The following is a 57,671-nucleotide window of genomic DNA, read 5'->3' as shown; positions in this document are numbered from 1 at the left end:
TTAACGGTTTGTGGCTTGGTAAAAAGACTTCCGGTTTGTGCTTGATTATTTTCTTTAGTAAGTGTATGAATATTGACTGCTGTTTTGAGAATCCATAACGAGTCTTTCGATTGGATTTTTAACTGGTTATCACTTTGAAAAAATAGATTATCTTGATTTTTCCCTAAATAGATATCATCGTTAAATATCTTTCCGTCAATAATATTTACAAAAGTGTTTGAAACCAATGCGTTATTTTTAAAAACATTTTCAAAACCTGTTGCAGTCGTATTTTCTATTCCTAAATCTTTGGTAAGGTCGTTATTAGTTATTCTTAAAATTGGTGGTTTATAATTAAAAAAAATCATGTTTTTACTAGGAGTTAAGTCTACCAAAGTTTTGTTTTTATCATTGTTGTTTGTTGTTAAAAGATACTCTTTAGTTCCTAATGGAATTACCCTTGTATTCGGAACAGTGTTTTCTTCTATTAAACTTTGTACTAATGCCTCAAAGCTCCTGTAGGCTTTTGTTTTTATAGTACCTTGATAGGTATTTGAATGCAATGTTTCTAAATTTTGATGGAATTTTTTAGCGCTATTAAACCAAGGCTCTTGTCCAAAAACAGCATTGATAGCACTTTGAGGAATTTCTATCCAAACATTTCCTAAGGTAGTAGCTGTTTTTTCTAGTTCTTTTTTAATTTCATCATCTTTCTTTATTTTAAAGGCAGTAACTTCACTCAGATTGTCCTGTTTTATTATTAATAAATCTCGTCCAGATATTACAATTGCTTTAATAGCGTCAAAAGAGGGGTACTGCCTTTTCAATTTTCGTAAGGTAGAAGCTTTGATAAGATTGGTACTTGTGATATTTTTTTCTGCTGAGTTCAAAAATTTATTTCTCTTTTTAAAGAACACATTATTGTATGGGGTAAATATGATTGAGTTTCCAAAGTTTATATACCCTCTATGTTTTATTAGAGGTATATTCTGTACAATAAATGTGTTGTCTTCATTAACAATTAATTGTTCTCTATTGGTAAGTTTACATCTTAAGAAATCATAATTAGCACTCCTTTCTTCTTTTAATTCGGGAAGTTTATACTCATTGGTTTGGAATGTGTTTATGTAAGGTTGTGACAAATAAATATAGGCTTTGTTATTCTTATCAAAACAAACATTCCAACATATTAATGGACGTTCTGAATATTTAAAAAGTTTTTTATTGAACTTATAAAACAGGGTGTCATTTTTTACCTTTAAAGGAGGTAACCTTTCCGTCATTATCCAATAATTGAAGTCTAGTTGTATATGCGAAACTGTTTCATTGGCTATATAATTGATCTTTGATTGTGCATTATTACCTGTGTTTACTAAGGCCAATGCTTTATTTATATTCTCTGGAAATCGCGTTTCTTGCCCTCTAGGAAAGTTTGCAATGCTTTGTAAGGGTAATAGTTTTACTTCAGCGCTATTACTTTTAAAAACTCCTGATTCTATATGCATGCCTTCACCATTATCTACCAATGTTACTGACGATTCATTTGAGGCTCCTACTTTTTTAGTAGGACTTCCTCCATTGGTAAATCTTCCTCCATCTTGTGTACCTCTTCCTTCATTTTTACCTCTTTTACTATCGTTGCCAATACCCATAGGAGCTATTTTAAATGAAATTTTTGTTGGGTCTTTTAAAATTTCTAAAATCATTTCTGGATCAAAATCTAACAGACTTAGTATTTTTTCTAAAATCATTTCTTCAGAAAAATCACCTATGGTAGGCACTTCAATTCCTAGGTTTACTCCTAGCACATTAAAATCTAAATAAGCATTGTTATAATTTGCTTCTAAACTTAGTCCTGATAATTTAAAACGATCAATTTTAACATTACCAGCTAGAGAAACGGTGGCATTTTTTGCAAGACTGGTTAAATCTCCTATTTCAAGTTTAGAAGCAACTGCTCCATGTAAATAGGCTGTTTCTAAAAAGTTATAATTGATTTCACCTGCTAGTTTGATTGCTGAGTTTGATGGTGTTTTTTGGGCACTCATATCAGAATCCACCTTAATTCCAAGTGTATTGATAGTCATTTGACTTCTAAATAAGTTATCATCACAATTAACTGTTACTTGATTGTCAAATTGTAGTATTTTACGTAATTGACCTTTGGTATTAGATGCCATTTTAAAGCAGCCTTTTGTGGTTTGCAACACTCCTTTTCCTTCCAACACATTCAATACCGTAATTAAATACAAATTGGCTTCTAAAGCTACGTTACCAAACTTACCATTTGCATAATAGGCACCTAAACTACCTTTTAAATTAATTAATCGGCTACTGGCTTCGGTATCTGCTGGTGTGCCTACGGTAATATTCGTATCAAAAGAAACACGTTTCTCTTCTAAGTCTAACGATACATAGGTCCCGTATAATGTAAGTGGCGGAGAGGCAGAAAGTAAATAAGCACCTGGTAAAGGAAACGATAACGAAGGATGGAATCGAATGTTATTTTTAGTTACTTCAAACCTCATAGATGGAAAGGTTAAATTGTTTAGTTCAAGCTGTAAAAAACCTTCTATTCTAACTGGATTTATGTGAATCGTTATTTTTTCAATCCGTGCATGTAATCCTGGAACAATCTCTGTACCTAAATCGTTCATTAGGCTAGTATTTGCTAGTAATCCGTTAAGAATAGCTGTACTTGGTAAATCGATACGAATTGCCTTTAAAAGGTCTTCTTCAGAGAGGTTAATGGTAATTTTAAACCCTGGAACCACAATCCCTTTTAAATGAGCTTCAGCTTTAAATACTAGCTTTCTATCTAAACCAAATAGCTTCACTTCTTCAACATCCGTTATTGATAAACCATCGGCTTCTTTAGAAAATTCAAGGGTTAATTTTTTATCTTTTATACGTTTTTTTATTTTTTCTTTTACGTGGTTATTCAGCTTATTTTCAAAGGCTGTTTTTAAATCGAATCCGTTAAATTTGGCCTCTACAATGTTTTTTGTATCTGGAGCTATTTCAAAAGTTCCTGCTTGCTCATACAAACCAATGGCTTCTATTTGAACAAAGGCATCAATTTTTAAAACTCCTTTCTCAAATCGTGGATTTTTTACTTTTAAGTATTTAAAATCTGTATATTGAGTAAGGTTTTCTTGTATTTTAGCTATAATTTCTCGTTCGATGACAGGAGCGGCTAGCTCTACTATTGTAAGGTTTCCGGAAGTATTAAATGTAACCTTAGCAAAGTTTGCTGGATCTTTTTTATATACTGCTTTAAAAGAAGCGTTTGAGTTTTGAAGACTGCAATCTATGTCTTCAAATTTAAAATCGAAGGTAAATAGCGAAATTTCTTTGTTTGCTAACAGGTCATTACACTTTTTTTGAATGGTTCGTTCAAATTGAGATACCACATAGGTTTCGAATGTTGATTTGATAATTTCTTTAAATACCTCTTCTATATTTTCAACTCGCAATCCTCTTTTCGTAATAGATACTAACATTTTTTTATCGGCGAAACCTTTAACCCACATCTCTCCTGTTATTTCTCTATTGTTATAATTTAATGTAAACTTAGAAAACTGTACTTCTTGAGAAAGGTTTAACATTAAGTTTCCTATTTCTGACGTACTTAGTGTTCTGCTTACAACTTGTAATAAAGCCTCTTTCGTTGTAGTTAAATATTTTTTTACATAAGTTCTTATGATTCCTTCATAGGGCAAAAAGGTATTTGAAATGTTTATCGCAGATTTCCCGTTTTTTAAAGATGTTTTAAAAAGGATATCAACCGCAGCTGTTTGCTTGAACTTTTTATTTAACGCAGTAAACCCAATAGGCACATAGCTAATATTTCCTACAATTTGATCTTGGTTATACGCCACTTTAGTTTGAATAATACTGTCTGCCAATATTAAGTTTTGTATGCGTTTTTTGTTTTCTTTTTTATCCAGTATTTCTTGGAGTCTTGCTGTAATTTTTTTTCCAAACAATTCTCTTAATTTACTGGAAATAAACTCATTTTCTTTTTGAATTTCACTTAAAGTAAACTCAAAAGAATTGGTTTCTTTTTTAATATTAAGAAGGTCTCGAACAATACTACCAGACCCTACGTGAAATGAAAAAGTAGTGTCAAAGTTGTTAGGGTTTAGGGTTATATGGTTTAATTGTAATCCTAATTCTTTACTTATTTGAAGCCTATTAAATACTTCTTTTTGGTCTTTGAGTATTGTTTTAAAGTTTGTCCATGGACTGTCTTTTGGAATGGTAATTTGTAGGTTATTAACGGTTTCGTTTTTTCCATCGTAACCAGTGCAGGTCACTAAAGTATTTTGGGGGCTTTTTTTCGCTATTGCTAGGTTTGATATTTTAATTCCTAAGGGAATTTCTGAAACGATTTTTTTTAACGATGCTTTTAACGAATCTATTTGCACAGGGTTTAAATTTACACCTGGTATAAATGACTTGCCTTTTAATGATGTTTTATCATCAAATACTTTTGTTTTATACACTAAATAGAGGCTTCCGGTAATTCCTTTAATTTCTTTGTGCTCTTTTATATATTCTATTGAATTTTCTGGTAGTTTTAATCGCAACCAGCAATTGGGTTTCTTTTCTAAATAGTTAGGAATAATATCTATATAGTTTTTAGCTCCTATAACTTCGTTCAACTCTTGCTGTGCTTTAACAATTGTTTTTGTCGCTTTTTTATTAAGTAATGTTTGAAGTGATTCATATTCTTTGAGAAGGGCTTTTTCAAAATTTAGAATTTTGTTTGCTGCTTGGGTAATTTTTGCTTCTGTGCGTGCGTATTCTTCTAAGAGATAAGCATACTTTTTCAACGTTTGTTCTTTTAATTGTATTTTGAGTTGTTCTGCAGATACTCCTTCTTGATAGTTTTTTAAAATTTCTAAATTAGGGTTGACAATAGCTTCATACTTTGCAATTTCTGTTTGTATTTCTGAAATTTCTTTCATTGGTATTATTTCACCTAACAGTTCTTTTGGAACTTCTTTGAAAATATTTTTTATGATGGTTATTTTAAGTTTAGAAATTTTTGCTTCATAAAAGGCTGTAAGAAATTCTTCTTTTGTAATCTCTTTTTCCTGTGTTAATAGTTTTTTTAACTTGGGTAATAATTCATTAAATACATATATGTAGTTGTATGCTGTTGATGTAAGAACTACTTTAGTATTGGTGGAAGTAATTTTTTCTTTTGCTCCTTCAAAGTCTTCTTTTAAGTGTTTTGGTAACAGTACTATTGTTCCTTCAGAAATTACGGTTTCTAATAGCTCTGAGGTATTTTGTGTTCTTAGTGAATCTAGGTGTTTAATAAGGTCATTTAGTAATTGTTTTGTTTCGTCTAGTTCTAAATTTTCGCTAGAAAAAACACCTCCAAAACCACGAATACTATTCAACACTAGTTCTGGTTTGCTTTGATTTTTTAATTGATCTATAAACTGAAAAAGACTCAAAATATCTGCGACGTCATGATTTTCAATTGCCTTTTTATTCGCTATAGAGAGTAAACGTTCATTAGAATTATTATCTACCACATACCCCACTAATACAAATACTGAAAGTATAATTAGCGATAGTTTTATTGTTTTAGTTTTCATTGTTTATTTCTATATTAAATAGTTGGGTTTCTCCTATGTTAAGTGATATTTTCTTCTCTACTACAGCGGTGCTGTTTTTATTTCTAACACGATAAGTCAAATGAATTTTAGGTAGTTTTTGGGTACTTATTATTTTATCGGGAGAAGCTGCCCCAGAATTCCAATCGAGTTGTATATCTGAAATATACGATGCACTAAATTCCCAGTTGGATTCGTTTTTTCCTTGTACTCCATAAATTCCAAAATAGCTTTTATCGGTACGGTAGCTATCTCCATCCTTCTTATAAAATGGCCCCCAAGCATAGTAACTATCTGTTTTATTTAGGGTATTATTGGTAAGGTTAATAAAACCATTATGGTATTTTATTTGTGCTTTTTTGTTTAGCTGTAGCCTTCTCCACACCCCTCCTTTGGGTCTTACTTGAAAGATTATATAGGCTTGGGGTTGTTGTAATTCAACTTCGCAATACATAAAATCTTTAGGAGCTCCTATACTTATTGTTTTTGCTGCATCTTCTTTAGACTTGGCAAAAACTAACATCAATAAAATAGAGGCTCCTAAGGCACATGCCAATAAATCAATAAAGCTAATAAGTGTTCTTGCTTTTTTAAACATCTTAGTAATTTTTTATTTCTATGAGCTTCTTAATATGCATCGTATCTTTCAACGCTCTTTGTTTAAATTCTACCGTTAGGTTTTTAAATCCTATTTCGGTTCCATAAACTTTAGGTACTGTTTCATAAAACCCTGAAAAAACCTTCTCTGAATTTAACTCTGAGGCTCCTTCGATTAGTTTTGCTTTTACGTTTACGCTTCTTGTTGCCATGGTTGGATTTTTTGCAAGAATTTGTTTGTTAAGCGTAAACTTTATCTGCTTCTTAATAAGGGTATCTGATAGAATGCCATACACAACCATTTGTTCTTCTGGAAGAAAATAAACTTGTTCATCAACACGTTTTAAGGCTTTTAATGCTTGGTCATAGCTCCAAACACCTACGTTCATGTTTTTCTTAAATAGTTTGAAGTCTTGAGTTGACTGAAACCTAAGAGCTACTTGTCTTATAAAAACCATTCTTCCTTGCGACATATCATCAGAAAACAACGAAAGTGAAGTACCGTTAAATTTATTGCCAGATTGTGTTCCATTTCCTGAACTGTTTCCAACATTAACTACAAAAACCAACATTAATACAATACAGGCTCCTAAGGCACATGCCAACATATCGACACTGCTTAAACTAACTCCTTTATTCTGAGCCATTGCTAGTCTAAATTTAATTTATTAGTAGGATCAATAAACAACTTTAACAAACCTAACAGTAGAGTTAGTATGAGTGCTATTAATGTAGTTGAAAATGCAACACCAAGCACTTGAGTAATGGATGAAATAGAAATCGCTTGGTCTAAACCAGCCCCTGATCTAAAAATAATATCAGCATCTGAAAGCGCATTACTCAATCCTCTTATAGTTCCTATAAACCCTATAGCTGTAAGCGATGAAAAAATCCAATTATAGTAGTTGTAGTAGCGCTGTGATATTTCATTATTTTTTTCATTTTCTTTAGAAATTTTACGTTTTACGACAAGAATTAACAGCGCTACAAAAAACAAACACATCATAACCAATTGTTCTGGTCCTTTAATCCACTCTTTTCTTTGCGTTGTATATTTTACTGCCTTATCGTCAGAAATGGAAAGTAATATTTGAAAACACAAATCTTTAATTTGTTTATATTCTTCTTGTGCTTCTAAGTTTGAATTGGGAATGCTATTTGGTACATCTGTAAACACTTGTTCTACTCTGTAGTGATAAAAAAGTCTGTTTAATACTGCATGAATTTCATCTGTAGAGGAACCCTCTATTTTTTTATATGTGTCTTGAGAAGTATTTTGAAGTAAAAATTCATCATAGGCATCTATTGCTCCTTTTTTTTCAGACAAACTTTGAACAATATGTTTTTTTATTTCACTTCTAGCTTGGGGTTCTGAACCGTTTTGACTTTTTCCGATAGACTGAAGTAAGTCTATCAACACATCTAAAGATGTTTTTGTTCTTAAATCGTTTGTGCTTGTAATTTCCCTTTGAAAGAACGTGGATAGAATGGTACTGACATTCGAAATTTGAAGATCGTTATTTATAACATTGGCGGCATTTAATATGCGCCAAGTCAATACAGGATTATCACCTCCTTTCATTGTTGATAATCGTTCTTCTGATTGTAGCGCACCGCTTAAGGACGGATCTTTTTCAAAGGTTTGAGCTAAAAAATTACTCTTCAACATGTTTTTCTCCATGGAGTTATAGGCTAGCCCCAAAATACAGTAGTAAGAAATAACCCCTACAATAATTCCTGTTAAAATTAAAAACACAGGATGCTTTAAGTTTTTCATTTTTAATTCTTTAAGTTTGGTTATGACTAAATTAATAATTTATAAAACAAAAAAACTACCTATTTATAAGTAGTTTTAACTTTCCTATGTCTTTGAATTTTCATCAATGTGTTTGGTCGTTTTTTTAGCTCTTATTTTCACTCTTTGCTAACTTCTATTTATGATGACTTGACTTAGTTGAAGTTCTGTTTTAAGATAATTTCCCAAATCCTCTATAAATTTTAAATCGAGTTTGTTCAGTTTTATATCATGTCTTTTGTATTTAAACTTTTCTACCTTTCTTTTATATACCTGCTTCAAGAAACTTCTTTAAAATCAATTCCTATACGTTTTTTGGTTTGCTCATTGTGAATATCATACAACTCCAACAAAGTCTTCTCTACTCTCGTATTTTTTTCCTTTATATTGACTGTATGTATCATCAACATTAAAATCGTTTTGTTGAAGTTGTAGTAATAAAAAAGCCTCATTAATCTTTTGACTAATAAGGCTTAATTGTGTATTTACAATTTCTGAGTTTTCTGCTTTATCTAAAAGCTTTTGCTTCTTACTATTCCACAACTTTGGATCTATAAATATCCCTGTTGCAAACTGTTTTCTTTTTTTATTATACGTTATTCTACAATACAAGGTAGTTTTCTTATCTGCTCTTACCTTGCTTTTAAATGTTATAAATCTAATTAATACCATAGTACAAAAAAAGAGGCATTTAAGCCTCTTTAAGTTTTTTTATTTTTTATTATATATTCTATTCAGGTACAGGTTTAAAATGTTTAATTAACCCATCAATAGATAATTTACCTCCAATAAATACATTTAAAGAAGACCATTTATTTTCTTTTTTAACCCAATCAAAGCCGACACTAAATCCCGTATTAAAAAGTTCTGTAAAAGAGTTATTATTCAAAGCTACATCTACTAATGAAATCGAAGCTCCTATGTTTAAGATATCACTATCCCTAAAAGTTTTATGTATATACGGAGTTAAAACAACCCTCTCTAATATTTTACTTGCAACTGTTGTTTCTTCCTTTATTAACTTGAAAGGAAAAATAGGTGCTGATAAACCAAGGTAAAAATTCCCCTTTCTATTATAACTACCAACCCTACCATCTTCATCCTCTCCGATAATTGCAATATTTGAATCCATAAACTCAAAAGGTAAATCCTGAAACGCCTTTAAATCAGCATAATTTGTTGAATTATTATATCCCACAACAGTACCTAATGCCATAAACTTTAGATTTTTAAAATAAAATTCAGCATTTAAATCTATCGAATATGTGTAAGGATATTTCGTTGTTTTTACATTTGAAATGGTATCATAAAAAACCTTTTTATTGTCATATTTAATAGATGAAGTAATTCCACCAGACCAAGCCAAGGTAGACAACTCGTTTCTATTCAAACTATCAATTGTTTTTATAATACCTAGTTTAATTCCCACCTCTGGATTTACTAATCCTTTGGTAATAGTTTGAGTATTAACCAAATTTATTTCTGTTAACAAACTAAAAGAAGTTTGAAGAGTAAAGACTTTAACAGAATCTCTTTCTTCATCTTTATTTGTTTTTTTGAATCCATTATAATATTTAATAGATGCTCCTTTTTTTAACCAAAAACTTAAAGGTGAATTCAATTGGAAATTTAAAGAAGTTGTTTTTTTTGAGAACTCTGTATCAATTCCAAATTGTTTTGCTTTTTCTGTAAAGAAAACTCCCTCTCCATTACTATTTTTAAAAATTTGCGAAAACAAAACAGAAGTATTTAGAAATACGATACATAAAAGTGCTTTTTTCATAAGTGATTAAATTTATGGTTAGTTAATGGAATAAATTTAAACCTTAACTTAAAAAGTTTCCTACCTAACAGTAGGTATTCACAAAGCATCTTTTTTACCCCTTTTTAACTTAATGTTGAAGCAATTTTAAAAAGGTGTGATCTGAAAAAACATAGTAAATTGTAAGCACTATAAAACCTACAAAAACAAAAAAGCCTTACTAAAACTAGTAAGGCTTATTGTGATCGCGACAGGATTCGAACCTGTGACCGTCTGCTTAGAAGGCAGATGCTCTATCCAGCTGAGCTACGCGACCATTGTTTGTCGGGGTGGCAGGATTCGAACCTGCGACCTCCTGCTCCCAAAGCAGGCGCGATGACCGGGCTACGCTACACCCCGATTAGTGTCATCTACAATTTTTTTGCGGAGAGACCGGGATTCGAACCCGGGCATCCCGAAGGATGACAGCTTAGCAGGCTGCTGCATTACCACTCTGCCACCTCTCCTTAATTCTTACCGAAGTGTGAATTAAAAATTGCGAGTGCAAATGTATAACTATATATACGTTTCTACAAACTTTTTTGCTAAAAAAATTACCTATTCTGGATACTCAACACGTAAGTGATAGATATTCATTAACTTATTCTTAATAATTTTTTTAATTTTTTCTATTTCTCTAAAAGTAATATCAGAATTTATGAACTGATTATCGTTTTTTTGCTTGTCTACAATTCTATCGATTAATACATCTATCGATTGTGCTGTCGGGTTTTTTAAACTTTTAGAAGCAGCTTCTGCTGCATCACACATCATTAAAATAGCAGTTTCTTTTGAAAACGGAATTGGCCCTTGGTATTGGAACTTCTGAATATCAACATCTGGATTGTTCTCTTGTTCTTGTTTATAAAAATAGTAAGTAACACTTGTTCCGTGGTGTGTTCGAATAAAGTCTATAATCCTATCTGGCAATTTATGTTTTTTCGCTATCTCAATTCCGTTAATTACATGATCTAAAATAATACGTGCACTGTCCACTGGTAATAAATCGTTATGGGGATTCACTCCTGTAGATTGATTTTCGGTAAAATACATAGGGTTTACCATTTTACCAATATCGTGATACAAAGCTCCTGTTCTTACTAGCATGGAGTTAGCTCCTATTTCATTAGCTGCTGCTTCGGCTAAATTAGCTACCTGCATGGAATGCTGAAACGTTCCGGGTGCTTTTTCATTTAAATCTCTCAATAGTTTTGAGTTTGTATTAGAAAGCTCTAATAACGTTACATCAGAAACCAGTCCGAAAAGTTTTTCATAAAAATAGATAAAAAACACAGCTAAGAACGATAACAGTCCATTCGCAGCAAATAACCCAAAGTACATCCAATTTATTTTATCTGCATTTCCTTCTTTTAAAATAGAAAAGGCAAAATAAGTTACCATATAAATTAGCGTAATTTGCCCGATAGACATAAATAAGCTCGCTCTTTTATACAGTTCAGACACCGTTAATATGGTTACAATTCCCGCAATAATGTGTAAGTAAATAAACTCAAAACTATTTGGTACAATAAATCCTAATAACAATACGGTAAGCACATGGGTAAACAACCCCAATCGGGCATCGAAAAAAGCTTTCAATACAATTGGTAAAATACTTAATGGAACTACATACAAATAATCAGAATTGTACTTTACCACCATCGTTTGCACAAAAATCATTAAAAAGATATTGAAGAAAATAAAGGTTACTTTATTATTGTCGTTAAACGTTTCAAATCTGTATCTTTCTAAAAACAACAGCAACATCAATAAAGCTAAGGCTACTAAAATTGTGTACCCAAACACAATCCAATTATAGTTAGATTTTGTCCAAATTCTAGAGCTAGATGCCACCTCATATGATTTTAAAACATTATACTTTCTTCCTTCAACAATGTCTCCTTTTAAAATAATTAATTCTCCTTTTGAAACCTTTCCCTTAGCATAAGAAATACCTTGTAAACGCTCATTTAACTCCTTCTCGCTATATTTAAAATCATATGTTACATTAGGACGCAAGCTACTCGATAGGTAATTTATAAGTAAGCGTTGTTTGTAATACTGAAGGTTTTCTGTATTGCTTCTTAAAAAATTTAAAATATCTTTAGATTGTATCAATTTAGAAAAAGGAATGTCGTCTATAGAATTTCCTTTACGTAGCACCACTACATCTCCTCTAGTTGCTTTATCGATACTCGCATCGTCTAAAAAACCATACAAGTATATTTTATGAATCAGCTTTTCTCCTTCTTTAATTAAGTCCCTAACTGCACTAGTTGATAACGAGTCTAGGGTTGTAATCTCATTGGTAAACGAACGTATTACCTCTGCTTTTACCGAAGCATCAACTACAAAATATTTTTTTGAACTATTTTCTACTTCTCCTTTCTCTTCAGCTATTTCTTCTGGAGTTTTTTGAATAGCAAAATCAAAAGGAGCATATAAGTTATCATACTGCCATGGTTTTCCTTGCGGAAAATCGTATTTAAACTGTCCTCCTTTAGGAAACAAATACACAATAGCAATTACTGTAATTAAGAATAACAATACTTTATAAATTATCGTGTTATTCTTGTACAGTCTGTTGATTAAATCGTTCATTTTTGATGTTTATAAAATGTAAATATAACCTTTCTCTATTATTTGAGTACTTATTATAAAATGGTTATTTTCGCAAAACAAATCTTAATACAATTCACCCAATACATGAAATCAATTGTAAAAAATAATTATTAAGCCCTTAACAGCTTTATTATTTTAATGGTTTTTGCTTATTGGAATAAATAAAAATTAACAAATAGTAGCACATGAAAGAAGTAGTCATAGTATCGGTTGCAAGAACTCCAATTGGTAGTTTTTTAGGAACATTATCAACTACACCTGCACCTAAGTTGGGGGCTGTAGCCATTAAAGGAGCTTTAGATAAAATTAACTTGAAACCAGCAATGGTTCAGGAAGTTTTTATGGGAAATGTTGTTTCAGCAGGTTTAGGGCAAGCACCAGCTCGTCAAGCTGCAATCTTTGCAGGAATTCCTGATACTGTACCTTGTACTACTGTTAACAAAGTTTGTTCATCAGGAATGAAGTCTATCATGTTAGCTGCACAAACTATTGCTTTGGGAGATGCTGAAATTGTAGTAGCCGGTGGTATGGAAAATATGAGCATGATTCCTCATTACCAACATGCCAGAACAGGGAGTAAGTTCGGTCCTATTAAAATGGAAGACGGAATGCAAAAAGATGGATTGGTTGATGCATACGAACAAGTAGCAATGGGGGTTTGTGCTGATGAATGTGCTGTTGAATATGAATTCTCAAGAGAAGACCAAGATGCTTTTGCTGTTGAATCATACAACCGTTCTGCTAAAGCTTGGAGCGAAGGTAAATTTACAGATGAAGTTGTTCCTGTTGAAATACCGCAACGCCGTGGAGAGCCTATTATCTTTTCTGAAGATGAAGAGTACAAGAATGTAAAAATGGAAAAGATTCCTGCTTTGCGTCCTGCGTTTACAAAAGAGGGTACGGTAACTGCTGCAAATGCATCTACTATTAATGATGGTGGAGCTGCTTTGGTATTAATGTCTGCTGAAAAAGCTGCTGAATTAGGGTTAACTCCTTTGGCAAAAATTAAAGGATATGCCGACGCTGCCCACGAACCAAAATGGTTTACAACAGCTCCTGCAAAAGCATTACCAAAAGCTTTAGCTAAAGCTGGAGTTTCAATTGATGATGTTGATTATTTTGAGTTGAACGAAGCTTTTTCTGTAGTTGGATTGGCAAACATGAAAATCTTAGGCTTATCTGCTGATAAAGTAAATGTGAATGGTGGAGCAGTTTCATTAGGACACCCATTAGGAGTTTCAGGAGCTAGAATTATTATTGCCTTAACTTCTATTTTAAAACAAAACAACGCTAAAATTGGTGCTGCTGGAATATGTAACGGTGGTGGTGGTGCTAGTGCAATGGTTATAGAAAGAGTTTAATTGTTTTAAAATACCTAACTAATAGATGTCTTTCGGAATTTGTAATTTAAGTATTGTTCCTCTTCGATTAGAGCCTTCTGATGCTTCAGAAATGGTAAATCAAGTTGTTTTTGGTGAACACTTTGAAGTCTTAGAAAAATCTAAAAAATGGAGTAAAATCCGTTTGGCTTTTGATGAGTATGAAGGATATATAGACAATAAACAATACGAAGAAATTTCAGAAGAGATACATGCTCTTTTATCTAAAGAGAAAAAGCACTATGCTGGCGAATTGATTGATTTTATTACCGATAACAATAGTAATTTAACCACGATTCCTATGGGAGCTCGTCTTCCGTTATTTAAGAATAATAAAATTAACATTAATCATACCTCATTTTTATACGAAGGTAAAGTATGCAACCGTAAGCTGGTAAAATCTGCGATTGTAGAAACTGCTTTTTTATTCTTAAACGTTCCCTATTTATGGGGTGGAAAATCACCTTTTGGAATTGATTGTTCTGGATTTACCCAAACGGTGTATAAATTGTGTGGGTACAATCTTTTACGTGATGCAAAACAACAAGCAACTCAAGGTGAAGTATTGAGTTTTATTGAAGAGAGCGAACCTGGTGATTTGGCTTTTTTTGATAATGAAGAAGGAACGATTACTCATGTCGGAATTATTATGAACGACTACAACATCATACATGCTCACGGAAAAGTTCGTATTGATAAGTTAGACCACAGTGGAATTTACAATGTTGATACACAACAACACACCCATAAACTTAGGGTTATTAAACGTTTGATTGAGTGATCAGCGTTTAATTTATAGCACATAAAAAAACCGAAACTTTAAAGTTTCGGTTTTTTTATGGTTGAAATAATTGCTTACTTCATTGATTTGTATAATTCTCTGTATTCAGAAGCCTTATCACTCATTTCTAAAACTTCGTATAAGTTCATTAACGTTTTAACAGTTTCTACATTTCTGTTTAAACTATCTGCTTTTTCTAAAAATGGAATAGCTTCTCGATACACTTCTTTTTGCTTTGCAGCTAGCTCATCATACTTTTTAAAGTTAGATAAGTTTTTATTCATCTCATCTACAATTGCTTTTTCTTTGTTTAAAACCACTACTGCTAAATTCATATAAGCATCAGCATAATCTGGTTTTAATTCTACAGCTTTTGTGTAGTACTTCTTAGCATCTTCTATTCTTCCTTCGTTAAAGTTTACAACACCTAAATTGTAGTATAAAGTTGGGTTTTCTGGATCTAAAGCTACAGCTTCACTCATTAACTCTCCAAACTTATCCATCTTTCCCATATCAACATATAGTTGAGCTTCATTTAAAATTAAGTTTAAATCTTTAGGGTTAGAAGCACGGGCATCTTTAAAAGCTGCGATAGCCTCATCTGTTTTCCCTTGTTCTTTTAAAATCAAAGCTATGTTCTTAACGATGGTAGCCGATTTTGATTCAGAAGATTTAGTCTCAGGCTTTACAAAACTTCCCGACTTTACCATTAAATCTCTTCTCGCTTTATCAGTTCCAAAGCTTTCTACTTTCCCTGTAGCTTTATCGGTAGCTACATATTGTTCTTCAACGCCTGTATAACCTACTTTTTGTAATTCTCTATAATATTCAATTGCCTTATCATACTCTTTTGCTTGAGTTGCAGAAATCGCTGCATTGTACGCAAATGAAGTATCAGTAGGGCTTAATACATATGTTAAATAGAAGTCTTCAGCAGCTTGCTGGTAATCTTTTTTATTATTGTATAAATCAACCGCTTTTTTTGAAACCTCTTGAATCATCTGATTTAAAATTGGCTTCGCTTCATCGCCATACTTATCGTCTTTCATGGCTATCAAAGCATTGAATGCTTCTCCTGCTGCTCTATATTCTTTTTTAGCAGCCAATGCTTTTCCTTTTAAGAAGTAAAATTTAGACTTATATTTATCTTCACCGTTCATCATTAAAGACCCTTCTATTGCGTTAAGGGTACTTAATGCTGTAGTAAAATCTTGTTTTTTTATAGCTTTCTCAGCAGCTTTAAGTTCTGATTTTTGAGCAATTGCCCCTAACGACATTAATCCTAAAGAAAGGGCTAAGATTTGTTTTTTCATTTTTGTTATGATTTATTTATTGTTGTTCTTGACTTTCATTCGTTTCATTTTCAATTTCCGTGCCATCTTCTTCTTCGTCTTTTTCATGCATCACTTTTGCTACTGCTGCAATATCGTCATTATCTTTAATATTAATCAATTTAACTCCTTGAGTTGCTCTACCCATAACTCGTAAATCTTCTACAGCCATTCTAATAGTTAACCCAGATTTGTTAATAATCATTAAGTCGTTAGAGTCGTCTACATTTTTAATAGCAACTAAATTACCAGTTTTTTCTGATATATTCAACGTTTTAACTCCTTTACCTCCACGGTTCGTTATACGGTAATCCTCTAAGTTAGAACGTTTTCCATATCCTTTTTCTGAAACTACTAAGATATTACTTTCCATATCATTAACAGCGACCATACCAATTACTTCATCATTTTCATGTGATAGGGTAATACCACGAACTCCTGAAGCGGTTCTTCCCATTGGACGAGTTTTAGCTTCTTCAAAACGAATTGCTTTTCCAGATTTAAGTGCTAACATTACTTGGCTATCTCCTGTAGTTAACTTCGCTTCTAATAATTCATCTCCATCTTTAATGGTAATTGCATTGATACCATTAGCTCTTGGACGAGAATATTGTTCTAAAGGAGTCTTCTTAACCTGACCACGTTTTGTTGCCATAATTACATAGTGATTGTTGATGTAATCTTCATCTTTTAAATCACCTGTTACTAAAAAGGCTTTTACTTTATCGTCTTGTTCTATATTTATTAAATTTTGAATCGCTCTTCCTTTTGTATTCTTTCCTCCTTCAGGAACTTCATACACGCGCATCCAGAATACCTTTCCTTTTTGAGTAAAGAACAACATATACTGGTGGTTCGTCCCTACAAATAAGTGTTCTAAGAAATCTTCGTTACGGGTCGTTGCCCCTTTTTGTCCGCGTCCCCCTCTATTCTGAACTTTATATTCATCTAAGTTTGTACGCTTTACATAACCTGCATGCGAAATGGTAACAACAACTTTAGAGTTAGGAATCATATCTTCGATTCGCATATCTCCTCCTGCATATTCAATTACAGAACGACGATCATCACCATACTTTTCTTTTACTTGAATTAATTCTTCTTTGATGATATCATAACGTCTAGGTTCATTCGCAAGAATATCTTTCAAATCTGCTATCGTTTTAATGATTTCGTCATATTCAGCACGTAACTTATCTTGCTCTAGTCCTGTTAACTGACGTAAACGCATTTCAACAATGGCACGTGCTTGAATTTCTGTCAGTTCAAAACGCTCCATTAATTTTTCACGAGCTTCATCAGCATTAGCAGAACCTCTAATAATTGCAATTACCTCATCAATATTATCAGAAGCAATAATTAATCCTTCTAAAATATGCGCACGTGCTTCGGCTTTCTTTAATTCGAATTCTGTTCTACGAACAATTACTTCATGCCTGTGTTCAACAAAATAGTGAATTAACTGCTTTAAGTTTAACTGCTCTGGACGTCCTTTTACTAAGGCAATATTGTTTACACTAAATGATGTTTGTAATTGTGTATATTTAAACAATTTGTTTAAAACAATATTAGGAATTGCATCGCGCTTTAGTATGTAAACAATACGCATTCCTTTACGGTCAGATTCATCACGAATACTTGCAATTCCTTCTAATTTCTTTTCATTGACCAAGTCGGCAGTTTTCTTAATCATTTCTGCCTTATTCACTTGGTAAGGAATTTCAGTTACTATGATACACTCACGTCCTTTTACTTCTTCAATCGTAGCTTTTGCACGCATTATAATACGCCCACGACCTGTATGGAAAGCATCTCTTACGCCATCGTAACCATAAATAATTCCTCCTGTTGGAAAATCGGGTGCTTTGATGTGTTGCATTAACTCATCAATCTCAATATCGCGATTATCAATATAAGCAACAGTACCGTTAATCACTTCTGTTAAGTTATGAGGTGCCATATTGGTTGCCATACCAACTGCAATACCCGATGCTCCATTAACTAACAAGTTAGGAATACGTGTTGGTAACACGGTTGGCTCTTGTAACGTATCATCAAAATTTAGCTTGTGATCTACAGTCTCTTTTTCTATATCAGATAACATTTCTTCTGATATTTTCTGCATACGTACCTCGGTATAACGCATTGCTGCTGGACTATCACCATCAACCGAACCAAAGTTCCCTTGTCCATCAACCATCATATAACGCACACTCCAATCTTGTGCCATACGTACCATAGAGTCGTAAACCGAAGTATCTCCATGTGGGTGGTACTTACCTAATACTTCCCCTACAACTCTTGCAGATTTTTTATATGCTCCAGTAGCTTTAATTCCTAACTCATGCATACCGAATAAAACCCTTCTGTGTACAGGTTTTAAACCGTCTCTTACATCTGGTAATGCTCTGGATACTATCACCGACATTGAATAATCGATGTATGCGGACTTCATTTGCTCTTCAATGTTGATAGGGATCAACTTTTCGCCATCTGCCATATATTTTCTTTTAAAATATTAGTATTTATTTTCGTCAAAAAAGTGAATTTTACACTCGATAAAACTCACTTTTTGAAATGCTTTACAATTCTCTGCATTTTCTAAAACATTGCAAGATACTACAACCCTCAGTTTTACACAAAAAATATACCGACTGTTTTGTAGTAATTTATTAACAATTTTATAAGGATAACAAACTTTAAAATGCCTTATTTTACTCGTCAGAATGTCAGTTGAAAACTATTGGCATCTTTTTTGTAATTTTTAAGAAAAAAACTTACTAACTTTACAGAGATAGAAAATAAATTTATGGACGATAATTTTTCACCACAGGTTAGAGATGTGATTACTTTCAGTAAAGAGGAGGCCTTACGACTAGGACATGACTTTATTGGAACGGAACATCTTTTGTTGGGTTTGATTAGAAAAGGTGATGGAAAAGCCATTGAAATATTGACAACTTTTGATGTTGATTTAGATTTAGTACGTAATAAACTAGAAAAACTAAATCCGACAACTCCATCTTTTTCAAGCCCTCAAAGAAAGAGCTTACACCTTACCAGACAAGCAGAGAAAGCTATAAAAACAACGTTTTTAGAAGCTAAATTATATCAAAGTAACGCTATAGACACGGCACATTTATTACTGTGTATCTTACGCAACGAGAACGACCCTACGACCAAACTACTTCAAAAATATGATGTAGATTACGAGCAGGCTAAAAACTTGTATAAAGAATTACACGTAGATGACGACACGTTTATTTCTCCTATAGGAGAATCTCCTTCAGATGACGAGTTTGCTGACGAAAAGTCTAATCCTTACGGACAACAACCTCAAAAAGGGAAACAAGTTAAAAAATCTAAAACCCCTGTTTTAGATAACTTCGGGCGTGATTTAACAGCCTTAGCAGTGGCAGGAAAATTAGACCCTGTTGTAGGTCGTTTAAAAGAAATTGAGCGTGTTTCACAAATTTTAAGCAGACGAAAAAAGAACAACCCAATGCTTATTGGTGAACCCGGTGTTGGTAAATCTGCCATCGCTGAAGGATTAGCTTTACGCATCGTAGATAGAAAAGTATCTCGAATTTTATTCGATAAGCGCATTGTTTCTCTTGACTTAGCTAGCTTAGTTGCCGGTACAAAATATAGAGGTCAGTTTGAAGAACGTATGAAAGCGTTAATGAATGAGCTTGAGAAGAATGATGACATCATTTTATTTATTGATGAGATTCATACCATTGTGGGTGCCGGAGGAGCTACAGGTTCGTTAGACGCTTCTAACATGTTAAAACCTGCCTTAGCAAGAGGAGAAATTCAATGTATTGGTGCAACTACTTTAGATGAATACAGAACAAATATTGAAAAAGACGGTGCATTAGAACGTCGTTTTCAAAAAGTAATCGTCGACCCTACTTCTGTTGAAGAAACAATACAAATTTTACACAACATTAAAAGCAAATACGAATCGCATCATCATGTTTCCTTTACTGATGAAGCTATTGAAGCTTGTGTAAAATTAACCAACCGTTATATGACTGATCGCTTTTTACCAGACAAAGCTATTGATGCTTTAGATGAAGCTGGATCGAGAATTCATATTACAAATATTGTAGTTCCGCAACAGATTTTAGAATTAGAAGCAAAACTAGAAGAAATTAGAGGTCGCAAAACCAAAGCAGTAAGCGGACAAAAGTACGAAGAGGCTGCAAAGCTTCGCGATGACGAAAAAAATATAGAAACAGCCTTAGAATCAGCTCAACACCAATGGGAAGAAGATTCTAAACTACATAGAGAAACTGTAACTGAAGATAATGTAGCTGAAGTTGTATCGATGATGACAGGAATTCCTGTAAATCGTGTTGCAGAAGCAGAAAGTAACCGTTTAGCAGAGCTTCCTCAATTAATAAAAGGTAAAGTAATTGGTCAAGATGAAGCCGTTACCAAAGTAGTAAAAGCTATACAACGTAACCGTGTTGGATTAAAAGACCCTAATAAACCTATTGGTTCTTTTATTTTCTTAGGTTCAACCGGTGTTGGTAAAACACAGTTGGCTAAAGTATTAGCACGAGAGCTATTTGACTCTGACGATTCTTTAATTAGAATTGACATGAGTGAGTACATGGAGAAATTCGCCATTTCTCGTTTAATAGGAGCACCTCCAGGATATGTTGGTTACGAAGAAGGAGGACAATTAACCGAGAAGGTACGTCGTAAGCCTTATTCTGTAATCTTATTAGATGAGATTGAAAAAGCGCACCCCGATGTATTTAACATGCTCTTGCAAGTACTTGACGACGGACATATAACAGATAGTTTAGGTCGTAAAATAGATTTTAGAAACACCATTATTATTATGACTTCAAATATTGGAGTTCGTAAGTTAAAAGATTTTGGTGGCGGTGTTGGTTTCGGAACGTCTTCTAAAAAAGAGCAAGAAGATGCACATGCAAAGAGTATTATTGAAGGTGCTTTAAAGAAATCGTTTGCTCCTGAATTTTTAAATCGTATTGATGATGTGGTAATCTTTAATTCTCTTGAACGTGAAGACATTCATAAGATTATTGATATAGAATTAGATAAATTACTAAAACGTATTGATGACCTAGGGTACAAACTTACGCTAAGTGACAAGGCCAAAGATTATATTGCCGACAAAGGTTTTGATAAACAATACGGAGCTCGTCCTTTAAAAAGAGCTATTCAGAAATATATTGAAGATGCATTAGCGGAAGAAATTGTTAACTCTAAACTAAACGAAGGCGATGCTATTTTTATGGACTTAGATGAGAAAGACAAAAAGCTCATTATCAAAATAGAAAAAGGTGAAAAACCAACAGAGTCTCGCACTGAAGTAGACGAAGATCAATAAAACAAAAATCCCGAGCAAAATACTCGGGATTTTTTTGCTCTATACTTAAACACATACGCAAACACCTCTCTCTGTTTACCTGTATTAAAATTTGTACTTTTAACTAATAATCAAAACACATTAGTACCAACAAGTTATAATATGAATAAATACTGTATTCTTTTAATTACTCTCTTTATCCTCTCATGTGCTGGTAATACATCTTCAGAAAAAACATCAAAAACAAACACCCCTACAAAACAAAGTAAGAGCAATACCGCTATTGTTATTTTAGGAACTATTCAAGATGCAGGCTCTCCTCAAATTGCATGTAAAAAAGACTGCTGTGCTACTCTTTTTAAGAACCCTGATAAAAAAAGACAGGTAACCTCATTAGGAGTAATTGACAAGCAGTACCAAAAATCGTATTTGTTTGAAGCAACTCCTGATATTGCAACACAAATGAAAACACTTACCAAACTAGAAGATAGTACTGACAAAGAAATTACAGATGGAATCTTTTTAACACATGCTCACATAGGGCACTATACTGGTTTAATGTATTTAGGTAAAGAAGCTATGGATGCTGACAATGCGCTTGTATATACGATGCCTAGAATGAAAGAATTCTTGTCTGAAAATGGACCTTGGGATCAATTAATCACGCGAAAAAACATAGCACTTCATCCAATAGAAAATGAAAAGCCAATTGAATTAACCCAAAACATTAAGGTTACTCCACTTATAGTTCCTCATAGAGACGAGTATTCTGAAACTGTCGGCTACCGAATAACGGGACCTAATAAAAGCGCTTTGTTTATTCCTGATATTGACAAATGGGAAAAATGGGACAAAAACATTATTGATGAAATTAAAAAAGTAGACTACGCTTTTTTAGATGCTACATTTTATAGTGGAAAGGAAATAAATAGTAGAGATATTAGCCAAATACCCCACCCTTTTATTATTGAAAGCTTAGAAAAATTTAAAGGCTTAAATAAACAAGAAAAAAACAAAATTATCTTTATTCACTTCAACCATACAAACCCTATAATAAACCCAACCAGCGAAGAACGTGAGTTTGTAAAATCACAAGGGTATAGAATTGCAGAAATTGAAACCGTTTTTGATTTATAGCAAGCACTTATTCCTATCTTTGTAAGCCTAACAAACTATAATAAAAAACACTATGACGCTCACTATTAAAAACATGGTTTGCAATCGCTGTATCCTAGTAATTCAAAATGAATTAGACAAATTAGGTGTTGGTGTAAAAAGCATTAAATTGGGTGAGGTTATACTCGAAAAAGAACTTACTTCAGATGAAAAAGAACGTCTAGACAAAATTTTACTTGATTTAGGCTTCGAAATTATTGATGATAAAAAAAGTCGCATTATTGAAAAGATTAAAAACTTAATCATCAATTTAGTACACCATCAAGACAGTGAGACAAAAGTTAACTTATCTGATTTGTTAAGCAACGAGCTTCATCACGATTACAATTACTTATCCAACCTTTTTTCTGAAGTAGAAGGTACTACCATAGAAAAGTATTTTATTGCTCAAAAAATAGAAAAGGTAAAAGAGTTACTTGTTTACGATGAATTATCCTTAAGTGAAATTGCCTTTCGTTTGCACTATTCAAGCGTAGCATATTTAAGCAATCAATTTAAAAAAGTTACAGGATTAACGCCGAGTCACTTTAAAAAAATCCGTAAAGACAGAAGAAAACCATTAGACGAGGTGTAAATCTTATAAATCAATTCCAAAATTCCACAATAAATTTTCTTTAACTTAATGCCAACTTTGTATTGTACAATTAATACAGTAAAAAAATGGCAACAAATAACAATAAAGAAATCATTTACCTACCTCTAGAAGGTGTGGAAAGTGAGCACTGTGCTTTAATCGTTGAAAAAGGATTAGCACATGTTGAGGGAATTGAAACCCACAAAGTAGAACTAAACAACCAAAGAGCTGCTATTACAGTTACTAATGAAGAAATTCTTGCAAACGCCGTTACTACTATAAAAGACCTTGGCTATGGTGTGACCACTGTTAAAAAAGTGTTTCCAGTATTAGGTATGACTTGCGCCTCTTGTGCAGGAAGTGCTGAAAGCATTGTTAGCTACGAACCAGGTGTAGTAAATGCTTCAGTAAATTTTGCTAACGGAAATTTAACGGTAGAATATCTTCCAAACATGACCAATGCTACAAAACTGCAAAAAGCAGTACAAGGTGCGGGTTATGATTTGCTAATTGAAGATGAAACCAAACAACAAGAAACACTCGAAGCTATTCATGAAAAGAAGTTCAAGCAACTAAAGACCAAAACCATGTGGTCGGTAATACTTTCATTGCCTGTAGTTGTTATTGGAATGTTTTTTATGAACATGCCTTACGCCAACCTTATTATGTGGGCCTTCTCTACCCCCGTATTATTATGGTTTGGAAAAGACTTCTTCATCAATGCATGGAAGCAAGCCAAACATCGTTCCGCAAACATGGACACTTTGGTCGCTTTAAGTACAGGTATAGCGTACATATTTAGTGTATTCAATATGTTATTCCCAAAATTTTGGGAATCTAGAGGATTAGAAGCACATGTATATTTTGAGGCAGCTGCGGTTATTATCGCATTTATTCTGTTAGGAAAACTATTAGAAGAAAAAGCCAAAGGAAACACCTCTTCTGCCATTAAAAAACTGATGGGGCTACAGCCTAAAACTGTGGTTGTGATACAACCTGACGGAACGGAAAAGCAAACTGCTATTGAAAATGTGAACGTAAATGATACTATTCTTGTAAAACCAGGAGAAAAAATTGCGGTAGACGGTGTTGTTACCACAGGAAGCTCATATGTAGATGAAAGTATGTTAAGTGGTGAACCTGTTCCGGTACTAAAAAAAGAAAATGAAAAAGTATTTGCAGGAACCATCAATCAAAAAGGAAGTTTCCAATTCAAAGCCGTTAAGGTTGGGAAAGAAACCATGCTGGCTCAAATTATTAAAATGGTACAAGATGCACAAGGTAGTAAAGCTCCAGTACAGAAATTGGTTGACAAAATCGCCAGTATTTTTGTACCTGTAGTTATGAGTATTGCTGTGATTACCTTTATTATATGGTTTGCTTTAGGTGGTGATAACGGAGTGGTTCAAGGATTGTTAGCTGCCATCACTGTATTGGTTATTGCATGTCCTTGTGCTTTAGGACTGGCTACTCCTACCGCTATTATGGTGGGGGTGGGTAAAGGTGCAGAAAAAGGTATTTTAATTAAAGATGCTGAAAGTCTTGAATTGGCTAAAAAAGTAAACGCCATTATTTTAGACAAAACAGGAACTATTACCGAAGGAAAACCAGAGGTTACAGGTATATCTTGGTTACAGAATAATGATACCGCTAAAAACATTCTTTTAAGTATTGAGAAAAAATCTGAACACCCATTAGCAGAAGCAGTTGTAAAGTTTTTAGGAGATACTGCCACTACCCCACTAACAAATTTCGACAGTATTACGGGTAAGGGGGCTAAGGCTGATTATAACGGAGAAACTTTTTTTGTGGGTAATAAAAAGTTATTGGCTGAAAATAAGGTTACCATAGCGGACGAACTTTTAAAACAGGCAGACGAATGGAGCAAACAGGCTAAAACAGTTATTTGGTTTGCTAATAGTAAAGAAGCACTTTCTGTACTTGCTATTTCAGACAAAATAAAAGAAACCTCGGTACAAGCTATTAAGGAACTACAAGCTATGGATATTGAATTATACATGCTTACAGGTGATAACGAAGCTACCGCAAAATCTATTGCAGAAGAAACAGGTATTCAACATTACAAAGCTGAAGTATTACCACAACACAAAGCCGATTTTGTAAAAGAGTTACAGCAACAAGGAAAAACCGTTGCTATGGTGGGTGATGGTATTAACGACAGTACTGCCCTAGCTACTGCCGATGTAAGTATTGCCATGGGAAAAGGTAGTGATATTGCGATGGATGTTGCTAAAATGACCATTATATCATCTGACCTAAGTAAAATACCACAAGCTATAAAGCTTTCAAAACAAACGGTAGCTACCATTAAACAAAACCTGTTTTGGGCATTTATTTACAACCTTATTGGTATTCCTATTGCAGCTGGTATTTTATATCCATTTAATGGTTTCTTATTAAACCCTATGATTGCTGGTGCAGCTATGGCTATGAGTAGTGTTAGTGTAGTTACCAATAGCTTACGTTTAAAATGGAAAAAGTAACAAGTGTTTCGGCACTAGCAAGTGTTGGAACATTTTAAATCTCACTTAATAAGTAAATCTGTAAATCTCACAAATCAATCTTAAAATTGTACAACAACAAACAACGGTGTTGTGCTGAAATTTGCAGTATTCAATAACTAATAAATTTTTAATATAATGGAAAATAATAAAGAGTTAAAATTCAAAACAACCCTTAACTGCGGAGGATGTGTATCAAAAGTACAAGCTGATTTAGACAATGCTGAAGGTATTTGCCATTGGAATGTAGATACTAATTTTGATGATAAAGTTCTTACCGTAAGTTCTAAAGGAATTACTGCGGATGAAGTAATTGCTATTGTAAAAAGTAAAGGTTTTAAAGCAGAACCTTTAGTATAAAAACAATTACACGACTCTCACTTACGCTACAAATTGAAACAAAAGAGAACACCTGTGCTTTTGTAAGCTGTTAAATTAACTGTTTATAAAAATTTACACTTTAATACACCTCTCTTTGGGGTGTATTTCTTTTTTTTAATGACTTCTTTATACACCACAGCACCTAACAAACATTTTTCTACACAATACGAATATTTTACCTTTTTTGTTGTTTAAAGTTACTTCCCTTAGGCAGTGAATGACACTCTCCTTAGGCTTGGGGTGTCGACCCGATTAGGCTTGGGGTGTCGACCCGATAAAAAAGTTGCACTTTTTTATCTTACTTTTCTTTATATTTGAATGTGTTAATAAAATTGCTAAAAGTTCCGTATACCCTACCGTAAAAGGAATATATAAGTAATTTTATTACGTATATAAACTAGTTGTATGCAATTTGACCAAACTAACTTTTTAATTAAAACTATAGATTACAACCCCTCAAAATTTAGTTCATAAAAAGATATCTATACATTTGTGAAAAATAAAAAATAAAAAAAATGGGAGCAAAATTCGGAGATATAGAAATCTCACAAATATTGGACAATGAATTTAGAATTTCTGTTCTAGAAAATGCACTAGATATTCTGACAAGAAAAAACCCGGACTTCATTGGCTTAACACAAGCTGAGATTGAAGAGATTAGAGAAAATGCAGCAGAAACTTTGCGTAAAAAATACCCGAATTCTGGAATTGAATATAAAAAAGCAAGATAATGGCAGAAGATAATACAGAGCAGCCAAATCAAAACGCTGGACAATTCAATCAAGGCGCTGAAAACAATACTACTCAACAGACTGCAAAATTATTTTCAGAAGGGGGACGTTTAACCACAAAAGAACAAAGAAAAGGTAAAAGAGAATCCGTGAGAAGCTATATAGCTCTATCATTTATTATTGGGTTCTTCATTGTAATATTCTTTGGGCTTGGGATAGGTGCGTATAACTACTTTGATACAAAAGAATATAAAGATATGCTAATCGCCATATCAGGTATTCTTTCTGGTCCTTTAGGATTTATTATTGGTTTTTATTTTAAAGGTAGTACGGACGAATAAAAACTGCATACAACAAAGTGTAAAAATAATTGCTTGGTGGAAAATCCTGCGGATTTTCCTTTGATTCGTTCCATTTTTGCTAAGTTAGTGGCTTAACCACGTAACTATCCTTACACGAACCGTTGGCAACAATAAAATCAGAACACTTAATTAAAGAATTAAATGAATTGCATTTCCTGTAATTTTGAACACAATGAAAAATATTGTCCAAATTGTGGTGAAAAAAATGGAACTAAAAAAATAACTTTAAGTTCAATAGTTGAAGATTCATTTTCATCTATTACAAATATGGATAAAGGCCTTTTATTTAATATAAAAGCACTATTACTACATCCAAGAAAAATTACAATTGACTATGTTTTAGGAAAAAGAAAAGGGATTCTTAACCCTATTTCGTTTCTAATTCTTGCTATTACCATATATATAATTGTCATAACCTTTTTTAAGGTACCAAAAGAATTAGTCGAAGAAAATAGTATTACAAAATCTAAACTTAAAGAGACAGGTAATTACGTTGGACTTTTCATTAGAACTTACTTGAAGTATTTTTGGGTATTGTGCATAATTCCACTAGGAATATCATTAAAACTATTTTTTAGAAAATATAATTTAATAGAACATCTAGCTATCAGTTCATTTATAATTGGACAAGCTACCTTAATAGGAATTTTAAGCTACTTAATTTTCAGATTTCCATTAATTTTAGATCCAGTAGTTTATCTAGTCATTCTATGGTTAGTTTATAGAATATTTAAAAATAATAACGATAGAATTGAAGCAATTCTAATATCAATAACCGTTTTAATATTATTCATAATTCAATTAATTATAATTATTGGAATAATCGGAGGAATAAAATACTTTTGCTAACAATAGCTATAATTCAATGAAAAACAACTCCACAATATCATCCAACAAATTCTTTCTCGGAGAAGGAAAAGATGGAATTTATTCTAACATAACTATTGAGATAAAAAAATCAGAACAAGCAATTATAAATCGTGGAGCTAATATTCAATTACAAGATGAAGAGATCTTAAGAGCAATTGAAAAAGAATTTAAAACGAATTGGATTGAGAGATATAAAAAGGATGAAATTTATCTGGAAATTATAATTCTAAATGTTGGAATCGATCCGACCGGACGAAAGTATAAAGTGGATAATTCTGTTGGAGGAGTGATGCATGATGCACTGCCAAAAATTGGTATCCAACCGCCTCAGATATTTGGATTGTAAAACACAAAAAAAGTAGCTAACAAAACCTAAACTGCATTAAAACACAGTTTATCTAAACCGCTCTACACAATTTAGAAAATGAAAAAACTTACAATCATTTTAATTCTAGCTTTTATTGTACTTGCTTCCTGTAAGCAGAGCAAACAAGAGAAACAACAAGTAACTCCTGAAAAGTTTGAGTTTATAAAAAAAGATTACGAACTTTATAAACCAACTAAAGAAATTAAGGCGGTTTTAATTTTGTTTGGAGGTTACCCAGAAGTTGCTAAAGACATTAAAAGAGAGTTTAAAATTCTTGATATTGCTAGAAAAAATAATATTGCGGTTATACTTTCTAATCTTAATCAGAAATTATGGCTTGAAGAAAACGAACAACAACAACTTGCTAAAAGTTTACAAACTATAATTACAGAAAACCAATTACCAACCGATAATATCTTTATTGGAGGCTTTTCTAGTGGTGGAGTTGTAAGTCTTTTAATAAGTAATTATATTGTTGGGAAGAAACAATTTTATATCGACCCAAAAGGAGTATTTATAGTAGATTCTCCAATAGACTTAGTTGCTTTGTATAAATCTTCAGAGAAAAATATAGAACGAAATTTTTCAGAACCAGCAATTCTAGAAAGTACTTGGCTATTAGAAACATTAGGTAATAACTTTGGCAACCCTAAAGACAGTATTAAAAAATACGAGGAAAAAGCTGTATTTACCTCCAGTACAGACAATATTTCTAATATAGAGAAACTAAAAAACACTAAGATTAGACTTTATACAGAACCTGATACTCTATGGTGGAAAAAGAATAGAATGGCTGATTATGACCAAATGAATGCTTTCTATATCAAAAAACTATATGAGAGTTTAAAAACTAATGGTTTTAATAATATTGAGTATATACCAACAACAAACAAAGGATATAGAGCAAATGGTGAACGACACCCTCACAGTTGGGCTATTGTTGACAAAAACGACTTGATAAACTGGATATTGACAAAATAAATACTGACCACCAACATTGGCTATAAATAGTTAGTCGTACTCGCCTACTTCTGAATATATTCAGTTTACATTTACTAAATTAGGCTCCCAAAACAAGTAACCATCCTTCTACTTTATAAAAAACAATAAAGATTAATGAAAATTAAATTAATAAGAATCAGTAAAAACGAATGGATTTCATTTATTCTAACTTTAATAGCAACCCTATCGGGTGTTTTAATTGCTATTTGGCTAACTAATTCAGGGATTAGGAATAAAGAAAAAGAAGACACTATAAAACTTTTACACACTGCTAAATTAATTTTAGCTAATACAAGTGAATATTCTAATAATCTAAATAAAACAATACTTGAATTTGAACAGGATACTGTTAACTATACAAAAGAACAATTAGAATCTGTGAAAGCAAACAACCCTATTCCATATCCTGATTTATTAGAAACAATAATATCAAATGAATTAATAGCTAAAAACGTATCAGAATACTCTCATAATGCTATTTATAACAATTTAATTAATCTTAGAAAATTATCCCAATATGAAACCGCTGAATACTATCTTAAATTATTGGAAGAAATGATGCTTAATTTAGACCTAGAAATAGAGTTCCAAAAAGATGAAATAGATGTCAGTGAATTAGAATCCAAATTTGAACTAGAAAAAAAATTAATTGAAAATAAGTATTCTACTAAAAATATATCAGTGATTAAAAAGCGTAGTGCGCAATAAACCAAATCACATAACCATTCATAATTGAGATTGTATAATAGCTCATTGGAGTTTATAAATTGAAAATCATAGGATTTTTTTAAGCTCGTTTATCTTTTTTAAAATTCTAAACAGTTACTAACTGCTGTTAAATAAGGAATTACCGTACTTTTATTACGGTTTATTTTGTTATTCCATTATATTTTATTACTAAGTTTAGTAAATTTTAAAACTCAAAATTATGTTAAAGAACATTTCAAACTTAGGTGCTGTTTTAAGCAAACAGGAACAACAAACTATTAATGGAAAAGGAGGAATATCTTGTCCTCCAGGCTATTGCTTAAATTGGAGTGGTGGTTGCACACATTTAGCTAGTGCTATTTTTGATGATTGTGCTAGTTAAATTATCAGTCCTCGCCTATCGGGGACTTTTTTAATTTGCTACTTTTCCACCTCTGTTCCCTTAATAATAGCACAAACACGTATAGGCTACTTTTAGTAAGATAAGACTCTACCATAATTTTATAAGCGTTTCCACATCTAATTGCTTCTAACTTTGATAAAAATTGTAAATGTACCTCTAAAAGCAATATCTTTAGTTCTTTTATCAATATAACGTTAGTGCGCATAAACTTTACTTAAAAATGAATCTATGAATAAAAATGAAATTGCAAAAAAGTACTTGGAGCACCTCGAAAAAGGAAATATAGAAAAGGTTATTGATTTGTTTAGTAATAACGGATTTGTTGAGTCTCCTATCTATGGCATTAAAAAAGCTGGCGAATTTTATCGTACATTAAATAATGACACTTCTAATTCGGAACTTTTCCTAAAAGGAATTTTTGAACAAAATGAATCTAATACCCTAGCACTTTATTTCGCCTATAAATGGACGTTAAAAAACAATGAAAAAGTAGAATTTGATGTTGTTGATATTATTGAGTTTAATTCTGAAAACAAAATAATCAAGCTAAAAATAATTTACGATACAGTTATTTCTAGAAGACTCGTAAGTGAATTAAATTAGCATATAATTCTCCTAAAGAAAAGAGCTATAGAAATTGAACTCAGAAAAGAATACCCCACCTCTAACCGCTACTCTCCTCCTCTGTTATTTTAATTAAGCATCCTTAAAAATTAGTGCTGGAACTACAAATATAACAATGACTTAACAGACTATTTACGCTCCCTTCACTTATAAAAAATACTAGTTTATACATTTGACAACTAATCAATTAACTATTTCTGTAGACTAGATTCTATACGAGTTTTTTCAACATCAAACTAATTTACCCCCATGAGAAAAACTATTCTTTTTGTCTGCTTCTTAGTAGTAGGAAGCCTTATCAAATTACACGCACAAAGTGTAAATCCTTCAAAAACCACTTATGCTCCCAACGAAGTTATTACTATCAATTTTTCTGACGGTTCTGGCAATGCAAAAGACTGGATTGGCATCTACAAGCAAGGAGATACACCTGGTCTTGTAAGCTCTATTGATTGGTTATATGTAAACGGAAAACAATCGGCTACCAAAAAACTTAAAAATGGTACGGTTACCTTTTTAGCTGGTTTACCAAATACTGGAACTTATAAAGTGTATTTTTTAAAAAATGACGGATACACGGTATTAGCTTCTTCAAGCTTTACGGTTGATACAGAAACTCCTACCTGTGCTCCTATTTCACAATCTGGATGGAGTTTACAGTATGTAGACAGTCAAGAAACATCAGGTGAAAACGGAGTAGCTACCAATGCCTTTGATGGCGATACATCAACTATTTGGCATACTGAATGGAGTGCTAGTCAACCTATGCACCCGCTTGAAATTCAAATTAACTTAAACGGTATCTACGATGTTTGTGAGCTAAAATACTTACCACGCCAAACAGGAACCAACGGTACCATTGCCGATTATCAAATTTATGTAAGTGATACTCCTTCTAATTGGGGAACTGCTGTTGCTACGGGAACCTTCGCTTCCAATCAAACAGAAAAAACGGTTAGTTTTCCTAAAAAACAAGGACAATATGTGCGCTTAGTAGCCACTTCTGATATCAACGGTGGAAATTATACTTCAGCTGCGGAGATTCATATTGGAGGAACTTTAATTCAACCAGGAGCTCCCGTAGCTAATTTCACTTCAAACACCACTTCCATTATTTTAGGACAACAAATTTCTTTTACAGATAGTTCTACGAACAATCCTACCTCTTGGAACTGGACATTTGAAGGTGGAACTCCTAGTACGAGTACTGATCAAAATCCAGCAGTAACCTACAACACCGAAGGCACTTATAATGTTACTTTAACTGCAAGCAATACCACAGGTAATAATACCATTACCAAAACAGGCTATGTTACTGTTCGTAACACCAACAGTCTTAAAGTATTGCAGTTTAATATTTGGCAAGAAGGAACTTCGGTACCAAACGGAATGACCTATATCAGAGATGTGATTGCAAATGTGAATCCAGATATTGTGTGTTTTAGTGAAGTAAGAAACTATACGGGTGATTGGACTACTAAAATTGTAAACAACCTTGCTGCTATTGGCTTAAACTATCACAGAGGATATGCTTATGGTGATGTTTCTATCATTAGTAAATATCCTATTACCTCATCGGGTACCAACCTTGGTGCAATTTCGGTTTTTGAGGTGGATGTTAACGGGCAAAGTGTGGTGGTAGCAACCGCACACTTAGATTATACGTATTACGCTACCTACCTTCCAAGAGGATACAACTGTGGAGGTTCTTCCCCTTATAGTGGATGGAGTAAAATAGGTGCCGCCAACCAAGATCCACAACCCGTTAACGATCCTACTATTATTTCAGAGCAAAATTTAGGTTCACAAAGAGATGAGCAAATTGCTACCTTTATCAATCATATAAAAAATGAAACTCGTCCAATAATTTTAGTGGGTGATTTTAACGAACCATCGCACTTAGACTGGACAGCAAGACAAGCGAATATGTTTGACCACCACGGAGTGGTATTTCCTTGGCACACGACCAAAACTTTAGAAAACAATGGTTTTGTAGATGCTTTTAGAGAAGTATATCCTGATGAAGTTGCCAACCCTGGTATTACCTGGCCTTCTGTTGCTACAGGAGTTGGAAGCACTAGCTGGACACCAGAAGCTGACGAGAGAGATCGTATTGACTATATTTTTTACCGAGGTGCTACCCTTTCTGCAACCAGTGCTGCTATTGTGGGTCCAAAAGCATCCTATGTTAACAATGCATCGAGTACCGCAAATACTGAAAATGATATGTTTGAGGCAGACCAACTACCGTGGCCTTCCGACCATAAAGGAGTGAGTGCTGTGATTAATTTATCTGCGAATACTACTGCTAGCATGTTTGAAACAACTGATACCACTTCACTAACCGAAGATACTTTTAGCGTATATCCTAACCCGACAAAAGGTATGGTGAATATCAAATGTGAAGATTGTACGCCATTTACCTATGCCGTACGAAACTTTTTAGGGCAAACGATTTTACAGCAAAACGCTACGCAAAATAACGTGAACATCAATTTAAAATCAGCTCCTAAAGGAATGTATTTTGTTGATATTAAAACCAAGAACAAAACGCTTACCTATAAAATTATAAAAGAATAAAACGCTCCCAAGAAGCTACTACAGAAAAAGATAATTATTGATACCATAAAATCCCAAGCTAGAAACTTGGGATTTTTTACTATATTTAATTCGTAAAAAATGAAAAGAAATAAAATTGCTAAAAGTTCTGCTTATTTTGTCAAAAAGGAGTGTACTAGTAAATTTATTCTGTATATAAATTAAATGCAAATAGTAGTGAACGAACACGAAAACTATTTTAGATTTTTCAAAAATGGAAACATCCACACTTTGAGTGATAGAATTCCTTTTAAATGGAATGAACTAATGATTTGGACTTCATCTTCATTCATTTTCCTTATTTGGTTCCTCGGAATTGGGGTGGGAATTTTTGTCGCTATTTTGACTTTAATAGGGTATACATTGTATCGATTGGCTTCGTGGATCTACTACACGGAAGTAAAAATAAATGAGAAAACTGGTAACATAATTCAACTAAAAAAAATACTTAACCGAACTCACAAAACAGAATTGATTGCTCATAAATTTGATTCTAAACGATTTGAATATTTAAAATTGACTCGGAGCGGAAAAACGAAATTCGTATTGAATTATCAGACTCATAAAAATAACGAACTATTAATTTTAAAAAATAAAGCAGACAAAGAGTTGATCGAAAAATATATTTCTGAACAAATTAAAATTCAATTATAAATAATGGTTTTTACTCAAGAATCAAATGATAACGAACTATATAAACTCATTTATAAAAAGTGTAAAAACTAGACAATCGAAAGTTTTTGATTTAATGGTGTATAACAAACACACAGAATATTCCATTAACGAAAAGAAAGAATAATCGCATATAATATTTTAGCTGTAGGTAATTGCTTGTTTTCTCCTACTTCTAAAACCCTTGAGGTTTTTCTATTTGATAGGTACTTCTTAAATTAACCGATAAACCACACAACTAATATAACCAACCCCATTAACATCAATTCGACAGGTTCGCTGAAATTAATTGAAATGGGAATGAATAAAAAACGGGAAGGAGAGCATGGTCTTAAAATATTAGAAACAAGGAAAAAAATTATGAAATGTATTGTTATAAAAACAAACTCATTGGACTGCTAGAGAATCTGAATACAATTGAACGAAATAAAATTGACAAAAACACCCCCCTATGAACACACCTATTTTAATAGCTAATATCTTAACCTTATTAGCCTTCTTTATCCATACTTTTATGGGCGACAAAGAATTCAAAATAATTGAGCCCGAAGACGACCCTAAACATTTAAAACGAGAAAAATGGACCATAGCAAGAAGTGGTTGGCATTGGATTTCTTTTGATTTATTGTTTGCCTCAATTGGACTTGGATTGATCAATTTTACCGACTATTTGGAAAGTGAAACACTACTACTTCAATTATTAGCCATCTACTTTTTTGGATACGGAGTTGCTTGGTTGATTGGAATAACTATTTCTAAAAAGTTTCCAAAAAACTATTTAAAATTAGGACAATGGATGTTGTTGTGGTTAATAAGCGGACTTATTTATTGGGGAATATACTAGATAAAAAACTCTCAATGTTATGAAAAACAACAGGTCAACTCAACTAGATTCTGCTTTTTTAACGGAACACAAATTATCAACCGCTCCCCCACCAGCAGATTCGTTATTTTGGAATATGTGGAATGCTTGTGAAGACATTGCTAATAAAGCATTGAATACTCAATTTATTCAAGAGATTAAATCAGGAACACTTAATCCAGTAGATTACGGGGGTTTTAATATTAATGATGCCTATTATTGTTTTAAGGGAGCGCAAGATTATTTAACTGCTATGAACAGAGCTTCGAATCCTACCCTTAAAGCACTTTTATTCAAAAAATATCATAGCTATCAAAAATACAATGAAACATTTCCTAAAACATGGCATATAAAAGATGCCACGGGAATTGTACCCAATGAGATTTGTAAACAATATTCTCAATTTGAGTCTATGGTAGCCTCTCATCAAGATCCTATTTACGCGCTTATAGTAATGATACCTTGTGAATATTTATGGGCTTGGTTAGCGGAACAGCTATCTCCTCCTTCATCAAAAAACCTTTATGCCCCTTGGATAACTGGAAACAATGATCCTAGCGGTGCTTATGCGATGGGTAATTTTTTAGAGGAGTACCAGAAAGAAAATCCTATAGATGAAAAGCTAGCAACACAGCTCTATACCCAAGCAATCACCTACGAATATCAAAATTTTAATACGACTTTAAGCAGTTAATCATTCAGTAAAATAAATGAATTAACATTCTTAAAATAATTTTCACATAATTTTACAACAATTAAATTGCACACAATTTAATTGTGCAATATATTTGTATCGCTATTAATAAGTCAATCATGTCAGAACAATTAAAATTAACCAATCAAGTATGTTTTCCTGTATATACACTTGCGAAAGAAGTAATTAGTTTATACCGTCCCATACTAAAAGAGTTAGACTTAACCTACCCTCAATATTTAGTAATGTTAGTATTATGGGAAGAAGGTGGTCAAAGTGTCTCAGAAATAGGTACTAAACTTAATTTAGATAGCGGTACTCTTACTCCTTTACTTAAAAGACTTGAACAAAAAAAACTTATTGAGAGGAAAAGAGAAGTTACCGACGAGCGTGTTGTAAAAATTAATTTAACAGAACTAGGAAAGAATATCCAAGAAAAAGCAGAATGCGTTCCTGGTCAAATTATGACTTCTCTAAATATTTCTGTTGACAAATTAACAGAACTCAAAAATATAATAGAACATATCTTACATCAAATTAATAAAAAAAATGAAGCCAATTTATAATATCAGCGCCAAAGCAACTGGCGGAAGAAACGGACATGTAAAAAGTGAAAACGGAGTTCTAGAACTTGATGTTAGACATCCGAAAGCGTTGGGAGGAGCTAATGACGATTACCCAAATCCTGAAATGCTTTTTGCAGCAGGATATTCAGCCTGTTTTGATAGTGCTTTGAACCTAGTCATCAAAAAATCTAAAATCAACACAGGTACAACTACTGTTCAAGCAACAGTAAGTATTGGTCAAATAGAAAATGGTGGTTTTGGACTTGCTGTAGCATTGGATGTAAATATTCCTGATGTTTCTTTAGAAGAAGCAAAAACCTTAACCGAAAAAGCACATCAAGTATGTCCTTATTCAAATGCTACAAGCGGAAATATTGAAGTAAAATTAAATACAACAAATAACTAAATATTAACAATGTCATTAATAGAAAATCTTAACTGGAGACATGCTGTAAAAGCTTTTGATCCAAATAAAAAAGTAAGTGAAGAACATATAGAAAAAATTATTGAAGCTGCTAGATTAGCACCAACCTCATCGGGCTTACAGCAATTTAGAGTTATATCAATATCTAATCAGGAAGTGAAAGAAAAACTAGTAAAAGGAGCTTTAAATCCTGATTCTATGAAGGACTGCTCACATGTACTAGTTTTTGCCGCTTGGGATAATTATACCGCAGAAAGAATAGATAAAGTGTATGATTTTACCACAGATGAAAGAGGTTTACCAAGAGGTAGGTTTAGCAGCTATACAGATATGCTTAAAAAAGCCTATTTAAAGCTTCCTGATGAAGTTAACTTTGCACACACCTCAAGACAAACTTATATTGCTTTAGGATTAGCTTTAGCACAAGCAGCAGAGTTAAAAGTAGACACTTGTCCTGCTGAGGGATTTGACAATAACGTAGTTGATGAAGTTTTAGAATTGAACAAATTGGGCTTAAAGAGTGTATCATTAATGTACATTGGGTATGCCGATGATGAAAAGGACTGGATTAAGCCAATGAAAAAAGTTAGAATTCCTAGAGATGAATTCGTTATTGATGTAAAATAGTACCGTAACAAACATCGTTTTATTAAAAAAGTAAAACACTTAACTAAATGCTTTTCTTACAGCTTTGGCTGTTTATAGAAAAGCATTTGTTTTTTAATTGATGTAAATTCCATACTTTATTTTAAAATGAAATAGAATATAAAAGCGTCATGTACTTTTACACTCAAATAAACACGTAATTTACTATGAACGCTATAGGAAACATACTATTAAACTTTTCAGAAACAAGAAGACGAAGCCTCAAACTATGGAAAGACATTCCTGATGAATTTTTAAACTGGAAACCTGACTCAGAAGCTTTTTCGATTATCGAAATGATAAGACACATTCTGGAAGGTGAACATTTATTTCATACAATTATTAAAAACAGCGGTGATTTAGGAAATTATAAATCCCTTTGGGAAAATTTAGCTTTTTCTGATTTAAAAAATGAGCTTAGCTTTGCTGAAAGATATCGTAACAGTTTTATAGAGATGATAAAAACACTTAATGAAACTGATTTAGAAAACATACGTATTGAACGAAAAGAGGTGGGGCAAAGTAAAACATTAGGAGATTATTTAAACAGAATGGTGTATCACGAAGCCGTTCATACTGGTCAACTATTAGGGTATTTAAGAACACTTGGTGTTAAACGACCTAAAATATGGGATTAAACAATCATAAAAGCACAACTATCGAAGAGTTAGAACATCAGTTTAGTAAAATTGCTGCTATTTTAGGAGATAAGTCCCGCGCTATCATGTTGTGGAATTTACTGGATGGCAGAGCTTATACTGCTACAGAATTGGCTACAAGTGCAAATATATCGTTGCAATCGGCAAGCAATCATTTGAAAAAACTAGTTTCGGCAAACATCTTATCTGTTGAAAAACAAGGAAGGCATCGCTACTTTAAATTTGCTAACGATGAAGTTGCACAGGTTATAGAATCAATGGCTAGTTTAATTTCTATAGCTAATGATTACAAGAAAATTAAAACTCCTAAACTGAATGATTTTACCTACGCCAGAACTTGCTACGATCATTTAGCAGGCAGCCTTGCTGTAGAAATAACAATTTCTTTATTAAACAATAAAATCATTACAATTTCTGATAAAAATTATGTTGTTACTCCCTATGGAAAAGAATGGTTTAATGAAATTGGAATAGATATTAACCTTATTCAACTTAAAAAACGCTCTTTTGCTCATCAATGTTTAGATTGGAGTGAAAGAAAGCATCATATTGCAGGAGCATTGGGAGCTTCTCTTCTCGAAGCAATGATTAAAAAAGATTGGTTACGTAAAAAACCAAACTCTAGAGAAGTTATTATTACCACTATTGGAAGGATCCAATTAAAAAATAAGTTAAATTTAGAGGTGTAAAAATATCATTACCTTTGAAGAAGCTACTCTACATACTCCTCTTTTTTCAACTTTCTGTTCAAGCGCAACAAATATTATTTGTTGGAAATAGTTTAACTTATACAAACAACATGCCTAAAATGTTAGCGTATATCGGAAACCAACAAGGAGTTACTATCAATACCAAAAGCTTGTGTTTTCCTAACTATGCTATTATTGACCATATTAACGACGGAAAACTTCAAAAACTGTTAGCAAAAAAACAATTCGATTATTTAGTTATTCAACAAGGTCCTTCCTCACAAGCAGAAGGAAAAAGAATGCTAATACAAGACGGAGCGACAATAAGAGCTCTTTGCAAACAATACAACACTAAACTAGGTTACTTTATGGTATGGCCATCCGTTAGCTATTATCATACTTTTGATAAAGTAATTGAAAATCACAAATCTGCCGCCCAACAAAATAATGCTTTGTTATTTCCTGTGGGAAATATATGGAAAGAATACAACACTTATAAAGACAAAGAGTCTTTATATAGCTTAGATAACTTCCATCCTTCTACTGCTGGAAGTTTTGTAGCTGCTCTTACTATTTTTCATCAATTATATCCAACAAAAAACCTTCAACAACTCCCTTTTAAAAAGTATAAAAAATGGGTAGCTGATGAAGATTCTTTTAACTTGTTGGTTCAGCTAGTACAAAAGCAATAAAAACTTATACTAGCCGTGATTAAATAAGACTGCTCTTAAAAAATGGGACTATAATTAAGAGTTTAGCCTCCTATTTATTGAACTCTAGTACTGTTTACTGCATACACCATTCAAGTACTGCCTTTGCACTGTGCATTTTATTCTCAGCTTGATTAAACACAATACTTTTTGTACCGTTAATTACCGACTCTTCTACTTCGTCTCCTATATGAGCAGGTAGATCATGCATAAAAATAGCTTCAGAATATTTATCCATAAGCTCTTGGTTAACTGTAAATGGTTCAAATGACTTTCGCCAATTCGAATCTAACTTTTGAGTTCCTGTTGTTTGCCAACGTGTTGTGTATACAATATCAGCATGATTTGGAAGATATTTTAAGTCACTATACTCATTAATTACAGTATTTATTTTTCCTCCCAATTCTTTCGCATAGTTCAATGCTAGAGGATCTATTCCATAATTTGGCGGTGTAAAAAAACTAATCTTCATATTAGGAATTTTAGCTATTGCCAAAGCAAGGGCTACAGCTGTATTATTTCCTTCTCCTAAATAAATTATTTCTAAACCGGGTAATTCTCCAAAATAATGTTTCATTGTAGTCAAGTCTGCTAACGCTTGAGTTGGATGCTCATCTGAAGTCATCGCATTTATTACAGCCATTCTATCTTGATTCGCAAAAGTTCTAATTACTTCAGGATCGCTTGCTGTTCTAGCAACTAACCCATCTAACATTCGAGAAAGAACATTCATTGTATCACTTACACTTTCTCCAGTGTTTAACTGTAAATCATTGGGACCGTATGTTACTATTTGTGCACCTAAACGAAGGGCTGCTGTTGAAAAAGAAGTTCTTGTTCTTGTAGAAGTTTTGGTAAAATATATTCCAATGACTTTTCCTTTTAGTTGACTTCCAAGAGGTACTTCTCTATTTATGTATGACACCCCTCTGTTTATAATTTCTATAATTTCTTCTGGAGATAAATCTTTTAAAGAAACTATGTGTTTTTTTGTTTTTTTGATTGTAATACTCATGATAACTTAATTTTATTCACTGCTAACAGGTTGCTTTTTTTATTTACAATTGGTCTTAGCATGTTATTCATCCCTCAATGCTTCCACCGGATTCTTATACGCTGCTTGAATAGCCTGGTAACCAACTGTTAGAAGTGCTATAGTCATGGCTATAAAACCTGCCAATAAAAAGTATACTACACTTAAATCTACCCTGTATGCAAAACCAGTCAACCAATCTCTTGTTAATAGATAAGCTATTGGCAAGCCTACAAGGATTGCTGCTCCTACAAGTTTTGCAAACTCAGACGTTAACAATAAAATTATTTGAGATTTTTTTTGACCTAATGCTCTTCTTATTCCTACTTCTTTTTTTCTATTCTCAGATGTAAATATTGCCAAACCAAACAACCCTAAACAAGAAATAAGGATGGCTAAACCTGCAAAATATTTTGACAAAGTAGCTATTCGCTGCTCCGATTGATATAGGGCATCAAAATCTTCATCAATAAACCTATACTCAAATGGAAATCCAGCATTATAATCTCTGTAAAAACTTTCTATTTCTTTGATTGTTCCTTGAAGCTCTCCTGCCTTAATTTTAACCATTATCGTACTTGTTCTTTGAGTATTACATATAATAAACATGGGTTTTACTTGTTGTTGTAGTGACTCAGTATGAAAATCTTTAGCTATTCCTACTATTTCATATTGGTCTCCCCAAAGATCTACAGTTTTACCAATTGGTTCCTCCATTCCAATTAAATCAATTGCTTTTTCATTGAAAATGATTTTAAGACTGTCGGCACTAAAATTTCTTGAAAAAGATCTACCTTCCTTCATCTTAATTCCTAATAATTCTAACATATCATAATTAACACGCATATATTGCATGTCTACAATTTTGTCAGGTTCTTTTCCTGGCCAAATTAAATCTCCTGTAGAGTTTGCTTTTCCTATAAATTCATTAAACATACTTGAAGCGTTTTTAACTCCAGGTATTCTATCTAATGCCAACAAAAAGTCGTCTAATTGAGTAATTGCTTTTCCTTCCGCTTTAAAGGCTATAATATTATCTTTACTATATCCTAAATCTTTATTCTGAATAAATTTCATTTGTTGGTAAATCACCATTACGGCAACAATTAAAATAACAGACAATGTAAACTGAAAGATAACCAAGCCCTTACGCATTAACAATTCACTAAAACTTGTACTTAACTTTCCTTTTAAAACTTCTACTGCATTTAATTTTGAAAGATAAATTGCGGGGTAACTTCCTGCCAAAATACCAGTTAAAACAATCATTCCAAGAAAGATTCCCAGTAATGTAGTGTTTAGTGAAAGAGTTATTTGTTTACCAGATATAGCATTAAACTGCGGAAGTAATAGCACAACAAGTAATAAGGCTATAATTCCTGCTATACATACTGTTAACATCGATTCTCCAAAGAATTGCATTCTCAATTCTTTTGTTTTAGCTCCCATAGATTTTTTTATCCCTATTTCTCTCATTCTTCTAGAAGCATTCGCTGTTGATAGGTTGATAAAATTAATACAAGCTATGAGTAAAATAAAGAACACTATAATTCCGAATATTTTTACATAGTCAATTCTTCCCCCTACTTGTACTCCTTCCTCATATTTATCGTATAAATATTTACTTGAAAATGGTCGTAAGAATAGAGATGCGGTTTCATTATTTGAATTTTTAGCTATAATATTTTCTATTTTAGATGCTACTAACTCTGGAGAAACGCCTTTATTAAGTTGAATATAAGTATATATATAACTGTTATTCCAATTTTTCTTTACTCTTGGAATATGCACATATAAAGACTCAAATGGCAATACATAATCAAATTGAACAGAGCTATTCAATCCGGTCATATCAAACACTCCCGAAACCTGTTTTACGTGTTCGTTGTTAAATTTAACACTCTTTCCTAAGATTCCTTCGGCAGTTCCAAAGAGATTAACAGCCATCTCTCTTGAGATAACAATGTTATTTATGTCTTTTAAAACTGTTTGTGGATTACCTTGCGTAAGTTTATATGAAAACATTTCAAAAAATTCATCTCCAACATATATTCCTTGAAGTTTAAACCCTGTGTTTTCTACTGAAATTACATTTTTGGCAAAATCATAGATATAAGGTATTACATTTTTTACTTCTGGAATATCGTTTTTAATGGCTTGCGGTAATACAGGAGGAGTATTTTCATAAACAGACACTCCATTACTTTCTTTAGACCTTACCATTGCTTGGTACAATTCCTTTTCGTTTTCATGAAATTTATCTACAGTCCATTCTTCGTAAATCCATAAACAAATGAATAATGCACATGCTAAACCAGCACTTAATCCTATAATATTAATTAGAGATACACTTTTATAACGTAATGCATTTCTAAAAAACAATTTTAAATTATTGATTATCATAATTTTTCTTGATTGTTATAATTAATTTAACATCTCAGTCTTCATTTCAACTGGCTCATTCATAGTTTCTGAAACTATTTTTCCATCGAACAAATTAATTATTCGATGTGCAAACTGGGCATCGTAATCGGAGTGTGTTACCATTACAATAGTAGCTCCTTCTTGACTAAGTTCTGAAAGAAGATTCATGACCTCTTGTCCATTTTTCGAATCAAGGTTTCCTGTTGGCTCATCTGCTAAAATAACTTTAGGGTTTGTAACTACGGCTCTGGCTATGGCTACCCTTTGTTGTTGTCCTCCTGAAAGCTGTTGTGGATAATGTTTGGCACGATGACCTATTTTCATTCTCTCTAACACGGCTTCTACTTTTTGTTTTCGCTCTTGTTTTGGAACTTTCATGAACAATAATGGTAGCTCTACATTTTCAAATACAGTTAGTGTATCAATTAAATTAAAATTTTGAAAAATAAATCCTAAATTTCCTTTCCTTATTTGAGCACGTTGATCGTCTGAAAGCTTTGATACTTCGTGTCCTCCAAACACATATGAACCTGAGGAAGGTTGATCTAAAAGCCCTAGTGTGTTTAACAGTGTCGATTTTCCACATCCTGATGGTCCCATTATCGCTACAAACTCATTTTCTCTAATATGTAGTGAGACCTCGTTTATTGCTAAGGTTTCTACATTTTCAGTTCGGAAACTTCTTTTTAAATTTTTTAACTTTATCATGTTTTCTAGTTGTTTTTTGGTTATTAATTAGTTATCACAATTTTTTCTGCATTTCCAAAACCGTTATAACTCGATGTTATTATTTTTTCATTAGGTTGTAATCCTTCAATTACTTCAAAATATTGTGAATTTTGTTTCCCTAAACGAACGGGTCTTTTAACTGCATAAGCCTCTTCCTCATCTAAAACAAACACATACTGCCCTCCACTACTTTGATAAAACCCTCCTCTTGGTATTAACAGTGCTTTGTTTGATTCTCCTAACTGTAACTTTAAGGTGTAATTTTGACCTGTTCTTATTGTTTCTGGTTTTTGGTCTGTAAATACTAAATCTACACGAAACTTCCCATTTCTTACTTCTGGAAATATTTTTCGTAATCGAAGCGGATAAGACTTCCCATTTCGTTCAATAATAGCTTTGAGGTTTCTCTGAACACGATCTATATAATGTTCATCAATTGCTGCTTCTATTTTAAAATCGGTTAATACATTAATTTGGCCTATTCGTTCTCCTTCATTAATACTCTGACCTATTTCTGCATCTAAGTAACCTAATTGTCCATCGGCAGGAGCTCTTACATTTAAATGGTCTATTCGATCGTATACCATTGATAGTGTTTTGCGCATACGAGCCAAATCAGAGTTTAACTCACTCATCGTTGCTGTTCTTAATTTAGTGTCTTGTTCAGTTTGCTTCAGTACTATTTGATTATTTCGTTTGGCTAACTCATACCCTTCTTTTGCTTTCAAATATTCCTCTTTTGCTATCAATTCTTCTTCAAATAAGGTTTTGTTTTGATTGTATGCTCGCTTCTTTTGAATAAGCTCATAATCTGATTGTGCTAAGCTTTTTTGTCCTTCAATTTGGCGAGCATCAAAATTTAATCTTGTACTTCTCAAATCATTTTGCTTTAAGGCTAAGTTATTCTCACTTGCGAGAATTCTTTCATACAAATTCTGATTCTCTAGCCTTAAAATAATATCTCCTTTTTTAACCATCGCTCCTTCTTCTACCTTTTTTTCCACTACTCTTCCTCCTTCATAAGCATCCATATAAATTGTGGCAATGGGTGCTACAGAACCACTTATAGAGATATAATCATCGAATTCTCCTTGTTTTACTTTTGCGATACTTAAACGATTTTTTTCTGTTTTAAAGGTAGCTTTACTGTATCCAAATAATAATTTCCATATGATAAAAAGAGCTGTGATTACACCAATTGCCATTGCAATATGCTTCTTTTTTATCCCTTTTTTAGTTTCTAATTGAATATCCATTATCTTTTGTTTGTTTTTTTAATATTAAATACCTGAATTCCTCTATAAAATAATAGTGTTTGTTCTTGAACCTTTAATTTTAACTCTACTTGTAAGTTTTCGTTTTGAGCAGTAGCATAGAGATTTTTTTCTGTATTAAGGTCTATTGCGTTAATTAAACCATTACTGTACTTTTTTTGAGCTATCTTAAATGATAACTCTCTTGCTTTTTCTTGCTGTTGTGTTTGTTCATATTCGGAAATAGAAGATCTATAATCTTGAATTAATTGTTCAATAATTTTTCTAAGCTCTTGTTTTTCCAATTCAAAACTATTTTCAGCTTGTAATAATGCTATCTTCTTTTGTTTTATATTAGATCTTCTACTCCAAGCTTGAAAAATAGGAATGCGCAAATTAACACCTACAGAGGTAGAGGCATTATCTTTTAACTGTTTATTAAAAGATATTATCTTACCTGTATCATCTACATTTGTTTCGTAATACCCTGTACCATAACCCAACGAAAAAGATAACATTGGCGCTAAGGCTCCTCTTGATATTGCCAACTCTTTTTTAGCTGATGCTACCCTCGCTTTACTTGCTTTGATAGAGGGGATAAAAAGAGTTGCTTTGTTATAAATATGTTTTACAGAGTGAATTGAATCGTTTTGTTTTTCTTTCCTCCCTAAAGTTGGAATCTCATTTATTTGTATTTGTAATGGGTTTTCTAAATTCATTTCCTGAGCCAACTGAAGTTTTGCGAGTTGTAAATTATTTATGGCTTGTGTTAGTTTTAATTTATCTGTCATGAAAGCAGATTCGGCAGTATAAACATCTGCTCCTGCTTTAATTCCCATTTCCTTTTGTCGCTTAACAAAAGTGAAATTTGTTTTAGAAATTTGCTCTTGTGCTTTAAAAATATCCACCGCTTTTTTAAAATACAACACATTGTAATAGTATTCCATTACTCTAAAGGCCAACATATACTTTTCTTGAAGCGTTTCTTCAGAAAGTGCTTTGTGAATAAATTTGGCAGAGGCTATGGTGTTTAGTTTTTGCCATCCGTTAAAAATATCTACAGAAGCATTTATTGAATAGTTATTAGAAAAGAAATCTGTACTTACAAAAGTGTTATTATTAGGATCTACTGATCTTCCGTATTGTATTGAATACCCCACATTACCTGAAATTCTTGGAAATAAATTTCTGTAGGCTTGTCTTTTGGTTTCCTGTCCTGAATCTTCACTGTATTTAAAATCTTTTATCGAAAGATTATTTTCTATTGCATAATTGATACATTCATCTAAAGACCAACTTTTCTGTGCTAATACTAACATTGGATTCAAGAAAATAAAAATCAATGCGTATAAAATATTTTTTTGTGTCATTGTAATTAAATTGTTAGTTTGCTATATACCAAGATGGTGCCAACAAACACAACCTACTGAAAACCAACACATAAGAAGACGAGGCAAGTAAAAAAACAATTGATTATGTAAAAAATATTTACACTTGATGTCAATTTTTTTGACAAATATTTTTACAAAGTTTATCATTTTAATATCTTTACTAAACAAATTTATAGGCTATGAACCCTGGAAAAATATTGGTAATTGATGATAATAAAAGCGTCCTTAGTGCTTTAGAAATCATGCTACAATCTGAATACAATACTGTAGATTCTATTAGCAATCCGAATCTAATCACTTCTTTTCCTAATATCAAAACTTATGATGTTATTTTACTAGACATGAATTTTTCTGCAGGAATAAACTCGGGAAATGAGGGGCTTTTTTGGTTGAGAAAACTCAAGGAACTCTCTCCTGATACTGCTGTTATAATGATGACTGCTTATGGTGATATAGAACTGGCTGTTAAAGCCTTAAAAGAGCAGGCATACGATTTTATTTTAAAACCATGGAATAATGAAAAACTATTAACAATGGTTAAATCAGCTATGGAACTCAAACAGTCGAAAGTTGAAATTCATAAGCTTAAAAACAAAACTGTACAACTCAAAAAAATAATAGCACAACACAACAACAATACTATCATAGGTAAGTCTGATGCTCTAAAAGAAGTACTCGACTTAGTTGATAAAGTTGCCAGCACTGATGTTAATGTACTCATTACTGGTGAAAACGGAACCGGTAAAGAAATGATTGCTAAAACACTTCATGCAACATCATCTAGGAAAAACGAGGTCTTTATTTCTGTTGATATGGGATCTATTTCTGAGTCTTTGTTTGAAAGTGAGCTTTTTGGTCATTTAAAAGGCGCCTTTACTGATGCAAAAGAAGACCGTATCGGTAAATTTGAAGCTGCTGAATCTGGCACCTTGTTTCTTGATGAAATTGGTAACCTATCTCTCTCTATGCAAGCCAAACTCTTATCGGCTATACAAAATAAAACTATTGTTAAAGTAGGATCAAATACTCCTATTCCTGTTGATATTCGCTTAGTTTGTGCAACAAATTGTAACTTAGATCAAATGGTTTTAGAAGGTGCTTTTCGTGAGGATTTACTCTATAGAATTAATACCATACATGTAAGCTCTCCTCCACTTCGTCAGAGAGGCAATGATATTATTTTATTGGCAGAGCATTTTTTACATACTCTTGCAGCAAAATATAACAAACCTCCTTTTACTATAAGTGAAAAAGCGCAAACAAAACTACTAGAACATTCTTGGCCTGGAAATGTTAGGGAATTGAAACATACCATGGAACGTGCAGTAATTTTGAGTGATGCTACGATATTAACACCTAATGATTTCATTATAAATAGTGCTGAAAAAAAGGAATTGGACGACTCTTCTATTTTTACTCTTGAAGAAATGGAAACAAAACTGATTAACAAAGCCTTATCTCTTTCTCTAGGAAATTTTACAGAAGCTGCCAAAAAATTAGGTATTACCAGACAAACACTTTACAATAAATTAAAAAAAATAAACGCTCATGGTAAGTAAGTCTTATTTTTTACAAATAATTATACGAATATCTCTAATTAGTCTTACTTCTTTAGGAATTTCTCTTGTTTTTCACGACTCATTTTATGGAACTGTACTATTAATAGTCTTCCTAATTTTACAAACTGTTTTTCTAATTTCTTACATCAATCAAGTTAACAAAAAAATTGCTTTTTTTTTCGAAGCTCTAAAAAACGATGATTTTAGTTTAAACTTTCCGGAGTACTCTTCAGGAAGTATTTTAGATAATTTAACTAAAAACATCAACGCTTTTAATCGAAAAATTGAGCGTATTTACGCGGAAAACAGCGCGCAAGAAAATTATTACAAAACCTTACTAAATCAGGCTAATATAGGTATTTTCACTGTTAATGAAGAAGGAACCATTCTTTTTAAAAATTCAAAACTTAAAGAACTTCTAAATTATTCCTCTTTAAATAATATTCGTCAAATTAAAAGTTTAAATGAACATTTATTTCACTTTATTGACACTTCTAAAAATTCTAATAAAACATTAATAGAATTTACGAACGAAAGAGAAACTGAGCAACTAATTGTAAAAATAGCTCCTTTTAAATCATTCACCAATACAATTAAACTAATTACAGTTCAAGACATTAAACAGGAATTAGACAAAAATAAAACCGATTCTTGGATGCGTCTTATTAAAGTTATGACTCATGAAATTATGAATTCTGTAGCTCCAATAACTTCGATTGCAGACTCCCTCTTACGTTATTACGAACCTACCAATACTTCTCCTTTCCAAAATTTTTCAGAAACTGAACAAAAGAATATTTCTAAAGGATTGAATGTTATAAAGACTCAAAGTAAAAACTTATTGCGCTTTGTTGATTCGTACCGCAGTTATATTAGTGTTCCTCTTCCTGAAAAAAGTATTTTTAAAGTACATACACTTTTAGTTGAAGTTCATAACTTAATGCTACCTGAGGCCAATAAAAAAGGGGTTTCTTTTTCTGTGATATCGACTCCTACAGAGTTAGAACTTTTTGCAGACAGACAACAAATAAACCAAGTATTGATTAATTTAGTTCAAAATTCGCTACAAGCACTAAAAACAAACAATACCATTCCATGTAAAATATCTCTTAAAGCCGGTATACATTCTTCAAACAAAAAATTCATACGTGTGACAGACAATGGCCCGGGGGTTCCTGAAGAAATCATTGATGATATTTTTGTCCCCTTTTTTACCACCAAAGAACAAGGAACGGGTATTGGTCTTAGTTTATCTAAACAAATAATGCATTTACATGATGGAAATATTTTACTCTATTCTAAAGAAAATGATGGTACTTCTTTTACTTTATTGTTTTAAATGATCTAAACTTTTTTCTAATTTTTTAAGAATGTTCCTTTTTTCAGCGTCATTATAAAAATCTATATTGATAAGTTCTACATTTACCTTTTCAACATTCGTAGCAACATAGGTTTTATAGTTTTCTGCTAAATGAATTTCCTGCAAGTACCATGTTTTTTCTTTACAAATAGCTTTTTCGTCAAAAATGTGAATCTCTGGAAGCGAGAGCGAAAAGCCTCGACCATCTGCTTTAACTACACTTTCTTTTATTACCCAATAGGTAAAAAATTGTTTTAGAGGATTTGGAGCATCTGAAATATTCTTCCATTGCTCTTCATTCATTACTTGTTTGAAATCTTTAAACCCTATGTCTTTTATTTCTTCTATATCTATTCCTAATTTTACTGTCTCAGAAAGACAACATAGCACATATTCTCCTGAATGAGAAATATTGAATTTTATACCTTCTTCCAGGTACGGTTTTAGGTTGTCTCCGTATTTTATTTTATTTAATATATAAGCTTTGTAACCTAATTTATTATACCCTAGTTGTAAAAGTAACTTACCAAATAAATTTGAATGTTGATCTTCCCAACGTTTATAAAGCTTATTCTTTTCTTTTAATTCTTCAGATAAAAACTGTACATACTCATTATATATTTCAGAAGATAGGCTTTCTGGAAAGGTTGAGTATAAAATATAAACTGTGTGCAACTACTTTTTTTTTTATATATGAATTTGCAAAAGCTTAAGCTTTTGCAAACATTACTAATTCATTGTTAATTACTTTTACGATTTCTTTGGTTTCATCGTGAATAAAAAAATGCCCTCCTTTAAAATATTTTAAGGTACAGCTTCCTATAGTATATTTCTTCCATCCATTTCTTTTTTCTTCACAAAACTCTTCTTCTTTTCCAAACATCGCTGTAATATTAATTGTTCTTGGTTCATATTTTTGAGTATGAATTTCTGTATCTGCGATGCTAAAATCGTTTCTTAGCAACGGTAAAAATATGTCAACCAACTCTGGATATTCAAAAAAATTTGGTGGGGTTCCTCCCAAATTCATTATTTCTTTCTTAAAAGCGTCGTCATCCATTAAGTGATAATTTTTTTTCTTCCTTTCGATATGCGGAACTCCTTTCCCTGAAAAAAAGGCATGCATTGGTAATGGCATTTTGTTTGCCTGTATCTTTTCTAATAATTGATGTACTATTAATCCCCCCATACTATGCCCAAATAGTGCGTAAGGTTCTCCTCCTTTTATATCACTTTCAATTGTATTAAATATATCTTCTATGATTTCATCTAAAGAAGCCATTGGCTTTTCTTTAATTCGTTTTCCTCTACCTGGTAATTCAATAGGTTTAAGTATAATATTACCATCTAGAAAAGGTTCCCATTTATTATAAATCATCGCTGAACCTCCCGCATAAGGAAAGCAAAAAAGTTTTATTTTATTCATAATTCTTTATCAAATTTGTAAAAAATTTTTATCATTTATTAATTCATATTCTTTTACATATTCTCCTTTACCAAAATCTAATTTTAAAATTTTATCGGCGACATCAAAATATTGATCATCGTGAGAAATTGCTATTATAATTTTCCCTTGTTCTTTCATTTTTGGTAATAGTTCTCTGTAAAAATATTTTCTAAATACAGGATCTTGATCTGCTGCCCATTCATCAAAGAGATAAATTGGTTTATCTTCAAGATAACATTGTAGTAATGCCAATCTTTTTAATTGTCCGCCAGAAAGAGAAATCGTACTAAATTTACCGTCTTCTATGTTTACTTTTTCTTGAAGTTGTAACACTTCTAATAGTTCCTTTATTTTATCTTCATCTAAATTTATATCTTCTGCATATATCTTTTGAAAAAGATAAAACGGATTGAATACGGCACTATAATATTCTCCTAATTCTTTTGCGCTTACTCTTTCTCCATTTATAAGAATTTCACCTGATTGTGGAGTGTATAAACCTGTTAATAACCTGGATAGTGTTGTTTTTCCACTTCCATTTCCTCCTATAATAAAAAGAACTTCTCCTTTTTTTACCTGTAAATTTATAGGTCCTACAGAAAATCCGTTCCCGTACTCAAACTCTACAGAATCGGCTTGAAAAGATTCTAGTACGGTAGGAACAGTTATGGTCTTTGATGTTACATTCTCCTCTGTCTCTAATGTAATATCATCTAATAAATTCTGAATCCTCTTCCAAGCAATTTGTAAATGAATTAACTGGGGTATTGCATTAAAAATACCGTTGATAGGACCAATAAGGTATAATAAAATTACTACAAAACTCAATACAAGTCCGTCTTGTACATGAGGGAAGAATTCTGGAATTCCAAAAGCTGTTACCCCTAAGAGTACAATTAATAACGATTCTCCTACAAGAAAGGCATTTATAAATTTAATATTTGCTTTAGTACTCTTATCTCTAAACTCTTCTGTACTGTACTTGAGGTCTTCTTTGTAATTTTCTTTTTTCTTTTTATTAATACTTAATTCTTTGTATCCATCTATCATTCCATTAAGAAGTTCTAGATAAACCGTCTTTGTTTCTCTAGCGATATCGAATAAGCCTTTGGCTCTATTACTAACTACATAGTAAATTGAAGTAATAACACCAATCATTAAAACAGTAACTAAGGTTATCCACATATTCAGAATTGCCATATAAGTAAATGCACCAAAAGCTGTAATTATGTTGGTTGTAATACTTACAAATGTATCTGCAGATTGACCAATTGTACCGATATCATCATCCATTACAGAATACACCCTACCTCTGTCTATTTTTTCAAATTTTTCAAAAGAAGTAAGGAAAACTTTATCTATCATACTTATACGCAAATCATAAATGATATTTTTAGTAACATAAACCATTCTAACTTGAACTATTTTCCTCATTAACAAATATGTACCAGCTGCCAACGCAAAATAAAACAGCATGTATTTTAATTCCATATTACTTTGAAAAGAAGATGTAATGAGTACGATAACTACCATATTTGCTAAACCTGAAATTACACTCAGAACAATAACCTTAGGAGCCACTCTTTTGTACTCGTTTTTTTCAGGAAAAACAGTAGCTATAATTAATGCCATATAACTTAACAGCATACCTGTTACCGCTAGTAGAGCTACGGCTGCAAAACTAAAAGAGGTCCAAACCAAGGCAGATTCCCATGTAAAATTAGCCATGGCAGTTGGTAGTAAATAAATTCCTGCTAAAAATGGAATAAAAGCTAGTAACGATATTAATAAGTCTTTACCTTTTCTTAAGGTTAACCTCTCAAAAGAGCGTCTTCCTTTAACGATATCATACACAATATAACCTATAAAAAATAAGACTCCTAAAAGATATATTCCTATTAAAATTGATACTACAGAAAAACTTTTGTCTTGTGATGCATGCAGCTCTAATGAGTTAATTTTATCTCCTGCTACTAACTTGAGTAAACGATCTCCTAAAATTTGAGTATAATCACTATTTGCATTTGCTAGCAATACAACTCCAGCATTTTCTTTTTTTCTAAAACCTACAAAAGAAGAGAAGTTGGGATTCATTCCCCCATGATAAACTGCATCATCTCCTCTTAAAGAAACCTCCCAACCATAAGCATAAGATGCTAATCCGTGTGGTTTTACCGATTGATCTCTTGTATGTGATTTTGTAATTATATCTTGAAATTGGTTATTCTGTATCCCCATTTGATATTGCAGCCATTTCGTCATATCGTCGATATCGGACACAATATATCCAGCAGGCTCATTCCCTTTATAAATTGGAGCATCATAAGGTCTGGCTTTAAAGAAACTAATTTTATTACCAATACTCATTCTATCTTTAACTTCATCAGAACCCACATAGGTATCTTTAAGTTCTAAAGGAAACAACACCTCGTTTTCAACATACACATCGTAAGGCATTTTTGATACTTTCTCAATTAATAATCCTAAAATGTCATAGTTTATGGTAGCGTATTCATAACTAGTACCAGGAGCTGTACTTAACTCAATTCCATTGATTTTGTCTACGGTATTTCTTAATGCTTTTTCACTTCTATCCTCAGGAATGAGAGATAATGTTTCCCAAGGTATTCCACTTGTATGGTGAAGTAATTGTTTTATTGTAATTGGTGTTTCTTTCCCTTGAAAAGTAACAACGAACCAAGGGAAATAATCTGACACATTTTTAGCTAAATCTATTTTCTTTTCTTCAACTAATTTTAGGATAGCCAAAGCTGTGTATGCCTTTGTAGTAGACCCCAGTTCAAAAAGGGTATGATTGGTTATTTCTTTATCATTGTTTGTAGTTTGATACCCTAATGTTTTTATTTCTTTATGATTGCCTTTGACAATACCAATGGCTATACCTGGAATATCTCCCTCTTCCATTAATGCTTCTATTTCAGAAATCATTTCTTTAGAAAAAAGAGAACTTTTTTCTTTCACTTTTTGTCCAAATATAATTCCTGAACCTAGGAAAATAATTAATAAAGCTATGGTATAACGTATGTTTTTTTTGTACATCTAAATTCTAGTTATTTGGTGTAGATTAATTAAGCGTTTTTTGATTTTTAATAATAACTATTTTAAGCGATAAAATACAACATTAAGTAAGTGTTTTACCCGTTTAAAATAATTACTAATTTTAGTTAAGACACCATTATTAAATTTAATTTACTTCCCTCCAGTAAGATCGTGCAATGCTTGACTACAACATGCTGGGTAACAAATTTCACACAAATAAGAACCTGCTGAAATAGATCGAGAACCTGCTGAAATAGATTTCATTTTTTCGTTAGGAAATATTTCATTTTTCCCTTTTTTAAATTCTTGTAAAGTTGATTTACACATCGTTTTTAAATTAGTTAAGTTATTGCCTACTCGTATAGCTTTTCGGCTTCCGCTATTTTTTAATTATTTTTCTTTAGTTTTCTCATTTTCTTACTCAATGATGATCTCTGTAGTCATAAAAGCTAGAATTTTCTTGGAAAGTTCTTCTACATTTTCTTTCTGAACCATTGTAAAGTGGTCTCCAGAACTTGTTTCAAATATCATTCTTGAATTTTTTGATTTCCAACGTTTTACATTTTCATCTTTAAACTCATAATTATGTGATTCTGCCTGTATTAAAAGTGCTTCATAATTATCATTCACTATTTCATAATCTAATGTTAAGTTTGTTAAGCACACCTTAAATAATTTTTTAAAGGTTTCCATGTAATCATCAATTTCAAAATACGTTTCTAAAAAATTAAATACTACTGAGCTAATTCCTTTTTTAGAAATATTATTTTTCATTTCAAAAAACTCCTTTTCAATATGCTCTCTTTTACATCCTTCTTTAGGAGTAAAGAATTCTTCTCGTAAATAGCGTTCTAATAAAAAAGATACATGTTCTCCTATTTGTTCTTCTTTCACTGGTTGAATTCCTAATTGAGAATCTAACATTGTTAAAATTACGAGTTCCTTTTCGGCATCTAATTGCCTTTTCATTTCTAAGGCTATGATTCCACCATCTGAATGTCCTACAATAGCATACGGTCCTTTAGGCTGTACTTTTCGAATTTCTTCAATGTTTTTTCGAGCCATTTCTTCAACACTTGACAAAGGCAATTCCTCTCCTTGCATACCATAAGCTTCTATTCCATAAACGGCTCTGTTTTCTCCTAACATTTGCGCCAAATCATAATAGTAATCAACCATACCATATAGTCCTGGTATAATGTAAATTGGAGACCACTCTCCTCCCAAACTTAATTGCTTTAGCCTACTATTTTTTTGTTTGGCACTAAGTACAAATTGACTCACAGCTTTGCTAAACTCTTCAATCGTTGGATACTTAAATAACATCTGAAGTTCTAACTCTTGCAAGCCTAACTCTTTTTTAATTGCTACTTTTAGTTTTATTAGTAGTAATGAATGTCCTCCTAATTCAAAAAAGTTATCTTTTATACTAACCTTATCGCAATGTAAAAGAGCTTCCCATATAGTCGCTAACTTACGTTCAGTTTTATTTCTAGGGGCAATGTATTCAGATTTGTCTCCTTCAATTTTAGGAGCTGGTAAAGCTTCTATAGCTACTTTTCCATTTTCTGTTAACAAAATCTTTTCTATGAAATGATACCCTACAGGAATCATATAGTCTGGTAAATGATTTGCTAACGCTGTTCTGATTGTTTCTTTATTTAGATTTTCTGAAACGACGTAAGCAACTAATTGTTTTGTTTCCTTATGGTCTACAACAATAACTTTTGCTTGTCTTACTCCTTCAATTTCAAGGAGTTTATTTTCTATTTCTTCCAACTCTATACGATAGCCTCGAATCTTAACCTGCGTATCTTTTCTACCTAAGAACTCTATATTTCCATCTGGCAACCATTTACCTAAATCTCCAGTTCGATACATTTTCTTCTTTTCTTTAAATGGATTGACTACAAAATGTTCAGCTGTCAACTCTGATCTATTTAAGTAACCTTCTGCGATTCCTGCTCCTCCAATATAAAGCTCTCCTACAACTCCTTCTGGTTGTAATTTTAAGTTTGCATCTAAAATATATACTTCCCTATTCCATATAGGTTTCCCTATAGGAAGACGTTCTAATTGCTTTTCTACTTTATAGTATGTTGCACATACTGTAGTTTCTGTAGGTCCATAGGTATTATACACTGAAAATTTAGAAATCAGGTTATTCACTTGGCTCCATTTCAACGTATCTCCTCCACTTATTAAAATTCTTAACGAAAGTTCATAATCTTCTATATGCTCATTTACATACTCTAACAAATATGGGTTAGTACTAAGCACAGTAATTTTATGCTTTAAACAATCTAACACCACTTTTTCAAAATCTCTTCGTTCTTCTGTAATAACTAGTTTTCCTCCAACTCCTAATATTGGAAATATTTCTTCTATTGAAGTATCAAACGAAATACTGGATTGTTGTAAAATACTATCTGTTGGTTTTAACCCAAAATATCCAATCACTGTATGTACATAATCTGACAAGGCTCTATGTGAAGTCATTACTCCTTTTGGTCTTCCTGTTGTTCCTGAGGTATAAATCATATAAGCTAAGTCCTCATTAACAATGGTAGGTACATTAACGTTTTTTATTTTTAAAAGAGAGTGTTGTTTGTTAGTTGCAATTGAAAGAACTTTTGTTTTTTCTAAACTGAGCGCTTCCAATTTTTTAGAATCATTCGCAATTAAACATTTTATTTGAGAATCCGAAATTATAAAGTTTACTCTTTCTTCTGGATATTCTATGTCTATTGGCACATATACTCCTCCCATTTTTAAAATCCCTAAAATACCTATAGGAATAGAGATATTTCTTTCTACATAAAGTCCTACAAAATCATGAGGTCTTATTCCTTGTTCTTGTAGCATTAATGCGACCTCTGTTGAACGATAATCTAATTCTTTATAGCTTAATTCTTTTTCTTCATAAGCTATTGCTATAGAATCGGGGTTTAACTTGACTTGTTTTTTAAATAACTCTAAGAAAGAACTCTCTTTATAATAAGTATTTACAATACCTTTTCCTACATTATTTACCAGTTTTTCCTTATCTTCTTGAGTTATAACTTCAAGATTTATAAGCTTCTTTTCCGCACTATTTAAAACCTGATGAATACAATTTTCAACATATTTTATATAATTTTGAATGGTGCTTTCTTTAAATAAAGCTGTACAATAGGTAACGGATAAAGCTATTTCTTTCCCGTTGTCTGAAGCATTAAATTCTAAATCAAATTTAGAGACTGTATTTTTGCCTGATTGGTATGACTCAATTGTTCCTTTTTCTACTTTGTCTCCTACTTCCTCTTCGTATTGATATGTAAACATCACATCAAATAACGGATTACGACTAGCATCTCTAGATAACGAAAGGCTTTCTATCAAATCTTCATATTGATATTCTTCGTGTTCAAAACTTGATAAAACCAATTCCTTTACTTCCGATAAGTAATCTACATAACGTTTTTCTCCACTTGGAGCACTGCGAAGTGCCAAGGTATTGACAAACATCCCAACCATTTGTTCTACATCTGCATGGCTTCTTCCTGAGGTAGGAGTACCAATAACTATGTCTTCTTGACCACTTAATTTACTCAATACTATTTTGTGAATAGACAGTAAAAACATAAACATCGTTACATCTTTTGACTCTAATAAGTTTCTTATCTTTTTTGTCAATTCTGCCGTAAGAGTTATACCTGTAGAGGATCCTAGATCGTTTTTAACCCTTGGTCGCATGTAATCATAAGACAACGTTAATGGTGTTACTTTATTTACATACATTTTCTCCCAATACTCCTTATCTTTTGCTTGTTGTTCTTTGTGAACCTCGCTCTGTTGCCATTCTGCATAGTCTTTATAGTGTAACGATACTTCTGGTAAAGCTTCTCCTTCGTATAAACGAGCAAACT

General features: G+C 32.2%; 47 protein-coding genes and 3 tRNA genes (1 of these 50 running past the window's edge). 27 read left to right on the top strand and 23 right to left on the bottom strand.

Features of this window, described 5'->3' with window-relative positions:
- The 11 genes from ACN0WY_RS03020 to ACN0WY_RS02970 all read right to left on the bottom strand — a co-directional run.
- Positions 1-5,594 carry the 5' portion of a hypothetical protein gene (locus ACN0WY_RS03020; protein WP_417799514.1) on the bottom strand. The gene continues 370 nt to the left of window position 1, outside the view, so 5,594 of the gene's 5,964 nt are visible here — the first part of the coding sequence; its start codon is at positions 5,592-5,594; the stop codon falls past the left edge of the window.
- Entirely contained in the window at positions 5,584-6,210 is a 627-nt protein-coding gene (locus tag ACN0WY_RS03015) for a hypothetical protein (RefSeq protein WP_417799513.1), read from the bottom strand. The genes ACN0WY_RS03020 and ACN0WY_RS03015 overlap by 11 nt, the downstream gene beginning before the upstream one ends.
- A gap of 1 nt (position 6,211) precedes the next feature.
- Entirely contained in the window at positions 6,212-6,856 is a 645-nt protein-coding gene (locus tag ACN0WY_RS03010; protein ID WP_330489470.1) for a hypothetical protein, read from the bottom strand.
- A gap of 2 nt (positions 6,857-6,858) precedes the next feature.
- Positions 6,859-7,986 (bottom strand): hypothetical protein, encoded by a 1,128-nt coding sequence (locus ACN0WY_RS03005; protein ID WP_330489471.1) that lies wholly within the window; start codon positions 7,984-7,986, stop codon positions 6,859-6,861.
- Positions 7,987-8,133: 147 nt separating this feature from the next.
- Complete coding sequence (locus ACN0WY_RS03000; RefSeq protein WP_417799512.1) at positions 8,134-8,286, bottom strand: phage integrase SAM-like domain-containing protein; 153 nt, start codon at positions 8,284-8,286, stop codon at positions 8,134-8,136.
- 54 nt (positions 8,287-8,340) lie between these two features.
- Entirely contained in the window at positions 8,341-8,676 is a 336-nt protein-coding gene (locus tag ACN0WY_RS02995) for an Arm DNA-binding domain-containing protein (protein ID WP_417799511.1), read from the bottom strand.
- Positions 8,677-8,734: 58 nt separating this feature from the next.
- Positions 8,735-9,787, bottom strand: a complete 1,053-nt coding sequence (locus ACN0WY_RS02990) for a hypothetical protein (RefSeq protein ID WP_417799510.1) — start codon at positions 9,785-9,787, stop codon at positions 8,735-8,737.
- Positions 9,788-10,008: 221 nt separating this feature from the next.
- Positions 10,009-10,082: transfer RNA gene (locus tag ACN0WY_RS02985), tRNA-Arg, on the bottom strand.
- Positions 10,083-10,090: 8 nt separating this feature from the next.
- Positions 10,091-10,165 (bottom strand) — tRNA-Pro (locus tag ACN0WY_RS02980).
- A gap of 25 nt (positions 10,166-10,190) precedes the next feature.
- Positions 10,191-10,272, bottom strand: a tRNA-Ser gene (locus ACN0WY_RS02975).
- A gap of 91 nt (positions 10,273-10,363) precedes the next feature.
- Entirely contained in the window at positions 10,364-12,406 is a 2,043-nt protein-coding gene (locus tag ACN0WY_RS02970) for an HDIG domain-containing metalloprotein (RefSeq protein ID WP_330489476.1), read from the bottom strand.
- A 206-nt stretch (positions 12,407-12,612) separates the two neighbouring features.
- On the opposite strand from ACN0WY_RS02970, the gene ACN0WY_RS02965 reads away from it, so the two are divergent.
- Both ACN0WY_RS02965 and ACN0WY_RS02960 read left to right on the top strand, forming a co-directional pair.
- A complete protein-coding gene (locus tag ACN0WY_RS02965; protein WP_330489477.1) occupies positions 12,613-13,788 on the top strand; it encodes an acetyl-CoA C-acyltransferase in 1,176 nt (391 codons plus the stop codon).
- Positions 13,789-13,813: 25 nt separating this feature from the next.
- Positions 13,814-14,587 carry a C40 family peptidase gene (locus ACN0WY_RS02960; protein ID WP_330489478.1) on the top strand — a complete coding sequence of 258 codons (774 nt, stop codon included), beginning with the start codon at positions 13,814-13,816 and terminating at the stop codon, positions 14,585-14,587.
- Positions 14,588-14,661: 74 nt separating this feature from the next.
- Here the strand turns inward: ACN0WY_RS02960 and ACN0WY_RS02955 are convergent, their stop codons facing one another.
- Both ACN0WY_RS02955 and gyrA read right to left on the bottom strand, forming a co-directional pair.
- Positions 14,662-15,900, bottom strand: coding sequence for a tetratricopeptide repeat protein (locus ACN0WY_RS02955; RefSeq protein ID WP_330489479.1), 1,239 nt, complete (start codon positions 15,898-15,900; stop codon positions 14,662-14,664).
- Between the two features lie 16 nt (positions 15,901-15,916).
- A complete protein-coding gene (gene gyrA / locus ACN0WY_RS02950) occupies positions 15,917-18,418 on the bottom strand; it encodes a DNA gyrase subunit A (RefSeq protein WP_330489480.1) in 2,502 nt (833 codons plus the stop codon).
- Positions 18,419-18,727: 309 nt separating this feature from the next.
- Between gyrA and ACN0WY_RS02945 the strand changes: the two genes are divergently transcribed.
- From ACN0WY_RS02945 to ACN0WY_RS02835, 23 genes are all read left to right on the top strand, one after another.
- The gene (locus tag ACN0WY_RS02945) at positions 18,728-21,289 is read left to right on the top strand and encodes an ATP-dependent Clp protease ATP-binding subunit (RefSeq protein ID WP_330489481.1); all 2,562 of its coding nucleotides are present in this window, start codon (positions 18,728-18,730) and stop codon (positions 21,287-21,289) included.
- Between the two features lie 141 nt (positions 21,290-21,430).
- Entirely contained in the window at positions 21,431-22,405 is a 975-nt protein-coding gene (locus ACN0WY_RS02940) for an MBL fold metallo-hydrolase (protein WP_417799509.1), read from the top strand.
- A 52-nt stretch (positions 22,406-22,457) separates the two neighbouring features.
- Entirely contained in the window at positions 22,458-23,018 is a 561-nt protein-coding gene (locus ACN0WY_RS02935; protein ID WP_417799508.1) for a helix-turn-helix domain-containing protein, read from the top strand.
- Positions 23,019-23,104: 86 nt separating this feature from the next.
- The gene (locus ACN0WY_RS02930) at positions 23,105-25,522 is read left to right on the top strand and encodes a heavy metal translocating P-type ATPase (RefSeq protein WP_417799507.1); all 2,418 of its coding nucleotides are present in this window, start codon (positions 23,105-23,107) and stop codon (positions 25,520-25,522) included.
- A gap of 156 nt (positions 25,523-25,678) precedes the next feature.
- On the top strand, positions 25,679-25,900 hold the full coding sequence (locus tag ACN0WY_RS02925; protein WP_417799506.1) for a heavy-metal-associated domain-containing protein: 222 nt from the start codon (positions 25,679-25,681) through the stop codon (positions 25,898-25,900).
- A 536-nt stretch (positions 25,901-26,436) separates the two neighbouring features.
- Positions 26,437-26,652 (top strand): hypothetical protein, encoded by a 216-nt coding sequence (locus ACN0WY_RS02920; RefSeq protein WP_417799505.1) that lies wholly within the window; start codon positions 26,437-26,439, stop codon positions 26,650-26,652.
- Positions 26,652-26,993: a hypothetical protein gene (locus ACN0WY_RS02915; RefSeq protein WP_417799504.1), complete on the top strand. Its 342-nt coding sequence runs from the start codon at positions 26,652-26,654 to the stop codon at positions 26,991-26,993. Before ACN0WY_RS02920 ends, ACN0WY_RS02915 begins: the two co-directional genes overlap by 1 nt.
- A gap of 162 nt (positions 26,994-27,155) precedes the next feature.
- The gene (locus tag ACN0WY_RS02910) at positions 27,156-27,863 is read left to right on the top strand and encodes a DUF3667 domain-containing protein (RefSeq protein WP_417799503.1); all 708 of its coding nucleotides are present in this window, start codon (positions 27,156-27,158) and stop codon (positions 27,861-27,863) included.
- Between the two features lie 16 nt (positions 27,864-27,879).
- Positions 27,880-28,230, top strand: coding sequence for a hypothetical protein (locus tag ACN0WY_RS02905; RefSeq protein WP_417799502.1), 351 nt, complete (start codon positions 27,880-27,882; stop codon positions 28,228-28,230).
- A 78-nt stretch (positions 28,231-28,308) separates the two neighbouring features.
- Positions 28,309-29,232 carry a hypothetical protein gene (locus ACN0WY_RS02900; protein WP_417799501.1) on the top strand — a complete coding sequence of 308 codons (924 nt, stop codon included), beginning with the start codon at positions 28,309-28,311 and terminating at the stop codon, positions 29,230-29,232.
- A 135-nt stretch (positions 29,233-29,367) separates the two neighbouring features.
- Positions 29,368-29,961, top strand: a complete 594-nt coding sequence (locus tag ACN0WY_RS02895; protein WP_417799500.1) for a hypothetical protein — start codon at positions 29,368-29,370, stop codon at positions 29,959-29,961.
- A gap of 220 nt (positions 29,962-30,181) precedes the next feature.
- A complete protein-coding gene (locus ACN0WY_RS02890) occupies positions 30,182-30,343 on the top strand; it encodes a hypothetical protein (RefSeq protein ID WP_417799499.1) in 162 nt (53 codons plus the stop codon).
- 249 nt (positions 30,344-30,592) lie between these two features.
- Positions 30,593-30,967 (top strand): nuclear transport factor 2 family protein, encoded by a 375-nt coding sequence (locus ACN0WY_RS02885; RefSeq protein ID WP_417799498.1) that lies wholly within the window; start codon positions 30,593-30,595, stop codon positions 30,965-30,967.
- Between the two features lie 270 nt (positions 30,968-31,237).
- Positions 31,238-33,568, top strand: coding sequence for an endonuclease/exonuclease/phosphatase family protein (locus ACN0WY_RS02880; RefSeq protein WP_417799497.1), 2,331 nt, complete (start codon positions 31,238-31,240; stop codon positions 33,566-33,568).
- 183 nt (positions 33,569-33,751) lie between these two features.
- Positions 33,752-34,240 carry a hypothetical protein gene (locus tag ACN0WY_RS02875; RefSeq protein ID WP_417799496.1) on the top strand — a complete coding sequence of 163 codons (489 nt, stop codon included), beginning with the start codon at positions 33,752-33,754 and terminating at the stop codon, positions 34,238-34,240.
- A 469-nt stretch (positions 34,241-34,709) separates the two neighbouring features.
- Positions 34,710-35,102, top strand: a complete 393-nt coding sequence (locus ACN0WY_RS02870) for a hypothetical protein (protein ID WP_417799495.1) — start codon at positions 34,710-34,712, stop codon at positions 35,100-35,102.
- A 19-nt stretch (positions 35,103-35,121) separates the two neighbouring features.
- Positions 35,122-35,814 (top strand): hypothetical protein, encoded by a 693-nt coding sequence (locus ACN0WY_RS02865; RefSeq protein WP_417799494.1) that lies wholly within the window; start codon positions 35,122-35,124, stop codon positions 35,812-35,814.
- Positions 35,815-35,933: 119 nt separating this feature from the next.
- Positions 35,934-36,380: a MarR family winged helix-turn-helix transcriptional regulator gene (locus ACN0WY_RS02860; protein WP_417799493.1), complete on the top strand. Its 447-nt coding sequence runs from the start codon at positions 35,934-35,936 to the stop codon at positions 36,378-36,380.
- Entirely contained in the window at positions 36,364-36,786 is a 423-nt protein-coding gene (locus ACN0WY_RS02855) for an organic hydroperoxide resistance protein (RefSeq protein ID WP_417799492.1), read from the top strand. The genes ACN0WY_RS02860 and ACN0WY_RS02855 overlap by 17 nt, the downstream gene beginning before the upstream one ends.
- Before the next feature lie 9 nt (positions 36,787-36,795).
- Positions 36,796-37,431, top strand: coding sequence for a nitroreductase family protein (locus ACN0WY_RS02850; protein WP_417799491.1), 636 nt, complete (start codon positions 36,796-36,798; stop codon positions 37,429-37,431).
- A 185-nt stretch (positions 37,432-37,616) separates the two neighbouring features.
- On the top strand, positions 37,617-38,087 hold the full coding sequence (locus ACN0WY_RS02845) for a DinB family protein (RefSeq protein WP_417799490.1): 471 nt from the start codon (positions 37,617-37,619) through the stop codon (positions 38,085-38,087).
- Positions 38,078-38,797 carry an ArsR/SmtB family transcription factor gene (locus ACN0WY_RS02840; protein ID WP_417799489.1) on the top strand — a complete coding sequence of 240 codons (720 nt, stop codon included), beginning with the start codon at positions 38,078-38,080 and terminating at the stop codon, positions 38,795-38,797. The genes ACN0WY_RS02845 and ACN0WY_RS02840 overlap by 10 nt, the downstream gene beginning before the upstream one ends.
- Positions 38,798-38,811: 14 nt before the next feature.
- Complete coding sequence (locus ACN0WY_RS02835) at positions 38,812-39,489, top strand: SGNH/GDSL hydrolase family protein (RefSeq protein WP_417799488.1); 678 nt, start codon at positions 38,812-38,814, stop codon at positions 39,487-39,489.
- Between the two features lie 94 nt (positions 39,490-39,583).
- On the opposite strand, the gene ACN0WY_RS02830 is transcribed toward ACN0WY_RS02835, so the two are convergent.
- The 5 genes from ACN0WY_RS02830 to ACN0WY_RS02810 all read right to left on the bottom strand — a co-directional run bounded on the left by ACN0WY_RS02830 (position 39,584) and on the right by ACN0WY_RS02810 (position 46,316).
- The gene (locus ACN0WY_RS02830; protein ID WP_417799487.1) at positions 39,584-40,522 is read right to left on the bottom strand and encodes an ornithine carbamoyltransferase; all 939 of its coding nucleotides are present in this window, start codon (positions 40,520-40,522) and stop codon (positions 39,584-39,586) included.
- Between the two features lie 63 nt (positions 40,523-40,585).
- Positions 40,586-42,943, bottom strand: a complete 2,358-nt coding sequence (locus ACN0WY_RS02825; RefSeq protein ID WP_417799486.1) for an ABC transporter permease — start codon at positions 42,941-42,943, stop codon at positions 40,586-40,588.
- Positions 42,944-42,964: 21 nt separating this feature from the next.
- On the bottom strand, positions 42,965-43,672 hold the full coding sequence (locus ACN0WY_RS02820; RefSeq protein ID WP_330489509.1) for an ABC transporter ATP-binding protein: 708 nt from the start codon (positions 43,670-43,672) through the stop codon (positions 42,965-42,967).
- A gap of 23 nt (positions 43,673-43,695) precedes the next feature.
- Entirely contained in the window at positions 43,696-44,949 is a 1,254-nt protein-coding gene (locus tag ACN0WY_RS02815; RefSeq protein ID WP_330489510.1) for an efflux RND transporter periplasmic adaptor subunit, read from the bottom strand.
- A complete protein-coding gene (locus tag ACN0WY_RS02810) occupies positions 44,949-46,316 on the bottom strand; it encodes a TolC family protein (protein ID WP_417799485.1) in 1,368 nt (455 codons plus the stop codon). The genes ACN0WY_RS02815 and ACN0WY_RS02810 overlap by 1 nt, the downstream gene beginning before the upstream one ends.
- 200 nt (positions 46,317-46,516) lie before the next feature.
- Here ACN0WY_RS02810 and ACN0WY_RS02805 point away from each other — a divergent pair, with 200 nt between their 5' ends.
- On the top strand, positions 46,517-47,896 hold the full coding sequence (locus tag ACN0WY_RS02805; RefSeq protein WP_417799484.1) for a sigma-54-dependent transcriptional regulator: 1,380 nt from the start codon (positions 46,517-46,519) through the stop codon (positions 47,894-47,896).
- Entirely contained in the window at positions 47,886-49,235 is a 1,350-nt protein-coding gene (locus tag ACN0WY_RS02800) for a sensor histidine kinase (RefSeq protein WP_417799483.1), read from the top strand. The genes ACN0WY_RS02805 and ACN0WY_RS02800 overlap by 11 nt, the downstream gene beginning before the upstream one ends.
- Here the strand turns inward: ACN0WY_RS02800 and ACN0WY_RS02795 are convergent.
- The 5 genes from ACN0WY_RS02795 to ACN0WY_RS02775 form a co-directional block, all read right to left on the bottom strand.
- Positions 49,224-49,931 (bottom strand): 4'-phosphopantetheinyl transferase family protein, encoded by a 708-nt coding sequence (locus tag ACN0WY_RS02795; protein ID WP_330489514.1) that lies wholly within the window; start codon positions 49,929-49,931, stop codon positions 49,224-49,226. The two genes, ACN0WY_RS02800 and ACN0WY_RS02795, sit on opposite strands and share 12 nt — an antisense overlap.
- Before the next feature lie 34 nt (positions 49,932-49,965).
- Positions 49,966-50,682: a thioesterase II family protein gene (locus ACN0WY_RS02790; protein WP_330489515.1), complete on the bottom strand. Its 717-nt coding sequence runs from the start codon at positions 50,680-50,682 to the stop codon at positions 49,966-49,968.
- A 9-nt stretch (positions 50,683-50,691) separates the two neighbouring features.
- Positions 50,692-53,763 (bottom strand): cyclic peptide export ABC transporter, encoded by a 3,072-nt coding sequence (locus ACN0WY_RS02785; RefSeq protein WP_330489516.1) that lies wholly within the window; start codon positions 53,761-53,763, stop codon positions 50,692-50,694.
- Between the two features lie 150 nt (positions 53,764-53,913).
- Positions 53,914-54,090: a hypothetical protein gene (locus ACN0WY_RS02780; RefSeq protein ID WP_330489517.1), complete on the bottom strand. Its 177-nt coding sequence runs from the start codon at positions 54,088-54,090 to the stop codon at positions 53,914-53,916.
- 90 nt (positions 54,091-54,180) lie between these two features.
- A partial coding sequence (locus ACN0WY_RS02775) for a non-ribosomal peptide synthetase (protein ID WP_417799482.1) occupies positions 54,181-57,671 on the bottom strand: 3,491 nt, incomplete at its 5' end.

It is taken from the genome of Tenacibaculum sp., from assembly GCF_048269885.1.
Lineage (GTDB): Bacteria > Bacteroidota > Bacteroidia > Flavobacteriales > Flavobacteriaceae > Polaribacter.
This window is presented reverse-complemented; position numbering and strand designations above follow the sequence as displayed.

What these genes read in the sequence shown, in the direction of transcription:
- ACN0WY_RS03015 (WP_417799513.1), bottom strand. Translation starts at nt 6,210, where the DNA reads ATGTTTAAAAAAGCAAGAACACTTATTAGCTTTATTGATTTATTGGCA.
- ACN0WY_RS03010 (WP_330489470.1), bottom strand. Translation starts at nt 6,856, where the DNA reads ATGGCTCAGAATAAAGGAGTTAGTTTAAGCAGTGTCGATATGTTGGCA.
- ACN0WY_RS03005 (WP_330489471.1), bottom strand. Translation starts at nt 7,986, where the DNA reads ATGAAAAACTTAAAGCATCCTGTGTTTTTAATTTTAACAGGAATTATT.
- ACN0WY_RS02995 (WP_417799511.1), bottom strand. Translation starts at nt 8,676, where the DNA reads ATGGTATTAATTAGATTTATAACATTTAAAAGCAAGGTAAGAGCAGAT.
- ACN0WY_RS02990 (WP_417799510.1), bottom strand. Translation starts at nt 9,787, where the DNA reads ATGAAAAAAGCACTTTTATGTATCGTATTTCTAAATACTTCTGTTTTG.
- ACN0WY_RS02970 (WP_330489476.1), bottom strand. Translation starts at nt 12,406, where the DNA reads ATGAACGATTTAATCAACAGACTGTACAAGAATAACACGATAATTTAT.
- ACN0WY_RS02965 (WP_330489477.1), top strand. Translation starts at nt 12,613, where the DNA reads ATGAAAGAAGTAGTCATAGTATCGGTTGCAAGAACTCCAATTGGTAGT.
- ACN0WY_RS02960 (WP_330489478.1), top strand. Translation starts at nt 13,814, where the DNA reads ATGTCTTTCGGAATTTGTAATTTAAGTATTGTTCCTCTTCGATTAGAG.
- ACN0WY_RS02955 (WP_330489479.1), bottom strand. Translation starts at nt 15,900, where the DNA reads ATGAAAAAACAAATCTTAGCCCTTTCTTTAGGATTAATGTCGTTAGGG.
- gyrA (WP_330489480.1), bottom strand. Translation starts at nt 18,418, where the DNA reads ATGGCAGATGGCGAAAAGTTGATCCCTATCAACATTGAAGAGCAAATG.
- ACN0WY_RS02945 (WP_330489481.1), top strand. Translation starts at nt 18,728, where the DNA reads ATGGACGATAATTTTTCACCACAGGTTAGAGATGTGATTACTTTCAGT.
- ACN0WY_RS02940 (WP_417799509.1), top strand. Translation starts at nt 21,431, where the DNA reads ATGAATAAATACTGTATTCTTTTAATTACTCTCTTTATCCTCTCATGT.
- ACN0WY_RS02935 (WP_417799508.1), top strand. Translation starts at nt 22,458, where the DNA reads ATGACGCTCACTATTAAAAACATGGTTTGCAATCGCTGTATCCTAGTA.
- ACN0WY_RS02930 (WP_417799507.1), top strand. Translation starts at nt 23,105, where the DNA reads ATGGCAACAAATAACAATAAAGAAATCATTTACCTACCTCTAGAAGGT.
- ACN0WY_RS02925 (WP_417799506.1), top strand. Translation starts at nt 25,679, where the DNA reads ATGGAAAATAATAAAGAGTTAAAATTCAAAACAACCCTTAACTGCGGA.
- ACN0WY_RS02920 (WP_417799505.1), top strand. Translation starts at nt 26,437, where the DNA reads ATGGGAGCAAAATTCGGAGATATAGAAATCTCACAAATATTGGACAAT.
- ACN0WY_RS02915 (WP_417799504.1), top strand. Translation starts at nt 26,652, where the DNA reads ATGGCAGAAGATAATACAGAGCAGCCAAATCAAAACGCTGGACAATTC.
- ACN0WY_RS02910 (WP_417799503.1), top strand. Translation starts at nt 27,156, where the DNA reads ATGAATTGCATTTCCTGTAATTTTGAACACAATGAAAAATATTGTCCA.
- ACN0WY_RS02905 (WP_417799502.1), top strand. Translation starts at nt 27,880, where the DNA reads ATGAAAAACAACTCCACAATATCATCCAACAAATTCTTTCTCGGAGAA.
- ACN0WY_RS02900 (WP_417799501.1), top strand. Translation starts at nt 28,309, where the DNA reads ATGAAAAAACTTACAATCATTTTAATTCTAGCTTTTATTGTACTTGCT.
- ACN0WY_RS02895 (WP_417799500.1), top strand. Translation starts at nt 29,368, where the DNA reads ATGAAAATTAAATTAATAAGAATCAGTAAAAACGAATGGATTTCATTT.
- ACN0WY_RS02890 (WP_417799499.1), top strand. Translation starts at nt 30,182, where the DNA reads ATGTTAAAGAACATTTCAAACTTAGGTGCTGTTTTAAGCAAACAGGAA.
- ACN0WY_RS02885 (WP_417799498.1), top strand. Translation starts at nt 30,593, where the DNA reads ATGAATAAAAATGAAATTGCAAAAAAGTACTTGGAGCACCTCGAAAAA.
- ACN0WY_RS02880 (WP_417799497.1), top strand. Translation starts at nt 31,238, where the DNA reads ATGAGAAAAACTATTCTTTTTGTCTGCTTCTTAGTAGTAGGAAGCCTT.
- ACN0WY_RS02875 (WP_417799496.1), top strand. Translation starts at nt 33,752, where the DNA reads ATGCAAATAGTAGTGAACGAACACGAAAACTATTTTAGATTTTTCAAA.
- ACN0WY_RS02870 (WP_417799495.1), top strand. Translation starts at nt 34,710, where the DNA reads ATGAACACACCTATTTTAATAGCTAATATCTTAACCTTATTAGCCTTC.
- ACN0WY_RS02865 (WP_417799494.1), top strand. Translation starts at nt 35,122, where the DNA reads ATGAAAAACAACAGGTCAACTCAACTAGATTCTGCTTTTTTAACGGAA.
- ACN0WY_RS02860 (WP_417799493.1), top strand. Translation starts at nt 35,934, where the DNA reads ATGTCAGAACAATTAAAATTAACCAATCAAGTATGTTTTCCTGTATAT.
- ACN0WY_RS02855 (WP_417799492.1), top strand. Translation starts at nt 36,364, where the DNA reads ATGAAGCCAATTTATAATATCAGCGCCAAAGCAACTGGCGGAAGAAAC.
- ACN0WY_RS02850 (WP_417799491.1), top strand. Translation starts at nt 36,796, where the DNA reads ATGTCATTAATAGAAAATCTTAACTGGAGACATGCTGTAAAAGCTTTT.
- ACN0WY_RS02845 (WP_417799490.1), top strand. Translation starts at nt 37,617, where the DNA reads ATGAACGCTATAGGAAACATACTATTAAACTTTTCAGAAACAAGAAGA.
- ACN0WY_RS02840 (WP_417799489.1), top strand. Translation starts at nt 38,078, where the DNA reads ATGGGATTAAACAATCATAAAAGCACAACTATCGAAGAGTTAGAACAT.
- ACN0WY_RS02830 (WP_417799487.1), bottom strand. Translation starts at nt 40,522, where the DNA reads ATGAGTATTACAATCAAAAAAACAAAAAAACACATAGTTTCTTTAAAA.
- ACN0WY_RS02825 (WP_417799486.1), bottom strand. Translation starts at nt 42,943, where the DNA reads ATGATAATCAATAATTTAAAATTGTTTTTTAGAAATGCATTACGTTAT.
- ACN0WY_RS02820 (WP_330489509.1), bottom strand. Translation starts at nt 43,672, where the DNA reads ATGATAAAGTTAAAAAATTTAAAAAGAAGTTTCCGAACTGAAAATGTA.
- ACN0WY_RS02815 (WP_330489510.1), bottom strand. Translation starts at nt 44,949, where the DNA reads ATGGATATTCAATTAGAAACTAAAAAAGGGATAAAAAAGAAGCATATT.
- ACN0WY_RS02810 (WP_417799485.1), bottom strand. Translation starts at nt 46,316, where the DNA reads ATGACACAAAAAAATATTTTATACGCATTGATTTTTATTTTCTTGAAT.
- ACN0WY_RS02805 (WP_417799484.1), top strand. Translation starts at nt 46,517, where the DNA reads ATGAACCCTGGAAAAATATTGGTAATTGATGATAATAAAAGCGTCCTT.
- ACN0WY_RS02800 (WP_417799483.1), top strand. Translation starts at nt 47,886, where the DNA reads ATGGTAAGTAAGTCTTATTTTTTACAAATAATTATACGAATATCTCTA.
- ACN0WY_RS02790 (WP_330489515.1), bottom strand. Translation starts at nt 50,682, where the DNA reads ATGAATAAAATAAAACTTTTTTGCTTTCCTTATGCGGGAGGTTCAGCG.
- ACN0WY_RS02785 (WP_330489516.1), bottom strand. Translation starts at nt 53,763, where the DNA reads ATGTACAAAAAAAACATACGTTATACCATAGCTTTATTAATTATTTTC.
- ACN0WY_RS02780 (WP_330489517.1), bottom strand. Translation starts at nt 54,090, where the DNA reads ATGTGTAAATCAACTTTACAAGAATTTAAAAAAGGGAAAAATGAAATA.